Genomic DNA, 56,811 nt, shown 5'->3' on the forward strand with positions numbered 1-56,811 from the left:
GCCGCCGAAGGGCTCTCTGAGCCTATCACCACGGGCCGATTCGCCAAAGCCGCCGCCTTCGCCGCCAAGGGGCGCGATGATCTCGCGCGGCGCGGCTATATGCCGGACGGCAAGAAGCGCCTCCGCCGTTTCTCCACTTGGGAGATCTGCCGCTATCTGATCCCCGTCGCCCCGGCGCATTTCCGCCGCGTTCTGAAATCCAACCCGGACCTGCCCCAGGGCACCGGCGAGGGCGGCTCGAAATGGTTCACCCTTGAAGACGTGTTGCGTCTGCGCGATCACTTCGCCACCGAGGGCAGCGCCTCGCGTGAATACCGCCCTTGGCGTCCCGAAGGCGCGGCGGCCAAGACCATCGCCATCGCCAATTTCAAAGGCGGCGTGGGCAAGACTTCCACCTGCGCGCACCTCGCCATGTCCGCCGCGCTGGACGGCTACAAGGTCCTTGTCATCGACCTCGACAGCCAGGGCTCCATGACCTCCATTCTCGGCGGCACCGTGGCCGACGAATGGCAGACCGCCTTCCCCCTGCTCGCCAAACATTTCGCCACCCATATGGAGGCCGAAAACCGCGTGCGCGCGGCGGCGGGCCAAGCCCCCCTGCCCTTCGATGAAACCCTGACCGAGGCGCTGGGTTTCGACGCGAAACAGGTCATCCAGAAAACCCACTGGCCCAACATCGACCTCATCGGTGCCCAGCTCAATCTCTACTGGGCCGAGTTTCAGGTGCCTGTCTGGCGGATGCAATCGCGTGGCTGGCCGCTCTGGGACGCTCTGAACGGCTTCCTCGAATCCGAAGGCCTGCTTGACGAATACGATCTGATTTTCCTCGATACCCCCCCTGCCCTTGGCTACCTGACGATCAACGCGCTTTCCGCCGCTGACATCCTGCTGGTGCCGCTCGGCGCGTCTTTCCTCGAATTCGATTCCACGGGCCGGTTTTTTGACATGCTCTACTCCACCTTCGCCAGCATCGAAGAGGGAGAAAACGCCATGCGCCGCCGTGAAGGCCTCGACGAAGTGCGCTTTGAATGGGACGCGGTGCGCGCGCTCATCACCCGCTTTGACGCCGGGCAACAGACCGATCTGGCCAATGTCATTCAGGCCTATTTCGGCGACTTCATGACGACCTACCGGCAGGACTTTACGGCCATGGTTGGCCAGGCCGGCGAGCAGGTCTCCGGCATCTACGAGACCGATTACCGCGAGTTCAACCGCGACACCTACGTGCGCGGGCGCGAGACCTTTGACCGAACCTGGGCGGAGGTGAAAGAGTTGATCCTTGGCACATGGTGGCGTGACGTTAACATGCCGGACGATACCGCAACGGAAACGCAAGAGGAGGCGTAACCCATGGCCAAACGCCGCAAACTCACCGCCCCATCCGCCGAGGATCTGAGCCGTCTCGAAGAGGAGTTTCGCCGCGAAACCTCCCCCTCTCCCATGGCCCCCATCGCCCAGGTCGCCGCCGAAGCCGCCCGCGAGGCCCCTGTCTCCGATCCCGAAATCCGCGCCTCTCAGGCCCGCGATTCCGCCGATGCCCAGACCCTCAGGGACGCCGAAGCAGCGGGTCTTCTGATCCGCGAAATCCCGGTCGAGGAAATCGCCGCCGAGGATATGGTCCGCGACCGCGCCCAGATCACGCGGGAGGAGATGCAGGAGCTGGAGCTTTCCATCGAGCTCAACGGCCTGCGCCTGCCGATCGAAGTCTATGAACTCTCCGAAACCGACGGCGGGCCAGAGCGCTATGGCATCATCTCGGGCTATCGCCGCTACAAGGCTGTCAGCGGCATGTATGAACGCTGGAACGATCCGCGCCACGCCAAGATCAAGGCCATCGTCCGCGAGCCGGGATCGCTCGAAAAGGCCTTTGCCTCGATGGTCGAAGAGAACGAAATCCGGGTGAACCTCAGCCCCTTTGAACGGGGGCGGATCGTCTCGCTGGCGGTGCAAATGGGAGTCTTTCCCAGCACCCAGGTGGCCGTTGATCGCATGTTCGCCATGGCTTCAAAAGCCAAGCGCTCCAAGATCCGATCCTTCGCCGTGATCTTCGAAGAATTGGGCGACCTTTTGAACTTCCCCGAAGCCCTCAGCGAGAAGCAGGGTCTACGGCTTTCGGCGGCGCTGCGCGGCGGGGCGGACCGGACGCTGCGGGACACTCTGGGCGAGGCGGCACCGGCGGATTCGGCGGATGAATGGGATGTTCTGGAACCCATCGTGGCGGCCTTTGAAGACAATGCCCGGGACGAGCGCCGGGGTGGCAGGCCAAGCCGCAAGGGCAGGGCGGTTGGCAGCCCCGGGCGGGAGGTCAAGACGAGCACAGGCTTCACCATCCGGCGGGATGCGGATGAGAAAGGCTTCATGATCCGGGTCGGGGGCAGGCAGGTGGACTCGTTGCTGATGGACGATCTGGTCAGAGAGGTTCAGCGGCTTCTGGACAAGCCGAAGTAAGCCAAAAGGGCAGGGGGTTTCGCGGCGAAACCTCCCCGCGGATCACAGATCGGTTGCGTTTATGTGGATGGTGCGCGCGGTGCGTTTGCCCGCCCTTTCGTTGAGGCCCCGGATCAGGTCCGGGGCGGGTGAGATATGTGAGTGTGGGGTTACCTCCCTTGTGGGCGCGGCAGGGGATTGAAAATCAAGAGAAAATTCGGGGCCTTGCGGGACGTTCAGGATTTTACCGACCCCGCCTTTCGATTTTGTTTGACGGAAAAGCCGATCCCCGACTATTTCCGGATTCGTAGAGAATCCCCAGCGCCCGAAGTCTGATGCCAACCTGTCGCGACATTCCAGCCAAACTCGGGCGCAGGCCGGGTCATCCTTACAAGAAGGCCTATGACTGGTGGCCGCCGCCCTCTGTGATCTGAGTCCCCCTTTTTTCAAAACTCAGACCTCAGAGAGACACTATGACAATCGAAACAGCTTCCACGCCGGTTCAGATCGAACTGGCCAATACCCACGTGCGCATCACATGGCCCGACCACATGTTCGGGGATTTCCCCTTTGTCTGGCTGCGCGAAAATGATCCCGCCGGGTTCCACCCTCAGACGCAGGAGCGGATGACCGATCTGACCGCGATTGCGCTTGACCTGCGCGCCGCCCACGCATTCCAGTCCGGCAACGCGTTGCACGTGATCTGGGCCGGGACCGAGGCGGCCAGCGTCTATGACTTGGATTGGCTGCGGGCAAAGCGCCCCGGTCAGCCGGCGTTTGATGCGGCCGACACCGGTTTTGTGGCCTGGCGGGCCGAACTGTCACCCGCCGGCATTCCCCGCGCCAACGCGGGCGCTGTCATGGCGGACGATGGCGCGCTCAAGGATTGGCTGATCGCGGCGCGGCAATACGGGCTGAGCATCGTCGACCATCTGGAGGACAGCATCGAGGCGGGCACGGATGTGGCCAAGCGCATCGGGTTTCTGCGCGAAACCAACTTTGGCAAGACCTTTGAGGTGATTTCCAAGCCGAACCCGAACAACCTCGCTTATACGCCGGTGGCGCTGCCGCTGCATACGGATCTGACCAACCAGGAATTGCCGCCGGGTTTCCAGTTTTTGCATTGTCTGGCCAATGAGGCGGAGGGCGGTGCCTCGCTGTTCTGTGACGGTTATGCGGTGGCCGAGGATCTGAAGATCGAAGACCCGGACGCCTTCGACGCGCTGTGCGAGATTTCCATTCCGTTCCGGTTCCATGACGAGGAGACCGATATTCGCGCGCGCAAGCGGGTGATCACCTGTGACGAAAACGGTGCGGTGATCGAGATCTGTTTCAACGCGCATCTGGCGGATTTCCTCGACATCGCGCCGGAGCTGATGCCGCGCTATTACCGCGCCTATCAGCTGTTCATGGCCAAGACGCGGGATCCGAAGTACATCCTGCATCTGAAGCTGGCGGCGGGCGAGATGGTGGTGTTTGACAACCGGCGAGTGCTGCACGGGCGGTCTGCCTTTGATCCGAACACCGGGCGGCGGCATCTGCACGGCTGTTACGTGGACCGGGGTGAGTTCGAGAGCCGGTTGCGGGTTCTGTCACGTTAAGCCATTGATATAGTGATGATTAAGGGGCGCGCGCGGTGCCGCGCGCGTCCGGTTTCGGCGGTGCGGGCGTGTGGCTTCCGATCCACGTGAGCGCGGCATCGGGGGCCATGGGGCGACCGAAGTGGAAGCTCTGGAACAGGGTGCAGCCCATGGCGGTGAGGGCGGCGACGTCGGACTCATCATCGACGCCTTCGGCCAGCACTTCGAGGCCGAGGGTTCTGGCCATCCCGACCATGGACTGCGCAAGCGCGGATTTGCGCGGATCGGAGGCGACCCCGGCGGCGAAGGCGCGGTCGATTTTGACCAGCGAGATCGGCAGGTTCACCAGGCTTAGGATCGATGCGTAGCCGGTGCCGAAATCGTCGAGCGCGAGGGAGAACCCGGCCTGAACAAGGGTTTCGCAGGCGAAGGCGATCTGCTCCGAATTGTCATCGTAGAGGACGGATTCGACAATTTCGAGCATGACGCGAGACGGGTCCAGTTCGCGGCGGTCCAGATCCCAGAGCAGCACATCGCGAAAATGCGGATCGAGCAGGTCCCGGGTGGTGACGTTGAGCGACACCTTGGGCACATGGATGCCCTTTTTGTCCCAGCATTTCAGGGTGTTGAGCGCGGATCGGCGGATCTCGGAATCGAGATGCTGGATCAGCCCGGCGCGGTCGGTCACGCCGAGGAACTGCCCCGGGAAGACAACACCGCGCTCCGGGTGTTCCCAGCGGGCGAGGGCCTCGAAACCGATGAGCCTGCCGGTGGTTACGTCAACCTGAGGCTGCAGGTGCGCGACAAATTCCTGGGCGAGCAGGGCGCGGCGGATGTCGGCGGAGAGGCGCTGGAATGCGATGTGTTCGGAGAACAGTTCCGGCGTGCAAAGAAGGGCGGTGTTGCGCCCGGTGCGTTTGACTTCATACAGGGCGAGGTCGGCGCGATGCAGGATGTCGTCGGGGGTGAGCTGATCATCGGGGCGGGCGCGGGCGAGGCCGATGCTGGCGCCGATGGTCAGGGTTTCGTCCATGAAGGCGAACGGCTCGGAAATCTGCTTGATGACGTCGCGGGCGAGGGTCTGCAGCTCTTTCTCCGGCCACTCCCCGAGCAGGACGCCGACAAATTCGTCGCCGCCGAGGCGGGCGCACATGGCCTCGGGTCCGATTACGGACTGGATGGCCTTGGCCGAGTGTTGCAGGGCGACGTCGCCGGCGGCGTGGCCGAAGGTGTCGTTGATCTCCTTGAACTTGTCGAGGTCGATATGCAGCACGGTCAAAGGGGTGCGGGACAGGGCGATGGTGAGGTGCTTCATCAGGGCACGGCGGTTGGGCCGTTCGGTCAGCACGTCATGGTTGGCCAGATGTTCTGCCGCGTCGCGGGCGGCGCGGAGCTTTTCGGACTGGCGTTTGCTGTCGGTGAGCATGTCCTCCTGCATGGCGAGCAGGGGCAGGATGTCGGCGCTGCCGTCGGACGGGCTGAAATCGGAGGTCTTGAGACCATGGATTTCGACAAAACGGCGGGCGTTGACCCCCGGTGTCAGGGCGAGCAGCAGTTGTTCGACCCCGGCGTGGGTAACCTTGACCACCATGCCGTAGAGCTTGAGCGGCAGGGTGCCCTGCCGGGCCGGGGCCTCCACCACGAGGCGCTGGCCGATGGCGTCAGAGAGGCGCTTGTCCGGGTCCAGCCGGAACGGTTTGAGCACCTTCAGCGCCTCATTGACGGGCTGGCCGATCAGCGCGTCCTGATTGGACACCTTGGCCAGCGATGGCCCGACGTGCTGCACCGTGCCGTCCGGGCAGAGCAGGACATAGAACGGAAAAACCCGCTCCACCACCTCCGGGGTGATGCTGATGGCGTTGAAGAGAGGGGTGTTACGCACGGCCAGCCGCCTGTCATGCTGCGGAAGAGGCTTCCGCGCTCTCGATCCGAACCGAGAAGACATCATGGTCGCTGTCTTTTCCCCGGTATTCCAATTGGTTGATCCGAACCGATACGCCGCTGTCCTGTGCCATGCCGCGCAGCAGGCCGACGACCATGGGCGCGAGCCCCTCGCGGCTGGAATAATAATGCAGGCGATGATTGCCGTCGGGCCGTTCTTCGAAATCGAAGCCGGGCGGGTTCAGATGCGGCATCGTCGTCTTGACCATTTCATGCATTTCGTCGAGCCCGCGAATGCGGTCGATCAGCGTTTCGCTGCCCTGATCGACCAGCTTGCCGACAGAGGTCTGCTTCGAAAAACCGACCCAATATTCGCCAAAGACCTCCAGCACCGTTTCGGCGGGCAGGCTCAGGGTTTCGCTGACCGCGCCGACAAGGGCATAGGTCTGGCCGTCGTCATAAGAGGCCATGTTTTCAAATTCTTCATCCGTGACGCCCGCCTTGTCACAGATGGCCTGCCACGTGGCCTCCCCGTGCGAGTCGAGGATGAAGGTGCGAATACCGTTGTTTACCAATCCGTACATCGTCTTTCCCGTGAGTTCCCGTGTGGCCGGTTCTGGCACAGGGGCGGCTGACGGTTCGTAAAGACGGTTCGGCTATTTGTTTAAAAGGCTTTGGAGTGTCGGAAGGCGTATCTACCTTGAGGCCAGAAAGCAGGCGGACAAATACGCGTACCACATTGACCCCAGAAAAGAGAGGCCCAGTAAGAGTTTCGGGGTCTCGATGAGTACTGGGAACACCGAAACGGCGGTTGAAAACAAGATGATTGGTGCAAAGAAGTAGAAAACGATCCGCCAGTGTCGTCCTTCGAAGTCTTCTATGATGCGTCTTGGGGTCATTGGATTATTGAGGCGTTTCGAGTTGGCCCCGATTCAGTCTGAGGCCCTGAGAAAGCTGGACCGCGCGCCTGCCCGGGCGCGGCCCGGTTTTTGCGGGGACGTCAGGCCGAGGCGCGTTTCTTTGCCTGTTTGCGGCCCGCGAAGCCCAGGATCATGAGGCCCGCGCCGAGCAGGGGCAGGGCCGGGGGGACGGGGACCGGGGCGAGGGTGGAGGCGAAGGCGACAATGCCGGTGTAGGGTGTGGACCCGACGCCCTGCCAGCCGGAGGAGAGATAGGCCACGGATTCGCGGAAAATACCCTGTCCGATGCAGCCACCGTCATTGACGAGACACCAACTGGCGGAGCTCGTGGACGCATTGCCGGAGAAGACGATGGTGTTGTTTGTGAGTTTGCTGAAATCATAGAGCAGTTGAGTGGCCGTCGCAGAGACGGAATCGCCCTGAATGAAGAACAACCCGCCATCGCCAAGAGACAGGGACGCCGGCGAGGCCGGCAGACCCCCTGAAGTCAGGGTCAGCGAATACCCGACGATATTGCTGGTGCCGAGCGTGCCAAGTGTGCCATCGGTTTCGATGGTGCCGGTGATCAGGGCGGAGCCGACGGAGCGGTCAACCGTATAGGTGATGGCCTGAGCCGCGCTGGAGGCAAAGACGGCGGCGGCGAGGACCGCAGAGGCGATGAGAGACTTCATAATCGTACTCCTTTGATTCAAGTTATCCCGATCAGCTTGCCCGCTTGGGGTCTTTGCATCAAGCGTCACGGCTGTCGGCAGTGCAGCGTGGTTAATCGGCGCTTGTTTCTGCGCGGGCGGTCGGGGAGAGTTGGGGCAGTGCAAGGGGGTTCCGACATGGCCGCACCGCTTCTGATCCGAAACGTCAATTTCCGCCTGCTGTTTGGCGCGGGCACACTGACCAATCTGGGCGACGGGCTGATTGCGCTGGCGCTGCCGTGGCTGGCGACGCTGATGACGCAGGATGCGGTGGCCATTGCGGCTGTGGCGGCGGCGGGGCGCTTGCCGTGGCTGCTTTTCGCGGTGCCCGCCGGGGTGATCATTGACCGGGCGGATCATCGCAAGCTGATTGCGCGCACGGATTTGCTCCGGGCGGCGATTGTGCTGGCGATCCTGATGCTGGCGATGAATGAGCCGGTGGCCGGGGCGGTCTGGGTTCTGGCGGGGCTGGCGTTTCTGCTCGGCTCGGCAGAGGTGCTGCGGGACAACGCGGCGCAGACCATGCTGCCGTCGATTGTCGAGGCCGACGATCTGGAAGTGGCCAATGGCCAGCTGTGGAGCAGCGAGCAGCTGACGGGGCAGTTCATTGGCCCGCCTCTGGCCGGAGTGCTGATCGCGGCTGGGATTGGCATTCCGTTTGGCGTGGATGCGGCGTTGCTGGTGCTGGCGGCGGGGCTGGTCTGGATGATCTCGCTGGCGCCGAAAACGCCGGTGCAGAGCGATTTTCGCACGGCTTTGAAGGAAGGGATCGCCTTTATGCGAGGGGATCCGCTGTTGCTGCGGCTGGCGATTGTGCTGGGGGCGGCGAATTTCATCGCCATGGGGACGATCACCGTGCAGGTGCTGTTTGCGCAGGATGTTCTGGGCCTGCCGGCCTATGCCTATGGCTGGGTGCTCTCGGCGGCGGCGGTGGGGGCGATTTGCGGGAGCCTCCTGACGCCGCGGATGGTGGCTCTGCTCGGCACACAGATGTGCCTCTACCTGTCGATTGCCACATGGGGGATCGGCTACGCCGTGGTCGGCCTGAGCGGGTCCGGCGTGGTCATGGGGGCGGCGCTGTTCTGCGTGATGGCGGCGGCGATGCTGTGGAACGTGATCACGGTGTCCTGGCGGCAAAGGCGCATTCCCGGCGCGTTGCTGGGCCGGGTGAACAGCATCTACCGGTTTTTCGGCTGGGGCTCGATGCCCTTGGGGGCCTTGGCCGCGGGGCTATGCGTGTCGCTTCTGGAAAACGATCTGGGGCGCGAGATGGCGCTTCGGGCGACGTTTTTGATGGCAGGCGGGGCCTGTGCGCTTTTGCTGGGTTACGCGGTGCTGCGGTTGCGGCTGGAGTGACCAGGATGGATCGCAGACGATTTCTGGGCCTGACCGGAGCGGCGCTGCTGGGCGCGCCGGGGCTGCTTAGGGCGCAGGGCGCGCGGCATGTGACGGTGATTGGCGCGGGCAGCGCGGGGCTGACGGCGGCCTATCATCTGGTCAAGGCGGGTGTGGATGTACAGGTTTTGGAGGCCGCGCCACGCGTTGGCGGGCGGATGAAACGGCTGACCGGTTTTGCCGATGTGCCGCTGGATCTGGGGGCCGAATGGATCCACGAAGAACCGGGCGTGCTGGGGCGGATGCTGGGCGCGGGGGAGACGGACCTTGGGGTTGAGACAATCGACTATCGCCCGCAAAGCTACCAGTTCTGGCACAAGGGCAAGCGAAACGATTTCAACGCCCTGCGCCACGCCTATGAGGAGGTGAAGTTCTACGACACCACGTGGTACGGCTTTTTCGAAACCCATGTTCTGCCGCATCTGGCCGGACGTGTGACGTTGAAGGCGGCTGTGGAATATCTGGCGGAAGATGGGGCCGGGGTGGCGGTGCATCTGGCGGATGGGCGCGTGCTGCGCACCGATCAGGTGCTGGTGACGGTGCCGATCTCGGTACTGAAACAGGGCGGGCTGGGGTTTGCGGAGAGCCTCGCGCCCGCGCTGGAGGAACTGCAGCAGGTTGATTTTGGCAGCGGTTTCAAAGTGTTCATGCGGTTTTCGGAGCGGTTTTACCCGGACATGCTGTTTCAGGGATCGCGCGCCCGCGTGTTGTCGGACACCTGGGCGGAGAAGCTCTATTACGACGCGGCGTTCGGCAAACCGACGCAAGAGAATATCCTTGGTCTGTTCACCGTCTCCGATGGCCCGCTGCCGCGTGCCGGTATGACGGATGCGGCGCTGCTCGCGGATGTGCGCAGGGAACTGGCCGAGATATTCGGCCCCGTGGCAGAGCGCGCATTCCTCGGCGGGGTGGTGCAGAACTGGGGCCGGGAGCCGCATATCCGGGGCAGCTATTCCATGGGCAACACCAGCGATTGGGACGTGGCGGAGATGCTCGAGCCGGTGGCGGGCAAGGTCTTCTTTGCCGGGGAAGCGCTGGGGGGCGATGCGCAATCCACAGTCCACGGCGCGGCGTTCTCTGCCATGGCGGCGGTGGAGGAGATGACGGGGTAGGGCGGGCTTTGGATTGCAAAAGCCGCGCCCTGCGGTATCCTGAGCAGGCGTTTGGAGGCGCATCCAGCCTGCGGAAAGGACCGAGTCCACTCCCTATGACGACCTGTCAGATGAACTGACCTTTTGGCGACTGATGCAGGTGGCCCGCCATGGAAAGGAAAGTTCCATGCCGACAAAATGGCTCCCCGATTCCGCGAATTTGACCCATCTGAAACATCAGGCCAAAGACCTGCTGCGGGATTTTCGCGCCGGGCACATGTCTGCCTATCAACGGGTGCGCGAGTTTCACCCGAAGTTCGCCGGTGTTGCCGATGACGCGATGCCGGGGCGGAGTTTTGCGCTGAGCGATGCGCAGCTGTCGATTGCCCGTGAATATGGCTATGCCTCGTGGCCCCGGCTGCGGGCGGTGATTGCGGAGCGCAATCACGAAGAGCTTGTGCTGACCCACAATGACCGGCTGCCGGATGGCCCGTTCAAACAGGCGCTGGATTTCATGGATGCCGGGGACGCGGCACGGCTGACGGCGCATCTGGCGCAGCATCCGGGGCTGATCCGTGAGAGGGCGCATTTTGAGGGTGGGAATTACTTCCAGACGCCGACGCTGCTGGAGTTTCTGCCGGAGAATCCGACGCGGCAGGAACGGCTGCCGGAAAATGCGATTGCCATTGCCGAGATCCTTCTGGCGGCGGGCGCGCAGGAGAACCTTGCAGCGTTGACCGAAACGCTTGGGTTGGCGGCGTCGGGGCGGGTGTGCCGGGAGGCCGGGGTGCAGGGGCCGCTGTTGCGGCTGTTGTGCAAGCATGGGGCGGATCCGGCGACGGCGATGCACACGGCTTTGGCGCATGAGGAATTTGACGCGGCGCGGGTTCTGATCGACTGCGGTGCGGCTTTGGATCTGCCTGCGGCGGCGGCGCTGGATGAGCGCGCGGCGGTGGCGCGGTTGGCGGTCGGGGCCGGGGAGGGGGCTTTGCAGCTGGCCCTGGCTTTGGCGGCCAATGCCGGGCGCACGGAAGTGGTGCAGAGCCTGCTCGCGGCGGGGGCTGACCCGAACCGCTACAACCCGCCGGGTGGGCACAGCCATTGCACGCCGCTGCACTCGGCGGTTGCGATGGGGCGGTTGGACACGGTGAAGGCTCTGGTGGACGGTGGGGCCGATCTGTCGATCCCGGACATTCACAATGGCTCGACGCCTTTGGGATGGGCGGCGTACCTGGGGCAGGACGAGATTGCGGCGTATCTGAAGTCCTTGGGCTGAGGCGCAGGCGTAGGCCCGTCTCAGGCCCGCATCCAGGTCAGCACGCGGTCCGGGGCGATTTCATAGTGCACGGCAAAGCGGGTGCCGGAGGGCAGGGTTTGGTGCAGGTCTTCGGTCAGTTCAAGGGTGAGGGTCTGCCCGGCGGGCGGGGCGGTCAGGGTGGCGGCGGTGAAGCCGAAGAAGCGCTGAACCGTGGGATGCAGCGCCTTGAACAGGGTTTCCTTGGCGGAAAAGAGCAAGGTTGCGGCTTGGCTGTAGGGCAGGGGGGCGGCGGTCAGGTGATCGCCGTCCACGCCGCAAAGGGCGGTTTTGGTGATGGCCTCAAGCGCGGAGCCGGTGGCGATGGCTTCGATGTCGATGCCGGGGTGGCCTTCGGCGGCGGGCAGCAGCAGGCAGGCGACATGGCCGCGGGCGTGGCTGATCGAGCCGGTCAGATGATCCGGCCAGAGCGGCGCGCGGCTGTCGGCGCTGGGGATTTGCGCGGGCGCGTGGCCGAGGGATTCCTGAGCGAGCCGGGCAAGGGTGCGCCCCGCGAGATACTCGGCCCGGCGCTTGTCCACGGCGCGGGAGAGGCGTTCGGGGAAGGTGATGTCCAGAGCATCGAACAGATCCCGGTGATAGCGGGCCAGATCAAAGCGCGCGGTGAGCCGGGTGCCGCCCCAGAGCGGGCGCTGCTCTGGCATGGTCAGGAAGCCATCGGTCAGGGCGGGAAGATCCGGGACAGTCATGCGCCGCAGACTGGCAGGTTTGGGATGGGGTTTGCAATTGCTTTGCGGCCCTACCCCTTCCGGCCCGCCCATGTCTCGTAGAGCTGCGCCGCGTGTTTCGGATCGCGTTCGGAGACCTGCTGGAAGTAGGCCTTGGACGCCTCCGGATCGCCGCTTTCCCGCGCCGCTTCGGAAAGCAGCACCGCGCACCAGTCGGCGCACCAGTCCGGCAAGTCTTCGCGGCCGAAATCCGATTCCGCCAGATTGGCCCGTGCCAGATCGTAGTGCTCCGGCTTGCCTGCTGTGGCGGCGGCGGCATAGGCGCAGCCCGCGACGAAGCGCAGGGCGTGGGCCTCGGTGCCGGTCATGTCGCGGGCGCGTTCCAGAGCGGCATCAAGCAGGGCAGTGCCAGCGCGGATATAGGGCTCGCTGCGGAGCGGATCGGCGTAGCTGCCGGCCTTGAGCAGCAGCACGCTGCCCTTGGTTCCGACCCCGGCCCAGGCGCCGCCGCTGCGGTCGATGTGCTCTTCGGCGGCGGCGAGGGCGCGGGTGTAGGCGTCGGGGCGCGCCTCAAGGATTTCCAGTAGGACATTCAGCATGGGATGCTTTCACAGTGGTCAAAGGGGCGGGTTTCAGACCCGCATGGAGGGCAGGGCGGCAAGCGCGGCGGGCGGCAGGGAAACGGCGGGGATCGGAGCATCCGCGAGAAGCTCGCCAGACAGGTTATGACGATCGCGCAGATCGTCAAGGATGTCTTCGCTCACTTCGAAAGAGGCGCAGTAGACCGGGCGGCGGCCATACTCATGCGCCGAGCCGTGGGTGTCGAACTTCAGACCGGCGCGGCGATAGACGCGGGACATGCTGGCCTCGAAATTCGACACAAGGCGGGAAATACCCAGACCGACGGCCATTTCGCAAAGCGCCACGAAGAGTGTATTGAAGGCATCCGCCGGAGCGAGACCCGGCATATCGCGGTTCAGGGCGGCTTCATTCACGCACATGCGGGTGCCTTCCCAAACGTCGGGGCGGGCCAGGCCGGGGTTGTTGCCGTGGGTGGCATAAAACACATCGTGCAGGAGGGTCGGGCCGGAGGTTGGCAGCAGGCGCAACCCCCCGTAGATTGTTTGGCGGTCATCGCTGCACCAGATGAGGTAAGTTGCTCCAATGTCATCATATTCATCCCGTTCAATGTCGCCGTCCACCGGCACATCCCATTCCAGTTGATCAAAGAACACGCACTTGCGCAGGCGGTAAAAAGCGGTGAGAAGATCGGCGTTTTCGGTGTGCTGGTGAGGCTGGATCGAGATGTACATGTGAGGCTCCTATTCGCTGGTGCCTCGACGCTATGTCTCTCAGATCATTGTAAAAATTCCCGCAGTTGAACGCCTCGATTCCGCCCCGCACAATTGAGGGGTGGCGCGATTTTAAGGTTTTGTTTACCTTCCTTAAGGTTTGACCGCCGGAATGGTCCGGAGTTGTGTTTTCATTTTGCCTAATTTTTAGGCGAAAGTTTGCCGCATTTCAGGGGGCGGGCCGTGGTGTCTAAAGTTATCCGGGTTATGCAACCTAAAGGATATTGACTTACGGAAGGTAATCCGCAAACGATCCCGGAATGCGTTTCGAGATGACTTTGTATCGCCAATACTCTGCCGCGCCTTTGGCGCTCTTGGGACATTGGCGATCCTCAGTTCGGGAGATTTCTCGAAACGCTGTAATGCGAACAGGGGGTCGAAATATTGGTCGAAACGGAACGCTTCATGCAATTGCGCAGTGATATTATCTTGTCTGGCTCTGTTCAGGAGTCGATTGCGCTTCTGACCGATTTTTTCGAGGTCGAATTTTTTACCCTGCACCTGTTCCGCAATGGTAAAGAGGCGAACAATACGCCTTATGTGCGTACGAATTATCCCGACGGTTGGGTGGCGCAATACCTGATGAATGATTTCGTCAAGATCGACCCGGTTCTGATGCACGCCGAAGGCACGGATGATCCGTTCTGCTGGTCCGAGATCACGCTTGATCTGCCGCAGATGCAGTTGATGGAAAAGGCGATTGCCTCGGGGATTGGGCAGACCGGCTTTACCGTCAGCTACCGCGATCCGGTGAACCGGCGCAGCATCCTGTCGTTCAACGCGCAACAAGCGCAGGGCGGGGATACCTGGAAGCCGTTTTTGGAAGAGAACGGTGAGGCCTTGCAGGGTTTGGCGGAAGATCTGCACATGAAGGCGCTGGCCGAAGTGTTCAGCGAGATGGAAGAGCTGCCGCAGCTTTCCCCGCGCGAGAGCGAGTGCCTCAAGTGGACCGCCGAGGGCAAGGCCCATACGGAGATCGCGATTATCCTCGGGCTGAGCGAACATACGGTGCGCAGTTATCTGAAGGTGGCGCGCATCAAGCTGGACTCGGTTTCGCTGGCGCAAGCCGTGGCGAAAGCGTCCCAGATGGGGTTGATTTGATCGCTTGAGCTGAAGGCCGCATGCGCCAAGCCCGACCTCGGGTGGGCGATCAATGCACATGTTCTGATCGTTGTATTTGAAAGCCTTGCTGTCGCGCATTTGTTGCAGGACATCGCCAGAAAGCCCTCCCGGGGGGGAGGTCGGGCTTGGCGCATGCGCGCCGGTTGGTGCGGTCAGACTAGGCATAAGCCTTCACCTTCAGAAAATCTGCGATCTGGCTGACTGCTGTTGCGGCGGCGTTGCTGGCTCCGCTGAACAGGCAGAAGTCATGCGGAAGGCCGGGGTGTTCTGTCACTTTGGCGTTTGATTTCAGAGCAAAGGCGCGGGCTTGCGGCGCGAGGATGTCGGCTTCGGCGATGTGGACCGATGTGCGGGGCAAGGTCAGAGGGGCCGCGCCGAGCGGCGTGATAAAGGTATAAAACCAATCCATCATGGATGTGTCGAGGAAGTGCCCGGTCCCATAGGGATCGGCGGGATCCGTGGCAAGATCCGTGACCGGATAGAGCATATGCAGATCGGTAACGCCGGGCATATGGGCAAGCTGCGCCGCCAGCAAACCGCCAACGCTGTCGCCCATCAGCGTGATGCGCGGATGGCGGGCGGTGATCTGGCGCAGGGTCGCTTCAAGGTGGGCGCGGATCAGCGGGGCTTTGGTTTCGGGCGCCTTGGGGTAGTCGAGGGCAAGCACGGTGCGCCCGGTTTGTGCGGCGATCTGGGCGAGGAAGGGCGTGAAAACCTCGGTGTCGTAATATACCAGCCCGCCGCCGTGGATGTAGACAATCGGATCGGCCCCGAATTGTGCGGGGATGAGGCGGCGGCCGTAACGCGCATGCTCAACCCGGACCGTGTCGGGCAGGGCAGGGGCGCTGCGGGCGGCCCATGTGGCGGCGGCGGCGCGGCCATAGTCCGGCGCATCCTGAGGATTGCCTTTCATGAACATGCGGCGAAAGGCGGCGAGTTTGCGGAAATCGGCGTGCATGGGCTGTCCTCAGGCGGGTTGGCGGGCGGGTGTGACGGGTTTGAGCGTGAAGCTGCGCGGGTTCGCCTCGCGCCGGGTGTCGAACGTCAGTGGGCCGAGCACGGTGTCGAACGTGGGGCCTCGCTGGGCGGCAACCTGAAGCGCGGCGATGGTCTCCCAGGCGTACGTGCCGGGGGCGGGATTGGCGCGCAGGATGGCCTCGGCAATGGGGCCGCGCGGCTTGGGGGCGAGCGCGGCGACGGTGACTTTGGTCTGTGTCAGATCCAGGCCCGCGGCGGCAAGATCGGCGGCGAGGGTCGGCGCGTCGGCATCATCGGTCAGGATGATATGGCGGGCGCGGGTTTTGGCGGCGAGTTGTAGCGAGGTGGCGTAAAGGCCGGAGATCAGCACGGTGTCCGGCGCGCTTTGTGGCTGGAAGGTGGGGCTTTGCTGGACCATCTGAACAACGGAATCGCCATGGGCGGAGCCGTCGGAGAGGGCGGCGTGGATCGGGGTTTTGACCTCTGTGCAGAGCCAATCGACATAAGCGGCGTCATGATCGCAGATGCGATAGGTTGTGGCGTTCTGCGTGAGGTCGGCGCGGGTGGCGGCGGGCAGGAAAAGCTTGAGACCGGCCATGGCATAGAGCGGGGCGGCGACCTGCGCGGCGGAAGAGGCGAAGTGGCCGACGATGGCGTGGGGCCGGAAAGAGAGGATCTGGCGCGCGGCCTGCGCCGCCCCGCCTGCGCTGGCGAGATCGTCAAAGAGGGTGATCTGAACATCCTTTGGCAAGGCATGATCCTGCGCCAGTTCCACCGCCCGCAGGAAAGTGGGGGTGTGGATCGAGCGCGCGGGATCGAGGCAGGCGACGGCGGCAATGCGGATCATAGCGCGCCCTTTGCTTTCCAAGAGGAAACGAGCGATTGCGCCAGCGACGGTATGTATTTTGCGCCGCGCCCGGAGAAGCCGCAGAAGGCCCCGGCGGTGTCTTCGCCCGGCTCCTGAAGGTAGGGCAGGAAGTCGGCGGTGTAGCCATCGTGGCCGACGTGCAGCGAAAGGGCGTTGTAATCGTCGCTTTCCAGAAGCGATTGGCGGTGGGCGGTGTTCTGGGCCATGGCGGTGGGTTCATCCACATCGAGCGATTCCGGCATGGCGGAGCGGGCAGGGGCCGCGCCGCCGACGTAGAAATGGCCGGGCTGGCCGGGGCGCAGATAGCAGCCCTGTTCTTCGTCGATGAGGCAGACGGCAGGGTGTTTTTCCTGTGATGAGGTGAAGGACGACAGCACGATGGAGCGGGTTTCCACGGCTTGCGGGCGATCGAGAAGGTGCGGCGCGGCCCCGGTGGCGACAATCACGCGGCGGGCATTGAGGCCGCCAAAGCCGGTTTCGACCCGCATGTGACCATTATGCGGGACAACGCGCAACACGCGCACGCCTTCGACGGCGGAGGCTCCCATGGTTTGGGCGCGGTCGGTCAGGGCGCGGGCGGCGACGCGGGGGTTGATGTGACCGGCGTGCGGCTCCCAGATGGCGACGCGTTTGTCGCGGGCAAAGCGGGGGTTGAGGGCAGAGCAGCGGTCCTCAACGGCCTCGGCCGGGACAAGCTCCATGTCGGGGCAGGCGTTGCCCATGCGGGCGAGGAAGTTTTCGGCGGTCTGGACGTTTTCGTCCTTGAGGAAATAGGCGAGGCCGATGGGGGTGTAGACCTCCGGGTGCTCGGCTCCGAACTCGCGCCAGAAGCGCAGCCCGGCGACGGCGTATTCGGCAAGCTCCGGCTGGGGATCATAGACCCGGACCATGCCGCGCGAATGCGCCGTTGCTCCGGCCCCGCCGACCACGCGGTCCTCCAGCATCACGGCGGAAAAGCCGCTTTGCTGGCAGGCGTAGAGCAGAGAGGAGCCGGACAGCCCGCCGCCGATGATGACGACGTCTTCCATCACGCGGCCTCCGCTTTCTCTTTGGTTTTGGCCTCATTGGCTTGGTAGCGGGCGACGTCTTCGCTGCTCCACCAGACGGTGTAGAAGTGAAACGGCTTGTCGGTGCTGTTGCGGATGAAATGGTCCATGCCGCGCGGGATCATGACCACGTCACCCTGGGAGATGTGCGAGGATTTGCCGTCAAGGATGACCTCGGCGCTGCCCTGAATGGCGATGAACATTTCGTCCTCATCAGAGGGGCTGTTCACATGGGCCAGCGTGTCGTCGCCGGGGCGCACGATGCAGTAGCCACCGCCAAAGGGCGGCTCGATGCCGTCCCAGGGAAAGGTGCGGATGCCGTCGAGGCCATATTCATAGTGCAGTTTGTCGCGGGAGAATTTGCGGATCAATTCCATGGGTCAGGCTGCCTTTTGCTGAAAGGTGGAGAGGAGGGCTGTGAAATCGGCGAGGCTTTGCGGCGGCTCAACGCCATCAAGGACGGTTTCGAGATCCGCGCCGTAGCGCTCGGCAAACTCCATGATCAGATCAACAACCATCAGGCTGTCGATGCCCAGATCGTTCAGCGTGGCGGCGGGATCGCGCAGGGCGGCGGCGTCGATATCAGGGCGGCGCGCGGCGATTTCACTGGTCAGGGCGTGGTGGATGAGATCATTCGGCATGGGTTTTCTCGGCTGTCTGGGGGGCGAAGAGGCCCGTGTCTTGCATGGTGAAGGCGGCGGCGGTGGTGTCCGATGCGGCGGCTTGCAGACGTTTCAGTAGGGTTTTCTCGTCGGTCTTGCCGGAGGTGCTGAGGGTGATTTCCGCCCCTTGGGCAAGGATCGTGGGCCGCATGTAGGCGGGCAGCTGCATGGCGAGGTATTGGCGCAGGCGGGGCAGGGCACCTGCGTCTTCGGAGAAGGCGATCAGGGCAATCTCCTTTTCGCGCCGCTCGACAAGGCCGATGGCAACGCGGTCAATGCCCGGCAGGGAGAGCGCAAGCTGGCGGATCTCGCCAAGGTGAATGCGCTTGCCTTTGAGCTTTACCTCATCATCGCGGCGGCCAACGAATTGGATGGTCCCGTCATCGAGGCGTTTGCAGATGTCGCCGGAGCGGTAGTAGCGCAGGCCGTCCCGTTCAAAGATCACCTCGGCGGTGAGGTCCGGGCGTTCAAAATAACCGGCCATGACCAGCGGGCCGCCGATGCAAAGCTCGCCTTCGTTTGCGTCATTGCCGTCTTCATCGAGCAAGAGGAGCGAGACGTCGCGCAGGGGCGTGCCAATGGGGAAGCTGGCCTCGCGCCCGGTGTCGGCGGCCTTAATGTGATGGCAGAGGCAGACAATCGTGGCCTCGGTCGGGCCATAGGCGTTGATCACGCGGGCGTTCGGCAGGGCAGAGACCCAAGTGTTGATGATCTTGGGATCGCAGACTTCGGCCCCGGTCATCACCATTTCCAATTCCGGGAAGCTGCTGGCGGCGATGCTTTGCAGCGGGGTGGAGATCAGGGTGAGGATCGTCGAGACGGCGATCATATGGGTGATCTTCTGGCTCGCCATGATCTTGCGGATGATCGCGCCCATATAGAGGCCACGGTACTGGTAGGAAAACGCGCCAATGGCGAGCGGCAGGAGGGTGTCTTCGATCGAGACATCGAAGTGGAAGGGGGCAAAGCTGAGCACGCGGGAGGCGGGGGTAAAACGCAGCACCTCATTGTGCGCCACGAAATAGCGCGAGAGGTTTTCATGCGTGATTTCAACGCCTTTGGGTGTGCCGGTGCTGCCCGATGTGAAGATGATATAGGCCAGATCATCCGGCGCGCGGGCCGGGATGTCGAAGGGTTTGGGCGTGGATTTATTGGCCGCCAGCGCGGCGATTTCCTCGGGCTGGATCACCGGGCAGATGGCGGCGGCATAGGGCTTTTCCAGCGCCAGCACGCAGGAGGGGCGAATGCGCGCAACAAGGGTATCAAGCCGGGCCACGGGCGCGTCCTGATCGAGCGGCACATAGACCGCACCGCATTTCCAGATCGCCAGAGCCAGGGCGGGCATCAGCGCGGATTTGGTGGCGATGACGGCTACGCGATCACCGGGGTTTGTGCCATGGGCGCGCAGGCGGGACGCGATGCGCCATGCGAGGGCCTCAAGCTGGGCAAAACTCAGGGTTTGCTTGCCGTCAGTGATGGCGTCTTTGTCCGGGGTGTTTTCAAGCCCGTAGGCGAGCAGGTTGCCCAGATCGAACAGGCCATGATCGGCGGTGATGGCGGCGAGATGGGTCATGCGACAGCCCTTTCCTCGAAGAGGCTCGGCACCGAGCGGGTGAAACGGCGTTTGGGCAGTTCGCGCGCGCCGATGTGGCGGTAAAAGCCAAGGCCGAGCGCGTTGTCCGGCGGGGTCTGCCATTCGATGGCGGGGATGCCCCGTTCGGCGGCGAAGAGATCGAGCGTCTCCATCATCTGCTTGCCAAGGCCGAGACCGCGGGCGGCCTCGGTCAGGTAGAGGCAGTCGAGATAAAGGAAGGCGGCGGCGTTCCATGTGGAGTAATCGACGGTGGCGCTCATGTAGCCAATCAGCTGATCGTCCTGCTCTGCCACCCAGATCAGCAGGCGGGTGCTGTGCCCGAAGGCAAGGCGTTCCAGCCCGGCGCGGTTCGGAAACCCGTGTTGGAAGGGGAAGCCTTCATAGGCGGCGTGGGCTTCGATGAGTTTGACCAATTGGGCCATATCGGAGGGTTTTGCGGCGCGGATCATCAGACGTACCCCTCAAACCCGAGGGAGAGGTAATCGGCGAGCACCGCGTCGGTCAGCTCGGCGGGCTTTTGTTCGAGCACGGAGCGGACCCAGAGATCACGCTCGTATTTGTAGATCTCAAGCTCCCAGACGCAGGTGATGACGTTGAGGTGGTCGAGGCTCTCCATTTTGGGCTCGGCGCTGTCAAACTCGTCGATCAGGAAGGCGCGCAGGCGCAGCATGTTGGCGTCGTACCACGTGTTGGTAAGGGTATAGAGGCCATCACCCGCCCAGTGCAGGATGCCGAAACCGATCTTGTGATCTTCTTCAAGCTCCGGGTCGGGCAGGCCTTTGCCCAGAAGCTCCTTGATTTTCTCCGTCGAGGGGACGGGCGGGTTGCCGTAGGACGGGGCGATGAGCGAGTAGACCTTGAGCCGGTGATCGCCGATCTCGTGGGTGCCGAGGAAGGAGACTTTGCGCGGGGCGTATTCAAACGAGTTCATGGGTCTTGCTTTCGGTTTTCAGGGCGGTGAGGCCGGGCATGATGGGGGCGGCGAGGGCCGCGAGGGTGGCATAGCCGGAGGGCTGTTTGGCGGCAGGGGCGGCTTGGATCGCCTCAAAGAGGGCCATGATCGCTCGCGCCTGACGCTGCATGGAGAAGGCTTCTGGCGATTGCGCAGCGCGGGCAGCGAGCGCGGCAGGGTGGCTTTCCCAAGTGGCGCTTGGGGTGCCTGCGCCGGACCGGATCGCGGCGTTCATCGGGGTGTAGACCTCTGTGACCCAATCCTTGAACTCCGCCAGCGAGAAGTTCTCGACCTGCTCTTCGGGGGCGTTCAGCGCGGTGAAGAGGCGGATGGCGTCGAGCGGGTATTGGCCGGTGACGTCCTTGATCCAGATGGCGTTGCCGCGGCTGGTGGAGAAATCATCGCCGTCCAGTTTCAGGAAACGGTTGGTCAGGAAGGTGCCAAGCTGCGGGCCGTCCGGGTCACAGATTTGCTGAACCCCGTAGGCGACGGCGTGGCTGTAGGAACAGTCAAAGCCGAGGAAGTGGATCAGTTCCGTGGACGGCGACCACCAATCGGCAAAGCGGCCTTTTTGCGGGGCGTCTTCGAGGTGGGCTTTGACGGCGGCGCGGTAGCCGGCGAGGCCCATGAACCATGTGTGGACCGGCTCACCCCCGAACCGCGCCACGGGCAGGCCCGCGTCGCCGGGGCGGGTGATGGGCCATGTGTCGGCGGTGTTGGACAGGTTCTCGGCAAGGAAGTGCAGAAGGTCATCGCGCATGGGGCGTGCGGCGTGACGCTTGGCCAGTTCCGGGAAGTGGTGGCCAAGGTGCCAGACGGTGGCCTCCTGTTCGCGCAGGACCGTGGGCAGGCCGGTGGTGATGCTGGTGACGTTCGTCATCTGTAAAGGATCAGGCTTGCCCGCGCAGTTTTCGCATTGCGAGGCGTCGGTGCTTGCGCCGCAGTGGTTGCAGTCGCCGCGTGCAAAGGCCTCATGGCCCCATTTGCCGTCGGCTTCGCTGTAGTGGACCTTGACGGTCTCGCGGGTGAGATCGTCAGACACGCAATCGAGGTAGTGGTTCACGCTTTCCGCGAACCACGGGTTGTCCCCGGAGGAGGGGAAGGCGTCAAACGCACAGCCCGCCAGATCGGCAGAGAGGGTGATGGCGCGGTGCATCAGGGCGGCGTAGTCCTGAGGATCGCGGCCAATGGCCTCGGCCTTGCGCGGCATGTAGCTTTGATAGTCGTCCGAGTAGCAGACCATGAGAACCTCATGGCCCTGCGCCTCCAGCCCGCGCCGCATGACGTCGGCGGCCATGAACGGGCCAGAGAGGTGGCCGAGGTGCAGATCGCCGTTGGGCGTTGGCGGGGTGACGGTGACGATATAACGGGCCATCTCAGGCAGCCTTTCTCTGAGCGCCATCGGGGGCGGATTGTCCGGTGAGGAAACCGACCATTTCGGCGATGAAATCGGGGGAGGAATAGAGCGAGAGGTGCGTGGCTTCGTTGTCCACATGCAGCCGCGCGCCGGGGATCACGCAAGACGCGTCATAAGAGCCGCGCGGGTGGGCGGTGATGTCACCTGCGCCGGTGAACAGCGCCGTGGGGGCCTTGATCTCACCGAGCCAGTCCATCGGGTCTTCCTTGATGAAGGCGCGGATCAGGCGGGCGTAGCGGAACACCTGATCGGGGTTGGCGGTGAGGCCCTGCACGATGTGTTTCTCGTGTGGGAGCGTCACGGACATGGCCTCGTTCGCCTTGTTCGCAATGTCGCGGGTGAACAGGCGGACCATGGCGCTGCGGTCTTCTTTGAAGACGGAATTATACAGCACCTTGGCGATGGACATGGACACGGCGACCTTGGGCATGATCGACTTGAGGTTCTTCTGGAAAGGCGTCAGCTCGGCCTTGCGGTGCATGAAGCTGCCGTTGATCAGGGCCAGTTTGGTGATGCGTTTGGGGGCCTTGGCTGCGATGTGGCTGGCCACAACCGCGCCGGTGCTCCAGCCCATGAGGTGCATCTGGCGGATGCCAAGCGCGGCAGAGATGAGTTCCCAATCGTCGAAATGGTCTTTCATCGACAGGCCGGTTTCGGTGGCGAGGTCAAAGCCGCGATCCGGCAGGCCCCGGCAATCCCAGGTGACGGTGTTGAAGCCCTGTTTGCCGAGCGAGGTGATCAGCGGGTGCAGGGCGTTTGCGGGCATGCCGTAGGCGTTGACCAGCATGACGGTCTCGCGGGTCTCGTCGTAGTCGCGGTTGACATAGGCCACCACCGGCCCGCCGGAGGCGCGTTGCAGGTGGATCATCTGCATCCGGTCCATGAGCGCGCCATTGCGGGCTTCGTTGACGGCGGCCTCTATGAGGTTGAGCGCGTCGATCTCGTAGATCTTGTCCTGTTCCTCCAGCACTTCGCCGGTGAAGGTCTTGCTGTTGGAGGCCAGCGTGTAGGGGGCAAAGAAGGAAAGCGCCTCGTTCAGGGATTTGTCGGCCGGGTCAATTTTGGCGGGGTCTTCGGTGCAGACGATGCGCAGGGAAAGCCGATCGCGCAGGGCGGCGACGAGGGTGCTGACCGGCACGTTCGAGCCGCCGATAAAGCGGGTTTTGACGGCGGCGTTCAGCGTGGTGTCAGCCAGCTCCTCCATCATCACGTCAATGACGCGGTCGATGTACGTCAGGTTCAGAGCACCTTTGCCACAGGCGAGGCTGACGCGGGGCGTCTCGCCTTTGTCGGCCAGCTTGCGGGCTTTGGCGGCGAGCACGCGGATCACGCCATAAAGCGCGCTGGTCGAACCGGCGGGCAGTTTGCTGTCGCGGGCGCCCACGATGATCGAAGGGCGCAGGAGGGTGAGACGCCAGCCGTGGGTTTGCGCGGCCTCGGTCAGGATGGCTTCCGCCTGCGCCTTGCTCTCTTCATAGGCGTTGTTGAAGGTGTTGCCGGTCTTGGGATCGGTGATGTCACAGGTGACCTCACCCTTGCCGGTGACATAGGCCGTGGAGAGGTAGCGCACTTTCTTGACGCCAAGGGCCTGGGCCAGATCGGCCAGCGCCTTGGCGGCAGTGACGTTCTGTTCGGCGCTGGCGGGGGACAGCTCGGAGGCGATGTGCCAGATTTCGCTGATCTTGCCACGGGTGAGCTGCATCTGTGCGTCCCCGGACAGGCCAAAGCGCGGCTGGGTCACGTCGCCGGTCAGGATGGTGACGGATTTGGCGAGGCCCGCAGGCGTGGCATCCGAGCGGTTCACCGCGTGGCAGGCGCGGGCGAGGGCGCGTTCAAGGCGCTCGGCCTGATCGTCCGAGGCGCGTTGCAGGGTGAAAATCTGGCGGCCTTCCGCTTCGGGGCTGGCGAGGAGCCGCGCGAGGAAGCTCGATCCGACAAAGCCGGTGGCTCCGGTGATGAGGATGGACATGGGTCTTTCTCCTTCAGTTCGAGGCGAGCGCATGCGGGCAGGGCGCGGCACCTGAGGTTGCGGGTTTGGTCTGGCGTTGCAGCCAGTCGGTGATGTGCGCCGCGAGGGCGGCAGGGTCTGCTTCTTCCGGCAGGTTGTGACCGGTCAGAGGCAGGGTGATGAGGTCGGCGGCAGGGATCTGCGCCTGAAATTCGGAGGCGAGCGGCAGCGGCAGCCAGATGTCTTCCTCACCCCAGATCAGCAGGGTCGGCAGCGTCAGGCAGCTGAGCTCATCGGCGCGCTCGAAGCTGATCGCGTTCATCCGGGCAAAGAGCGCATCGCGCGCGCCGTCCCGCAGAAGGAGATCGTGGTAGCGGGTGACCTGCGCGTCGGTGATTTTGGTCTCGTCAAACACAGCGTCCTTGAGATTTTCGCGGACAATGAACTCGGGCGTGACGTTCTTGAGCATCGGCCCGAGGACCGGGGTTTGCGCGATCTTCCAGGTCAGCGGGCTGGGCGTGGGCAGGCCGGTGGGGGCCAGAAGCACCAGCTTGTCCGCCACCTGCGGCGCGTCGATGCCCAGCGTCCAGGCGATCTGACCGCCGGTGGAATGGCCGATGATGGCCTTGGGTTGCACGCCGATCTTCGCAAGGAAGGCGATCAGCAGGGCCGTGTTGTCACGGTTGTGAAAGCCGGTGTCGGGGCCCGCGAGGGACAGGCCGCTGCCGGGCAGATCGAGCGCAATGACGCGGTAGCCCTTGTCTGTCAGAGCCATGCCGAGCGCGGCGTAAGCGCCTTGCTCTGCGCCCGACCCATGCAGGAGGATCAGCGGCTCGCCGGTGCCTTGATCGGTGTAATGCAGGGTTGCGCCGGACACTTGCGTGAAGCGGGAGGCCTCTGTCTGATAGGCGATCCTGACCTGGGAATAGGGGATGTCCGCGCGGTATCCGGCGATCCCCAGCGCCGCAGTGGCGCTGAGGAGGCCGAGGGCCGCGAGGGACTTAACCCCGAACATGGGTCAGCTCCGGGGCGGTGCGCGGAGCCCCGCGCAGGTTGGCGAGCAGGATCCGGCCCAGCGTGCCCGGCGAGAGGAACTCCTGCCATTTGATCACACGCCCGACAAAGAGGTGCACCCGGTGGGCGACCACGGCATCGCGGACGGCGGCGCGGGAGATGAGTTTCTCCAGAAGGTTCGCCTCGCGCCCTGAAGAGGCATCGCGGATGAAATACTCATGGCCTGCCAGCATGGATTTGTGCTGTTTGGCATAGGCGTTGAGCGCCTCGGCGTGGCCCTTGCCGGAAACCAGCGCCGGGCCAACCCGCTCCGCCATCCAATCGGCGGCCTGCATGGCAAAGCCGCAGCCGACGCCGGACATGGGATCGCAACTCATGCAGGCATCGCCCACAAGCGCGAGGCCCTGATAGGTGGCCGGACGCCAGTAATCGTGCAGCTTGCGCATGCCGCGGATTTCCGAGGCGGGCGTGGCGGTGGATTGATCGGGCGCGTTTGGCAAATCCTTGAAGAAGGATTCCAGAGCGGTGCGGCGGTCGGCCTTCCATTCGGGGAAGTCCTCTTCGCAGACAAAGGCGCAGAGCATCGTCAGATCGCCGTCGAACGGATAGGCAAAGCCCATGTCGCGGCCGGTCTGCCAGAATTGCGCGGTTTTGCCCGTCTTGAGCGGCATGTTCTCGTAGTAGGAATAATACACGAAGCGATTGTTTTCGCGCATTTTTGTCGGCACGCCTGCGAGTTTGGCACCGGGGGAGCCGCGCCCATCGGCCAGAACGATCTGACGCGCGTGGGCGGTTTGCGGGCCGTCCTTCGTGGCGTAGGTGAGGCCGCAGAAGGTGCCGGTTTCATCGGCGTGCAATTCGGTCAGCGTGGCGCCCAGTTCGAGCGTCAAGGTCGGCTCGGCCTGCATCAATTCGAGCAGCAGCGGATCCATCACCTTGCGGCGCACCGAATAGCCGTGGGCGGTGGAGGGATCGCCCGCGCCCTCGTCTTTGATCCAGCCGTATTCTGTCCAGATCTCGCAGGCGTTCTGGATCGCGCCTGCGGCGTCGAGCTTTTCCTTCAGGCCCAGCTTTTCGATCACCGGCAGGGCAGAGCGCTGGATAAAGGTGGTGCAGACTTTTTTGTACGTGTCCTCATCGGGTTTGCGGTCAATGGCGAGGACGTTCAGCCCCTGCCGGGCGAGCAGGATGGCGCTGGCCGCGCCCCCCGGCCCTGCGCCGACAACAATGGCGTCATAGGTTTGCGAGGTCATGGGTCAGGCCTCCTCTGTCTCGAATGTCGGGAAATCGGCGGGCACGGCGAAGGGCACCTGGCCTGCGAGCGCATCGCGGATGACGGTGGAGCGGATCCACAGCAGGCTGAACGAACCCGCATCGCCAAAGCCGTGGGTGCTTTCGCACAGCCCGTTCAGGAACACCTTGGGCGGGTCCTGATCCGGAATGGATGGCGCGTGGCCCGCAAACTTCAGCGAATAGTCGCGGGCCACGTCCACCCCGCCGTCACTGCGGTATTCGCAGATCGGGGCAAGGCCGCGCATCAGGGGATGATACGCTTCCCGTCCATCGCCGCTGCCGAAATTGCGGAAGCCGGTGGCAACAACGATGGCATCCGTCACCTGCACGTGCCGCTCTTCGGAGTAGGCATCGCGCGCGGTAATCTTCAACCGCCCGTCAGGGGTGCGGGAGATGGTTTCGATATGGGCGTTGGATTGCAGCGTGAGCCGCTCCACGCCGGTGACTTTCTGTTCGTACATGATCATGTCGAGATGCTCGATCACGTCATGGTCCGCCGCGCCGTAGTTGGAGCGCCAAAGCTCGGCGGTCATCTTCTGCTGCTTTTCGATCGGGGCGTTGTAGAAATAATCCACGAACTCCGGCAGGTAGATTTGTTCGGTGAAGGGGCTGAGGTCCTTTTGCTTGAAGCCGAAGGAGCGGGTCAGGGAGGTGACCTGCAGGCTCGGGCTGCGGCCCAGCAGATCGAGGATGATCTCGACGCCGGACTGGCTGCCACCCACCACGGTGACATGTTTGACGCCTTCCTCGATCCACGCCTTGGCATGGCTAAGGTAATCCGTCAGGTGCACCACGCGGTGGCCCATGTGGGGGGCGAAAACCTCGGGGATGTTGGCGCTGCGGCCTGTGCCGATGGAGACGTTGCGGGTGAGGAACTCGCGCCCGTTTGCCTCGACGCGGAAGAGATCCACGCCGTCGATGATCTCGCGGGTGATGCCGGTGACGGGGCTGTCATAGCGGACCACGTCGCCGAACTGTTCGGCCACCCATTTCACATAGCCAAGATATTCGGAGCGCGGCGGGAAGGGGGCCTCCAGGTTGAGATAGTCGAGCAGGCGGTCCTGCGCCTTGAGATACGACAGGAAGCCGTATTGGCTCTGCGGGTTGCGCGGCGTGACGAAATCGCGGAGCGGGTTGTGCTGAATGTCCGTGCCGGAGATTGCCATGTCCGGGTGCCAGGAGGCCTCGGCCATGCTCTCAAGGAAGAGGGTGTTGTCGAGATTGCCCTCCTCTTCGAGGGCAATCGCCAGCGCGATATTCGAGGGGCCAAAGCCCACGCCGATCACGTCATAAACGTGGGTTTGGGTGAGGGGGAGAGCGCCGTCCATCATGCCACCTCGTCGAATTGCGAGGTCAGCGTTGTGCGCACGGCCTCTTCGATGATCGTGCAGGCGATGGTCAGCTCCTGTGCCGTGGCGGTGAGCGGAGGGAGCAGTTTGAGCACCTCGTCTTCGGGGCCGCAGCATTCGACAATCAGCCCGGCGTCATAGCAGCGGGCGCGGGCGGTGAGCGCATCAGCCGGATCGGGGAAGGCGAGACCCTGCATAAAGCCGCGTCCCTTCCGGGTGAGGCCATAGCTGGCGGCGATGCGGTTCAGCGTGCCTGTGAGCTGCGCGGATTTTTCGGCCAGCTCTTCGGAAAAGCTGCCGTCGCGCCAGAACAGATCAAGCGCCGCAGCCCCTGTGACGAAGGCATGGCAATTGCCGCGGAAGGTGCCGTTGTGCTCGCCGGGGGAGAGGGCGTCGAACTCGGGCTTGAGTAGCACCATCGCCATGGGCAGGCCGTAGCCGGAGAGGGATTTGGCGAGCAGGACAATATCCGGCGAGACGCTCATGTCTTCGAAGGAAAAGAAGCTGCCGGAGCGGCCACAACCGGCCTGAATGTCGTCTACGATCAGCAGTGCGCCGTGTTTGCGGGCGATGGCCTCGATGCGGCGGAGCCAGCGGCCGGACGCGGCGTTGAGACCACCTTCGCCCTGGATGACTTCGACGACAAAAGCGGCGGGGGCGTCGATGCCGCCCGAAGGATCGTCCAGCAGGGCTTCGATGTAATCGGCGGTGTCAAAGCCAAGGCTCTGGTAGCCCTCATAGGGCAGGCGGGTGACGTCGGAGGTGATCGGGTTGCCTTGGCCGCGATGGTGCGACGAGCCGGTCAGGGCCAGCGCGCCAGCGGTGCAGCCGTGAAAGCCGTTGGTAAAGGCGATGACATTGCGGCGGCCCGTGGCCTTGCGCGCGATCTTGATGGCGGATTCAACGGCGTTGGTGCCGGTTGGGCCGCAGAACATCATGCGGTGGGTCATGCCGCGCGGCTCAAGGATCACATCGCGGAAGGTCTCGCAAAAGCGCTCTTTGGCGGCGGTGTGCAGGTCGAGCGACATGGCAAGGCCGCCGGACTGGATATAATCGACCAAAGCCGCCGAGAGGCGCGGCTCGTTATGGCCGTAGTTGAGCGAGCCGCAGCCCGCGAGGAAATCGAGATAGGTCTGGCCGGAGGCATCGGTCAGCAAGCTGCCTCTCGCGGTGGCGAAGTCTGCGGGGAAGGCCCGACAATAGGTCGCGACCGTACTTTCAAAATCATACATGGCAGTCTCCCTTGGGGGTTTCGTTGGAGGGTTGGCACAAGGCACGAGGGCGCCGGGCCTTCGAAGCGGGGCTCCGAAAGAGGGAATGAACGTCTGGTTTTTGAGAAAAGCGCCGGCCCAGGCCCCATGTCCTACGTCGGACCCGGACCGGCAGAGTGCGGCTTAGTCAGCCGACAGGGAGGATAGGGTTACGCGCAACCGCAGGTGATTTCAGTGCCCTCGCGCGCCTCGGCGCCGGTGGTGGCATAGCCATCGCGGATCCACCAATCGAGCCCGCCCATCAGCTCCTTGACCTTGAAGCCAAGGGTCATGAGTTTCAGCGCGGTTTTGGTGGAGGCGTTGCAGCCGATGCCGTCGCAGTAGCAGACATAGGTCTTGGAGGTGTCGAGATAGGCCGTGCTCTTGGTGCAGATCTCGCGGTGCGGCAGGTTGATCGCGCCCGGGATGGCTTCCCTGGCGAAGGCTTCGGCGGAGCGGCCATCGACCACAACCACGTCTGAGCCTTCTTCCTGAAGCGCCACATAGGTGTCCCAGCTGTCCATCTCGTAGGCCAGCTTCTTTTGGTAGTGCAGCAGTTGATCCATATCCATGGGTCTGTCCTTTGGGTTGTTCGTTACACGGTCTTTCGTTCATCCGGCGCAGGGTCTTGGCGATCAGGGTCCAGTGCGCTGGCTTTCCATCACGCTAGGGGATTCTGCGTGCTTCGGATATTCCCCCGAAAGGGGTCTCAAACTGTAGACCCTCAATTGTGGGGGGTGGCTGGATGGGCGGGGGGCCGTAGCCTTTGCGGCAGTTCTTCTCCCCATACAAAGGCCTCAGATCATGACCGTTTCCTTCCAGACCCCCGCCCCGGACAGCCTCGCCGTGCCACCCGATTGGCCTGTGCTTTATGAGGAGGCGCGGGCGCTTGCGCGGCGCGAGCCGCTGCTTGCGCCGTCTTTGTCGTTGTACTTCCCGGACGGGGGCGATCTGGCGCTCGCCTTGGGCGCGCGGCTGGCCGAAACCTTGCAAACGCCCTGCATCGGGACCGAGCGGCTGCGGCTGCTCTTTGTCGAGGAGTTCCGGCGTGATGCGGGTCTCGTGACGGCGGCGCAGGAGGATCTTTATGCGATTCGCAGCCGCGATCCGGCCTGCGATACCTACCTGCACGCCTTCCTGAATCTCAAAGGGTTTCAGGCGGTTCAGGCGTATCGGGTCGCCCATGCCCTGTGGTCTGCTGAGCGGACCGAGCTGGCGCTCTGGCTGTCGAACAGGGTGTCCGTGGCGATTGGCGTGGACATTCACCCGGCGGCCCGGATTGGCCTCGGGGTGATGTTCGACCATGCCACCGGTGTGGTGATCGGCGAGACGGCGGTGGTCGAGGATCACGTGTCGATCCTGCAGAACGTCACGCTCGGCGGTACGGGCAAACACGGCGGCGACCGCCACCCGAAAGTGCGGCGCGGCGTGATGATCGGGGCCGGCGCGAAGGTTGTCGGCAACATCCAGATCGGCGCAAATGCCAAGGTGGCGGCGGGCAGCGTGGTGCTCAAGGACGTGCCGCCCAACTGCACCGTGGCGGGGATTCCGGCGCAGATCGTGCGCATCCACGACGCCAGCCAGGCCCCGGCGGAAAGCATGGATCAATCGCTGTGACAGGGACCGCCCCCACCCCAACCCTCCCCAAGGGGAGGGGGCGCAGTGCTTGATCCAGATGAGAGCGCAAAGGAATCTCCGGTCGCATACATGCCTTGTCTCCACCCCTCTTAACCTTTGCTTTACCCGCATCGGACAAAGTCCCCTCCAGACCCGAGCGCGTCTTCCCTCCCCTTGGGGAGGGTCAGGGTGGGGCAGCGAACGCGCGGCAAGGGATCACCCTGTGGGGGATGTCGGAGAGGAGAGGGCTATGCCCGGTTACCACAGTGACGCCCAGAAATGCGAAGCCCGCGCCCGGCGGCGCGCCATGTCGGACGCCGAGGCCTGCCTTTGGCACCATCTGCGCGCCCATCGCTTCCGCAATCTGCACGTGCGGCGGCATGCGCCCATTGGTCCCTGGATCGTCGATTTCCTGATTGCCCGGCACCGTCTGGTGATCGAGGTGGCGGATGTGGCGCCGCCGGATCCTGTGCGCGCTACGGACATAGCGGCGCGGGGGTATCACATCCTGCGGTTCTGGGATCGGGATGTCCTGCGCGGGACGGCTGGTGTTCTGGACCGGATCGGCGACGAGGTCAGCGCACGCTCCATGCTGCAAGCCGAACCTTACCGCGCCCCGCCCGCGCGCCTGCCCTTGTCGCGCCGCCCGTCGCGGTTCCCCCAGACCCAGACTTCCGCGTGACAGACCGGTCCTGCATATCGCGCCACTTGGGCGCGGATTTACCATAATCTTGATTACGGGCAAACCTGACCGGGCACGCACAACCTTGCAATCACCGCCGGAACGCGGCACCCTGATGGGCGGTGTTTGCAGTGATTTCCGCTGACACAGGTCCGTTTTCTGGAGCCAGACATGCCGCATTACAAAGAGATGTCCGCGGCGGACATCCTGTCTGATCTGCAGGGCCGCAAAGGATCGGATCTGGAGAAGCAGGTCAAAAGCCTGCTGTACAAAAAGGCGAACCGTCCCGAAGACATTGCAGAGCAGCGAGCGCTGTTTCAGGGTCTGCACACCCTGCCCGGCCTGAGCCGGTTCGAGCAGACCTACGCGCTGATCGCCGCCACGCACAAAGCCTCCGAGCTCTGCCTGCCGGAGGCCGTGGCCGCCAATGCGCCCGCGCTCTGGGATTGCTATGACTGGGCCAAGGGCCTGCCGGGCAAGACGGAGCTGCGCAAGGATGGCAATCACCTGCGGTTCTCCATTCTCTACGTGTTGATGAATGGCGGGGTTCTGACGCAGGCCAAGGATCTGCCGCAGACCGCGCAGACCGTCCTGAAGGCGCTCGCCACCATAAACCCCCGCCAGACAACACATTATTCCTTCAACACCACAACCAATATCCTCAACATTGTCGGTCTTGCCTTGCTGGTCGAACGCGATCGCCTGCCGGACACCGTGCCGCTTCTGAGCGCGCTCATGTTCCATGCCCTGCGGATGAAATTCACCCATGGTGCGCTGAAATCCTACTTTCACATCGGCCATCCCGAGAAGCTGAGCGACATCGAGCCGCCCTCGAATTTCGTCAAGTTCGAAGAGAGTTTCCGCAAGTTCCTGATCATCAAATCCGCTGCCGAGGACCCGCAGGGGCTTTACGCGCCGCAGGCCTTTTGGGACGTGGCGCGCGAGTGCGTGCCTGACTGGACGGAGGCGCAGAAACAGGCGCACCTTCAGGCCCTGGCGCAGCTGACCCCGGACGCGGGCCCGCCTTTGCCATGAACACCCTCCCCCTGAGAGTTCACCATACCTCAGCGGGAGACCTCTCATGCCGGGCAGAACCCCCAAACGCCGCAAGCGCGTTCGCAGACGCAAGGGCCTTGCCCCCCGGCTGCGCCGGAGCTTTGCCATTGCCCTGACCGGGGCGGGCTGGCTGATCCGGGCGCTCTGCGCCGGTGCCGTCTTTGCCCTGCATCAGGTGCAGGATTTTGCCAAAGGCTTTCGGCAAGGCTGGGCCGATGTCTCTCCGCGCAAGACCGGAGACACCCATGACCCTTGATCCCAAATTTCTTTTTGTCGGCCATACGGAGGACACCGAACCCGCTGCCCTGCCGCTCAGAATGGCCAACCGCCATGGGCTGATTGCAGGCGCAACCGGGAGCGGGAAATCCGTGACCGTGCAAAGCCTTGCCGAGAGTTTTTCCCGCGCGGGCGTGGCCGTTTTTGTCACCGACGTCAAAGGCGATCTGGCCGGTCTCGCCGCGCCGCAGGGCGCGCTGCCGGTGCGCTTTCTGGACGTTTTTGCCGAGGCCGGTCATCCGCTGCCAATCTCGTTGCAGGACATGGGGCCAGCACTGCTCGCCCGGATGCTGGGCCTGACCGAGGCGCAGGAAGGCGCGCTCAGCATCGCCTTTCGTCTCGCCCGTCAGGATGGCGCTGGCATTCACGATCTCCCCGCCCTGCGCTTCTGGCTGGCCGAGGTCGAGAACCGCCGCGCGGACATCGCCGCCGAGTTGGGCACGGCCCCCAGCGCCAGCCTCAACGCCATTCGTCGCCGCCTGATGGTGCTCGAAGAGGACGGCACGGCGGCTGCCTTCACGGCGCATGGCCTGCGGGCGAAGAGCCTGCTCGGCCAATCGAGCGGCAAAGGCCACGTTACAATCCTGAGCGCGGAGCGGCTGATCCGGCACCCGCGCAGCTATGCCTATACGCTCATGTCCGTGCTGATGACCCTCGCTCGCGATCTGAAAGAGATCGGCGATACGGACCGCCCCCGCCTTGTCTTCTTCTTTGACGAGGCGCATCTGCTGTTCCGCAACGCCCCGCCGGTTCTGCTTGAAACCATTGAACAAACCGTACGGCTGATCCGTTCCAAAGGGGTCGGGATCTATTTCGCCACGCAGCACCCTCAGGACATCCCGAGCCGTGTCCTTGCGCAGTTGTCGCACAAATGCGTGCACGCTCTGCGCAGTTTCACCGCCGAAGACCGCCGCGCGCTGATGGCCATGGCGCAGGGTTTGCCCTCGGCACCGGGGCTGGACATTGCGGCAGAGATCACCGGGCTGGGCGTGGGCGAGGCCATCTTTGCCACGTTAGGAGAAGACGGCCGCCCCTGCCCCGCGAAAAAGCTGCACATCCGCACGCCGGACAGCCGCATCGGGCCTTTGACCGCAGAGGAACGCGCCGCAATCAACGGCCCCATCGAACCGCTGGCCCCGGCGCCTCCGCCACCCAAACGCCGCCGCAGACGTGCGGCGCCGCAAAGCGGGATCGCCTATGGTTTGGGTGCGCGCGCGGCCCGCTTGGCGCGGCGGATTACACTCCGAGCGCTCTAGAGCATCGTCCTGAAAATCTGTAACAAAGGCGATGCTCTATCCTTCTGTTTTGTCGCGCAATTTGATCCGAAAACCGGTTCCCACTTTTCGGATTGCGCTCTGACTCATTGCTTGAGCAACAGCGCCTCGATCTGGGCCAGCCGCTTCGCCTGCGCCTCGATCACCGCCTGTTGCTCCAGCATGTAGAGCGTCATTTCCTCTATCTTCTTGAGTTGCGCCATCTGCATCTGCGTGATGTCGAGCCCGTCCCGCGCCACATCCGCTGCCGAGGGCACCTCCGGCAAATGCCCGTTCTGGTCAATAAACGCCGAAACCTCCGACAAAGGCCGCAGATCATAGCCCGGTTCGAACACGTAATCGGGCACGTTGAGCGTTGTGGACCCCGAAATGAATGCACCGGGCACTGTCAGATCGCCATCCGCTGTCAGGCTCATCTCCGGCCCGTCCGCCACGGCGTCCGAGATGATGAACCGATTTGGTGAAGCGTTTTCGTGCACGAAATACCAGGTTGTGCCCGCGCTTGTGTTATCGAGCGTAAAATACGAGCCGCCCTTGTTGCGCATGGTCAGAAGCCCGCGCACCGCCGTTGACGAGTTGGCGTTTTCCACCACGATGCCCTGCGCATCATCGGCGGTGCCGTCGTAGCTCAGAATGTGCAGCGGCGCGGATGGCGTGCTTGTGCCAAGCCCCACATTCCCGGTGCTTGCAAAGCGCACCGTATTGGCCGGAGCGTTGTTTTCCAGCACAAACGGTGTGGTGCCGAAATAGGCCTGATCACGCAGAACCAGACCGTCTGCGGTGGTGTCGATGCTCCAATCAACGCTTTCGGTCGTGTTCTCCATTCGGATCTTGGAAAGGCTCGAACCCACCAGATGCAAGCCCGCCAGGGGCAGTTCCGTCCCGAGGCCAACCCGGTTGAATTCATCGAGAACCATGGTCGACGCCGCCGCGCCTGCCTTGATCATCAGAACTTCCGCCCCGGAGGTGGCGTCAATGAACAACAGCTGGTTTTCGCCGCCCTCCGAAATAGCCTCGTCGTCATTGGCCCGGATTGTCCAATCGTTCCTCGGGAAAGACACGCTCGATTCATCCACAAAGGAGATTTGTGTCCGAATGTCCTTCAGCTTCACCTCGGCTGCGTTGCTGGGATAGGTTTCGCTGGCCAAACATTCGCTCCCAACACAAAGGTTGCGCGAGATCGTCGGATCGGTGGTCGGGAGCAGGTCCGCAAAGACAGGCCCGGACAGCGGGGCCATCAGGGCCGCAGCGACAAAAACTCGGGTACCAGACATCACACTCTCCCTTTGTATATGTTCGGGCTGGGCCGGAAATGATCCCCGTCCAGACCCAAATCGCGTTATCTTGGGCAAACATCCCCTGATTTCAAAGCACAATCTCGGCGCTCAGCCGCACGCACACAAGTGAGGAGATCGTTACCTTTCAGACAACAAAGCCTCGATCCGGGCCAGCCGCGCTGCCAGAACCGCATTCTCCTGCGCCTGCGCTTGATTGACCTGAACCTGCGCGTCGATCACCGCCTGTTGTTCGAGGATATAGAGCGTCAGCTCTTCGATCTTCTTGAGCTGCGCCATCTGCATCTGCGTGATGTCGAGCCCGTCGCGCGCGACATCCGCCGCCGAGGGCACCTCCGGCAGGTGCTGGTTCTCAGCGATGAACGCCGAGACCTCCGACAAAGGCCGCAGATCATAATCCGGCTCGAACACATAATCGGGCACGTTCAGCGTTGTCGCCCCGGAAATGAAGTTGCCCGGCACCGTCAGATCGCCATCCGCCGTCAGGCTCATCTCCGGCCCGTCCGCCACCGCATCGGAGATGATAAACCGGTTCGGCGCGGCATTTTCGTGCACGAAATACCAGGTCGTCCCGGCATCGGTGTTGTCGAGCGTGAAGTAAGAGCCGCCATTGTTCTCCATCTTGAACATCTCGCGCGACACACCCTCTGTGCCATCCCGGTTCTCAACCAGCACAGACGCCGTGCCATCGTCCCGCTGGATATGCAGCGACGCGGTGGCGTTTGAAGAGCCGATCCCGATATTGCCATCGTCAAACACGGACAAGGCATAGGTCGGCGCCCCGGCATTTACCCGGAAAGGAAAGGTCACGGCCAGTTCGTCATGCATGACAAACCCGCCCGCTGCCACGGTCATTTCAAAAACCTGCGGCGTGAGTGTTGTGCTGTCCTGTTCGATCCGGATCGTCGGGGCATTGCTGCCGACGATATGCAAAGCCTGCTGCGGCAAAATCGTACCAAGCCCGACATTGTTGCCAGCCACGACCAGCCCGCTCTCCCGCGCCCCGCCCCGCACGGTGAAAGGGATATTGCCGGTCTCGCCGTCCTTGATCGAAAACCGCTCAAGCCCGCCGCTGTCCGGTTCATTGACGATCAGCTTCCATTCGCGGTCCGGAAAGGGCGGGCTGGAGGTGTCAACAAAGGTGACCGACGGGGTCGCATCCCGCAGCTTGAGCGTCACATCCCCGCCAAAGGTCTCGGTGCTGGTGCAGCCGCCGCCAATGCAGGTCGACGCGCCCAGAACGGTGATATCATCGACAAACAGATCCGCGGTGGTGGTGTCGCTGTCGGAAATGACCACCCCGCTGGTGAAGGTGTCCTGTGCGGCGGCGGTCTGGATGAGGCCAAACGCGCAGAGACCGCAGGCGGCGAGCCGTGTCAAATCCATCTGATCAAATCTCCCGCCACCCGCGCGAGGCGCGGACAGCTGATAACTCCGTGTCCAATCGGCCCGCCCCCCCCCCGGCCGGACCTCTACGGCAAAGCTAGGGGCCGGGCCCGGGTCTGTCAAAACGCCGGGTTTTAGCGAGCCTCCAGCGCCTCCAAAGCCTCCAGCCGCGCCTCAAGCGCACGCAGCCGGGTCAGTTCCGCCTCCTGCGCCAGTGTGTAGAGCGTCAGCTCTTCGACCTTCTTCAAAAGCCGCATCTGCATGTCGGTCATATCCAGACCATCCTTTGCGATCTGTGCCGCAGAAGGCACCTCCGGCAAATGCCCGTTCTGGTCAATAAACGCCGAGACCTCCGACAAAGGCCGCAGATCATAGCCCGGCTCGAACACGTAATCGGGGACGTTGAGCGTTGTACTCCCTGAAATAAACGTGCCGGGGACGGTCAGATCGCCATCCGCCGTCAGGCTCATCTCCGGCCCGTCGGCCACCGCATCGGAAATGATAAACCGGTTGGGCGCGGCGTTTTCATGCACGAAGTACCACGCCGTGCCGGACCCGCTGTTTTCGAGCGTGAAGTAAGACCCGCCGTTGCTGGCCATCTTGAACATTTCACGCGGCACGCCCGCATTGCCGCCGGTGTTCTCAACCAGAATGCTCGCGCTGCCATCTTCGCGCTCGACGTGCAGCGCCGCAGCGGGAGAACTGGCACCCACCCCGACTCTGCCTGAGCTGCCGACCATGAGCGAATTGCCGGGCGCGCCGGGGCCCACGAAGAACGGCGTTTCGCTCCCTGTTACATCACGGAGAAAAAACCCGATCGACGTCCCCTGCATGTCCCAAATGTAGGGAAAGTCAGTGGCATCCTCGAACCGGATTCCCACATTACCAAAGGTCCCCCCGCCTATGATATGCAGGTTCTCCTGCGGCAGCATGGTGCCCAGCCCGATCTTGCCATCATCCGCCACATAAAGCCCATTCGCCGGTGCCCCGGCTTCCACGACAAACGGCCGCACACCGCCGCCGGTGACGTCCTCGATTGCGAAATAGTCCGCGCCCGACGGGGCGGTGTCGTTGGCCACAAGCGACCATTTGTTCTGCGGAAAGCTCGGGTTCGTTGTGCTGTCGTCAAAGTCGATCCGCGTGTTGCCATCGTGCAGGCGCAACGTCGCGCCGCCCGCCGCGTCCAGCGAGAAGGACCCGGTCGGATTGTCCGGGCACAACTGGCCAAGACAGAGCGAGCGGCGGATGGTGGCGTCGGATGAGGCTTCAAGCACCTGGGCCGTGGCCCCGGACGCGGGGGCGAGCAGCAGCACGGCGAGAAGGGCAAAAGGTCTGGTCATGCGGATCTCCTGATGGGGTATTGCGCGCAAAGTGGTGGATTGCCCGCGGACGATACCCGTGTCGCGGGCGGTCACAAAATCAAATAAGCGCCCGGCGTTTCCGGCGGCGCTCACTCTGCGGTCAAAAGCGCTTCGAGCCGGGCCACGCGCTCTGCCAGATCGGCATTCTCGCGCGCCTGCGCTTCGATGATCTCTTGCTGCTCAAGCGTATAGAGCGTCAGCTCTTCGATCTTCTTGAGCTGCACCAGCTGCATGCTTGTCATGTCCAGCCCATCGCGCGCTACATCCGCCGCAGAGGGCACCTCCGGCAGGTGGCCGTTCGCATCAATAAAGGCCGAAACCTCTGAAAGCGGCTTGAGATCATAACCCGCCTCGAACACGTAATCGGGCACGTTCAGCGCCGCACCACCCACGGCAAACCCGCCCTCCACGGTCAGAAGACCATCCGCCGTCAAGGTCATTTCCGGCCCGTCCGCCACCCCATCGGTGATGATAAAGCGGTTCGGCGAAGCGTTTTCATGCACGAAGAACCACGTGGTCCCGGACCCTGTGTTGTCGAGCGTGAAGAAAGAGCCGCCGTTGCTCGCCATCTTGAACATCTCGCGCGCCACACCCGCATCGCCGCCGGTGTTCTCAACGGTCAGGCTGGCGCTGCCATCGGCCCGCACCACATGCAGCGGCACGAGGGGGTTCGAGGTGCCCATCCCCACATTGCCGTTGTCGCCTTCGATGAACAACGCATTCACGTCGGTTGCCGAAGAGTACCGCAGGTTGAAAGCCGCGGTCTGCTGGCGGTTGATGATCATCCCCGTCGGGGTCAGGTCTAAGGAAAAACTCGGAACACCGCCGTTGCGGACCAAGAAAGGCCTGGTCCCTGCCGTGATGTCGTAAATGCTGAACTCCGCACCGCCACCAACCTGCATTTCAAAAGTCTGCGACACGCTGGCGCGATTGATCCGAATAGCCGGATCCGCGGTTGTTTCAACATGCAGCGGTGCCTGCGGCAGTTCGGTGCCAAGGCCAACATTGCCAACGCTTGAGAGAACCATCGTCGAATCCGGCGCGCCGGCTTTGATCGTCAGGATTTCGGTCCCGGCGTCGTTATCGATAAACATCAACTGGTCCGCGCCACCGTCGGTGCGATCATTGGCCTGAATAGACCAGTCCCGCGTTGGAAATGCGGAGGTGGCCGAGGTGTCCACAAACTGAATACGCGTGTTGAGGCCCTTGAGCATGATCTGGTTGAAGTCAGAACTAAACACTTCGTTCGTGAGGCAACCGAAACCGACGCAGAGGTTTTCACGTATGCTCGGGCTGGTATCCGACAGCACCTCGGCAAAGACGGGCGTGGCAAGGGTCGCGCTCAGGGTTGTGGCGCTCAGAATAGAGAGAAGACGGGGCATTAGCGTATCCAGAATCCAAAAGTTGCAAGGCAAAGATGTAAGGTACGTTAACCTTTTTTGGATTTAACGCCAAAGAAACTTGGGCCTCCCGGCGATTTTCCCGTTCTGGTTGAGACACTTACGGCTTGAGCAGGAGCGCCTCAATCCGGTCCAGCCGCGCGGCGAGGGCTGTGTTCTCACGCGCCTGCGCCGCCATCTGCGCCGCCATCGCCGCGTTCTGCTCATGCAATTCGGCGATATACAGATGCGCCTTTTCCAGCTCATTCAGCATCCCGCCAGTCATCGCCGTGATGTTGAACGGGCCGTCTTCGGGCGTCGGGCCGACGTTCGGCAGATGCTTCCTCTCACGCATCATCGCCGCCTGTTCGGCAATGCTCGGCAGTGGGTAGTCTTCGTCAAACACCCGGTCACACCCCGCCGCACAGCTCCCGGCGGTGAAAAGCTGGCCGGGGATCGTCAGATCCCCATCCGCCGTCAGGCTCATCTCTGGCCCGTCCGCCACGGCGTCCGAAATAATGAACCGGTTCGGCGCGGCGTTTTCGTGCACGAAATACCAGGTCGTCCCGGCATCGGTGTTGTCGAGCGTGAAGTAAGAGCCGCCATTATTGACCATGGCGAACATCTCCTGCGCGCCGGACGAGCCCGTGTCCAGGATCAGAATCCGGGCGCTGTTGTCATTGCGCCTGATGTGCACAGGTGCGGTGGGGGCGGATGTACCCAGACCAAGATCGCCGGTGTCCTCAAGCCACATTGAGTTGGTCGGTGCACCGTTCTCCAGGAAGAACGGAAAAGCCTGCAATCCGTCCCGATCCAGCAGGCCAAAGCCGTCGCTCCCAATGCTGATTTCCCAATCCGCACCGGAGTTCGTGTGCTGCAAACGGACTTTCGAGACGCTCGACGATACCATGTGCAGATCCGCTTGCGGCATTTCGGTCCCAAACCCGATCCGACCCTGAGCATCCACAACCAGCGACGCCGCCGGAGCGCCGCCTTTGATCGCCATGACTTCGGCGTTATTTGTCTCATCGACGAAGATCAGCTGGTCTTCACCGTTAACCAGTCGGTCGTTGGCCTGGATCGCCCAGTCATAGGAGGGAAAACCTGTTGCGGTCGACGTGTCTTCAAAGATCACCCGCGTCGAGTTGCCCTTCATCTTGAGCTGGCGGAAGTCGCTGTCAAAGCTCTCGTCGTCGACACAGTCGGAGCCGACACACAGGTTGTTCCGGATGGAGGGGTTGGTGCCCGACAAAAGCTCGGCACAAGCCGGGGCGGCAAGCGCTGCGCCGAGAGCCACGGTGGTCAGTAGATGCGAAATACGGGGCATGACGTCTCCTAAAGGTTTTGTACAATGTAGTCCGGGCCGGGCCGGCCCCTTGAACGCGGGTAATCAGGAAAAGGGTCCGCTTCGTTAGTCTTGCGCCATTTGCGCCTCGACCTGGGCCAAGCGTTCTGCCAAGGCTGCGTTTTCACGCCCCTGCGCCTCGATCACCGCCTGCATCTCCAGCATATAGAGCGTCATCTCCTCGATCTTCTTGAGCTGGGTCATTTGCATGCTTGTCATGTCCAGCCCGTCCCGCGCCACCTCCGCGGCAGAAGGCACCTCCGGCAAATGACCATTCTCATCAATGAACGCCGAAACCTCCGACAAGGGCCGCAGATCATAGCCCGGCTCAAACACGTAATCCGGCACGTTCAGCGCCGTACTGCCCACAACAAACCCGCCCGGCACAGTCAGGACACCATCCGCCGTCAGGCTCATCTCCGGCCCGTCCGCCACCGCATCGGAGATGATAAACCGGTTCGGCGCGGCGTTTTCGTGCACGAAATACCAGGTCGTCCCGGCATCCGTGTTGTCGAGCGTAAAGTAGGATCCGCCGTTGTTGACCATGGCAAACATCTCCTGCGCACCGGACGATCCCGTGTCCCGGACCCGAATGCGGGCGCTGTTGTCGCTGCGGAAAATGTCCACAGACGCCTCGGGCTTGTTTGTGCCAAAGCCCAGATCCCCGGTGTCTTCGATCCAGAATGCGTCGCTTGGTGCGCCCGTTTCCACAAAGAAAGGCTCGGTTGTTCCCGGACGTTCAAGCAGGCCGAGCCCGGCACTCCCGATGTTGATGTCCCAATCCGCGCCGGCGCTGGTGTTCTGCATGCGGAGCTTGGAGACGTTTCCCGTGATAATATGCAGATCGGCCTGTGGCAAAGACGTGCCAACCCCCACATTTCCAAAGCTGTTCACATAGAGCGCATTGTCGGGTGCCCCCGCATCAAGCCGCAGGACTTGGCGGTCTGTTTCATCGTCAACAATGGCAAAATACTCCGCGCCGTTTATCGTCGAATCGTTGGCCTGGAGCAGCCAGTCGTTGGAGGGATAACTAGGACCAATGGAGGTGTCTTCGAAATACAGACGCGTGTTGTTCTCTTTCACCTTCATTGGCGCAGCAGAAAAGCCCTCGGCCGCGACGCAATCGGCGCCGACACAGAGGGAACCATCAACACTGTGATTGCCCGTCAGAACCGTCTGGGCATGGCTGGCAACGGGCAAGAAGCTGGCGAGCGCCAACGGGGCGATCAAGCGGATCATGGAGAAGTCCTTTCACAATGAGTGTCAAAATCTTCGGCGGAACCTAGCGCAACGGCCCGACCCCGGCAAATCCAGGTCAATGGGCGGGACCACCCGCCTCCAGCGCCTCCAGCCGTGCGGTCAGATCGGCCAGGTGCTGGCTGTGCTCGGCCTTGATCGTCGCCATCTGCGCCGCCATCGCCGCGTTCTGCTCATGCAACTCGGCGATATAAAGATGCGCCTTCTCAAGCTCATTCAGCATCCCGCCGGTCATCGCCGTGATGTTGAACGGGCCGTCTTCGGGCGTCGGGCCAACGTTCGGCAGATGCTTGTTCTCGCGCATCATCGCCGCCTGCTCGGCAATGCTCGGCAGCGAGTAATCGGCGTCAAACACCCGATCACACCCCGCCGCACAGCTCCCGGCGGTAAAGAGCTGGCCGGGTATCGTCAGATCGCCATCCGCCGTCAGGCTCATCTCCGGCCCATCCGCCACCGCATCGGTGATGATAAACCGGTTCGGCGCGGCGTTTTCGTGCACAAAATACCAGGTCGTCCCGGCATCGGTGTTGTCCAGCGTGAAATAAGAGCCGCCGTTGTTGCGCATGGTGAACATGCCGCGCACGCCGGGTGTCAGGCTGGTGTTTTCCACCCGAATGCCCTGGTTCTCATCAGTGTCAGCATTGCTGCTACGGATGTGCAGAGGTGCGTCAGGCCCATCTGTCCCAAGCCCCACATCCCCCGTGGGCGCCACCCAGAACGCACTGTCCGGCGCGCCGTTCTCGATCATGAACGGAAAGGCCCCTGCGTTCGACAGTTCGCGCAATCCTAGCCCGGTCCCTCCAAGGCTAAGCTCCCAATCCTTATTGTAAGTCTCCGAGACCATCCGGATCTTGCCTGATGCCCCGGACGACATATGCAGATCGGCCTGCGGCAACTCCGTCCCCAGCCCCAGCCTGCCAGAACCATTCACAACAAGGCTCGATTCCGGGGCGCCGGCCTTGATCTTCACAATCTCCACATCGCCCGCCGTGACATCGACGATCATCAACTGATCTTCGCCCCCGCCGGACACCTCATTGGCCTGGATCGCCCAATCGTTGTCGGCAAAGCTGGCGCTTGTAGAGCTGTCATCAAACACGATGCGCGTGTTGGTATGCTCGATCTTGAGCTGATTGAAATCGTTGGAGAAACTCTCGTCCACGTCGCAGAAAGAGCCAATGCACAGGTTGTTGCGAATGGTCGGGCTGGTGCTGGACAGAACCTCGGCACCCACTGGTCCGGCAAGCGCACCACCAAGGGCAGCAAAACAAAGAAGCGTCGGGGAACGGCGCATGGAAATCTCCGGTCTTTATGTCATTTCCGGCAAGCTAACGCCCTGTCCGCAAAACACAAAGTGTTGAATTCCTTGCTCCGCCCCCCGGCGTCAAACCTTGCTCAGAAGGTGATTCCAAGCCAACGCGCGTTAATCAACGCATACAACGTCACCGCGTCCGTCTGTCCTGTCGGTTCAAGCCCGACCGCGCGCTGAAACCCGCTGAGCGCGCGGCGCGTGGCCGGTCCCATCTTGCCATCCGCACTGCCGGCTGCAAAACCGACAGCGTTCAGCGCCTGCTGAATTTCCCGAATCGGCAACGGTTGGGCCCGCCCGTCCACCACGGTCTGAGGCCCGTCCGGGTCGAACTCTGCGCTCTCCCGCGCTTCGAGAAGCAGCAACCGGCCGCGGGTCCTGCGCTCTTCCGCGCTCAACTTCGGTGGCACCAGCTCACCCGCAAACAAAACCTCAAGCGCACCCGGGCTTCTCAGATATGGCAAATTGCCCCAGAGCCAGCCATCCTCCGGTCGGGCCTCCAGATCGTCCAAATGCACCGCCAGAAGTGCCCGCGCGCGCTTGTGCATCCCTTGAAGCCTTGCGCGGAAATCCAGCCCATCCTGTTCCGTCCATTTCTCGTCCCGAAAGCCGTCGATCATCTTCAGCCGCATCGCTTGTTCGACCGTTTCGGGGATCGGCGCTTCGACAAGCCCGATTACCTGCGCCCAGGCCAGCAAGAAATTCACTTCTTCAAGCTGTTTCGCCAGCTGTTCGGCCCTGGTCCTTTTGCCATTGTCATAGGAGTCAAGGTAAAGAACCGAACTCGCATCCGGCATCCGCGACAGCAGCGCAATCAGCTTGCCGCGCGCCCAGTCGTAATCCTCTGCCTCAGCCTCTTCCAGCAACCGCAGCGCCCGTTTGCCGTCCACCGGCAAGGCTTCCCCGCGCAGGTACATGTCCGCCAGACGCACCTTGGCGTTCCGGTCTTCTTCCATAGCCTCGCGGAACAGGGCCACCGCCTTCGCCTTGTCCTCGGGCACACCCCGGCCAAGGCGATAGAGCCGCCCCAGCTCGCGCTTGCCCCAGGCGATATCCGCCGCTGCCGCCACTTCCAGCGCATTCACCGCCGCCTTGTACGTCTCATCATCCGAGCCAAGCTCGACGTATTTGCGCGCGTAAAGGTGCCCGATCTTGGCAAAGGCCTCCTTGTCGCCATCCTCCGCCGCTTCCTCGTAAAGCGCCAGCGCCATCTGCGGATCGCTCTTGCCGTCCTTGCGGTCGCGGAACATGTCACCAAGCAGCCGTTTGGCATCGGGGTGGCCTGCCGCATCGGCAGCGCGGTAATGCTCCTCGGCCTTGTCATAATCCTGCGGCACGCCCCAGCCATTCTGGTACAGCTGCGCCAGATTGCGGTTCGGATAGCTCTCGTACCCAAGCCCCAGCGCCCGTTCAAAGGTCTGCTTGGCCAGCGCATACTGGCCGCGGTTTCTGTATTGCGAGCCAAGGTTGTTCACCGCCCAGTCCACATCCGCCTGCGCCGCGATCTTGTACCAGGCCAGCGCCTCGTCATTGTCCTTTGGCACGCCAAATCCGTTGGCATAGAGCCAGCCGATCTTTGCCGCCCCCTCGGGATCGCCCAGATCAAAAGCCTGCCGATAAAAGGTCATCGCCTGCTTGTAATCCTGCGTCTTGCCTTGGGCATCGCGGTACATGTCACCCAGGGCCCGCGCGGCCACCGCATGGCCCAGCTTCGCCGCCCGCTCGTAGAGCCGCGCCGCTTCCTTCAGATCGGTCTCGACAGACAACCCGCCCTCATAAAGCGATGCAAGGTTGTGAAACGAAGCGGCATAGTCCCGCTCTATCCCGCGCTCAAACAGCCGCCGCGCCTCTTCGTACTGGCCATCCTTGTGATAGGCCCGCGCGAGGTTGTACCGCGCCCGGTTGTGTTTTGGCAGCATGGCCAGCGCCGCGTCACAAATGGCAATCGCGTCCGTCACCACCAGATCATTCCAATCAACCCCGTTGATCCCCGGCGGGTTGTCCGGGTTGTAGGGATGCGCGGCATAACGATCGCAGGCCTCCACCATCGAGACCGGATCCCCGGCCACCGGGCGCGGCGGGGCCGGTTTCACAGGCACATAGTCCTGCCCCAGAATGCGCGAAAACTCCGGGCTGATCGAGGCAATCCGCGTCATCGCCGTGCCCATGTTGAAGCGCGCGCCTTCACTGGCGCCGCGCTTGTGCAGACCCACAACCGTATCGCGCCGTTCCTGGCTGACGATGAAACTGCCGGAGTTGCCCTTGTGCGTGTTGCAATCGTGCAGAACCGTCACCCCGTCCATCGGCTCATTGGCGGCAAAACAGGGCGACATGGACACATGTTTGGCGCGGGCCTTGGGGTGGCCAACGATGAACAGGGACTCGTCCGGTTCGGGGTCGGCAATGTCGAAGGTGATCGGCTGCACCCGCTCTGAGCCGTCGATCAGACGCAGCAAGGCCATGTCCAGCGGAGCGGGATGATACTCGATGGCCATGGGATCCACCCGCAGATATTCCACGTGCCGGGTGCGGTTCGGATCTTCGAAACCGGTCTGGAACACGATGCTCTTGGCCCGGTCCGGGCCGGACTGCGGCACGCAATGGGCGTTGGTCATCAGGATCGTCGGCGCAATCAGCACCGCCGTGCAGCCACTGCGCACGTCGCGCCCGTGGTTGACGTCCAAAAACCCCGTGGCATCCGCCATCGTCCGGACCGGCCCGCGTGTATAGCGCTTGGCCGGAACAAACCCCGGCCCCAGATCGGAGCCGAGCGAGACCAGCGATTGCTGATCCGTAACCGGCACTGTGCCAAAGCCTTCGGGATCAAGCTGCATGGGCTGGCCAAAGGCCGCACCCGCCATCAGGCTCGCGCAAACCGCGCTCAGGGCAATCGTTCTCATGTCACTGTTCTCCTTGTTCCCTCAGCGCACAACCGGGATTTCGACCACCTTGTGGATGGTGATATTGTCCTCCGCGTCGCGCTCATAGGGGCAGCCCTTGCGCGACGGACGAGCGATTTCCAGCGCTTCGGCGCGCCCGATATGGGCCACGCTCGCCGCCATGTCATAAGCCGGATCAACGATCCCGGCGCACAGCGGCAGCGCCACCTTGCCCACCGGATCCCCCGCCTTGCGGCAGGGCGTGTAGGTGATCATCAAAAGCTCCGTCGCCTGCGGCCCCGCCTCGATGCCCTCGGCCTTGTCCACCGCACGGAACGGCGCGCCGGGGGCGTCGGGACAGGTCCGCATGTCCTGATCGGTGCCACAGGGCAGCGTCACCGGCCCGGCGCTCGATTGCACCAGCGGGTAATCGTGGTTCTGCACTTCCTGCGGATCGATTGACCACAGCCGGTAGACCCCCGGCTTCTCGCCGCGCATCTTGATGCGGAAATGATCGCCATAGGCAATCCGGTCCCCGCCGGCAAAGTCGAGATAGTCGCCTTGCGCCTCCCATGTCTCGGGATCGACGCGGTACACGTCCATATCCAGATCAATGCAGTCTTCGGAAAACGCGGCCCCGGCGCTCAGGCTCAGGCACAGGGCAGTCATCACGGTTTTCATCTCTCGGTTCCTCTACATCATCTCGAATTTCAATACGGTCTTCAGGGTGCTGTCGGGATCAGCCCGCACGGCGCTGAAATCCCCCACCGGGTAGCTGCGCCGGGTTGGCCCGACCTGCTCCATCAGCCGCGCTTTCGCCGCCGCGCAATCCGCCCCGGCGCAATCGGCCACGGCGATGGTCGCCTTGCCGCTGCGGTCCGCCAGCGCGCGCACTTCGAAGTCCAGCGCCTGTGGCACGCCCGGTGTCAGCGCAAGGTCCTTCACCGGAACCTGACCGCGGTAGATCACCACAAAGGCAGTCCCCTGCCCCGCGTGATCCAGCGTCAGCCGCACGGTCTCGCCCGGCATGAACGGATTGCCCACCGGCGCGTCATAGGTCTTCTCGCCGCGCACCAGTTGCACATCAACACTCAGCGCCCCGCTGTACACCACGGGCTCCGGCCCTGGCGCGGCATCCGCCGTCTGCTCTGCGGGTTCCGGGTCAGGCTCTGGCGCGGCATCCGCGGTCTGCTCCACCGGCTCCGGCTCCGGCGCGGGTGTCTCACCCCCGCCATCGGCCACCACTGCAGGCGGCACACGCAGCAGCGCGTCCTCTTGCGCCTGCCACTGGCCAAAGGCGAACAGAGCCACCGCTGCGCAGGCTCCCAGCGCGATCTTCGGCCATGTGAGCCAGCCCTTTGCCTCCGGCCCCTGCGTCCCACCGCCGCCGTCCCGGCCCTTCGCCCCGATCAGCCCATCCGCGAGCGCCTCGGCCAGGTTGGAGGTCTCGACAACCGTCCAGCCTCCCTCGGTCAGCGCCGCAATCAGCGCCGCCTCTTCGCCCTCATGGGTCTGCCGCGGCACCACCAGCAGCTTCTGCCGATGCTGCCCGAACAGCGCCTCACCCTCCGCCAGCACCGCCCGCAGCTTGGCCTCCAAACCGCCGACATTCTGCCCTTCGTCGTTCAGCACCAAAGCGCCCGACCCATCCGGCGTGCCGGTGGCGACAATCGCCAGATCGGTTTGGCCGTTTTCATAATCGCTCCCGAACAACTCCGGGCGCGTCGCCGCCAGCGTATCGGCGAGCATCGCCAGCATGCCGTAGCTTTCGCCCACGTAGCTGCGCCGCTCCTCTGGGTTGAACGTCACCCGAACCCCGCTGCGCTGGCTCTGCACATGCTCCGGCCAGAACGGCCGCGCGGTCATCTCGCGGAAATAGTTCACCGTCTCTTCGGTGTCCTTCGGCGCGTGGCAGTGGCGGGCAAAGCGAAAGCCGTCCTCGCCATCCTCAAGCCGGACCGTCACCCGCACCAGCGCGCTGCCGCCCGGGGCCACCACCGGAAAGGCGAAGGCTCTGTTGATCCGATCAGCCATCGCCCGTCCCCCCATCAATCGCCGTCAGCGGCACCAGCACCAGACCATCCAGACGCAGCCCGATCGCGCGGCCTTCGGCCACCACCGCCTGCGGCCCATCCGGCAAAGACCAGAAGTCATCCAGCACCCCGTCGCGCGGCACCGCGCCGCTGATCCAGACCCGGCCCAGATCGTCGTAAAGCTCGACCTCGGCCCCCACCGGCAATTGCAGCCCGGCGGCGTCCAGAATGATCTGCCAGCCATCCCCCAGCGGCTGAATCTCGAGTATCAGCCCGGACAGCCCGTCAATGTGGATCGGCTGACGCCGCGCGGGCGAAGCTGCCCGGCGCAGATGCGGCGCTTGCGGCAGGTTCGCCACCCGGTCCAGAAGCGCGGCACGCTCGGCTTGATAAGCCTCTTCGAACATCCGCCGATTGAGCGGCGAGCCCATCAAAAGCGCCCGCGCGGTTGCGTCCATCGCCGCCTTCCCGGACAGGATCTCCTGCCAGAAGGCCACCGGTTTCACCTCGATCTCAAGGTCTTCGGTCTGGGTTTCAAACGCTGCAACAAGCATATCGGTAAAATCCTGTGTCATTTGGCGTCTCCTTGCGCCGCGGCGGCAAGGCTCTTGAGCCGCGCGCCGATGAATGTATGGGCGGCCACCAGATAGGGGCCAAATCCTGTGTCTTCCGGCGTCGCCCAGCTGGGTTTGCCAGACTGGTTCGTCGCGGCTTTCTTGGGAATGGACGGGTTGCTGGCGCTGAGCGCGGTCAGCCGCGCCGCCAGCCCCTTCACCATGTCCTTCCACTTCACCAAAAACGCGTTGCGCGCGCCGGGGTTGCCGTCTTTCAGCTTCGGCAGGCTGTCATGCAACAACGCCATGCCAAGCGTCTCTTCGCCGGGCAGGTCGCTGTTCAGATGCCGGGCAACCAGAACGCTTGAAGTCTTCTGTTTCGGCTCCGCCAGAAAACCGGCGCGCTCCAACTGCCGATCCTCAATCGCAGCGATCTGGTCCGAATAGCCGGCCTTCTGATAGCCCATGGCGTCGGCACGGGACTCCGCGTCAACAAAGTCAAGCAGTGTCGCATCGCCATCGTCTCCAAAGTCCGCATCCAGCGAATCCGCCTCGCCCACGAAGCTCAGGTGCCGCAGCTTGGTCCAGGGCACCGCTTTGAGCGCGTCCGGATCAAAGGCTTCTTCGCCACGCTCCGGCGGGGTCGAACCGGCCACCGCCGCATAATAAAGCTCCAGAGCCGAAAGGATGCGCAGCGGATTATGCACCGCCCCGCCGCCGCCCAGATCAACCTCCATCACAAAGGCCGCGCGGCCCCGCTTCGGCGCTTTTGACCATTCCACAGAGCGCTCCCGCGCCGTCCGCACAAGCGCAAAAGCCTGGCCCGCAAATTCTGTGTCCCGCAAAGGGCCCGGAACCTTCTGCACCCGGCGCTCTTCAAGAACCACGGAAAGCCCGATTGCCAGATCCGCCTTGCAGAGCATGTCCAGCGCCGCGACATTGTCCGCCGCTTCCAGCGCGATGGCGCGGGCAAAGGCATCCAGCCCGCCCAGGTAATGCGGCAGATCCGCCGCCTGTGCGCCGGACACCTGAGGATACCCCAGCACGTTCAGCGCGGCAAAAACCTGCACCTTGGGGCAGGTCTGGTATTTGAAGGCGTTTCCACCAATCCGGGCCAGATCTTTTCGGCTCTCAGCCTGCAGAAACTGCGGCTTGGTGCGCAGATCCTGCGCCAGCAGCTTGCAGGCTTCCGGGATGAAAATCCCGGCGAAATCCAAAACCGCCACTTCGAAATCGGCGCGCATGTGACCTCTGAAACCGGTTCCCAGCCGCGCCAGCGTCGGGCCCGAAAATTCCCGGAACCAATCATTGGCCAGCCCGCGCCCGCCATTTTCGTCGTACATGTAGCCGCGCCATGCGGGGTCTTTCGCGCTGTCACTTGCCAGAGCTGCCTGCCGGATGCTTTCAAAACCATCCGTCACCGCTTCAAGCGCCCGCAACAGCGCCTTGCGAACCGGCACAAACCCCTCTGACCCATAGAGCAGTATCTCGCGGATGATCTGCCCCTCCCGATCCTGACCGGGCCCAAATTCTTTCATGACCGTACTCCTTTTTCCTCTCCCTTCGTGGTCAGGGGGAGGGTCTCAGTCAAAAACACGGTCACTCGTGGCGAACCTTGAAAACCTCGCAGACAACCCCCGGCGCGCCGCAGCGCGCCATGCCGGTGCTTGGCAGGTTGACCGGCTTCGGTGGGCGGCGTTTCGGCGCGATTTCCAGCCGTTCCTGCAGGCCCGCGCTCAGCCTCGGGCAGGCCGCCCGCGTGCAATCCACATGCCGCAGCCGGATTTCCTGCCACGGCGCCCGCCCGGTAAACTTGAAGTTCCGGTCATGCGGCACCCGCACGAGGCCCCCCTCGGGCAGCGGATAGGTCGCGACGGGCTCGAACCGCTTTTGCCCCGCCTCACGGATCTCCACGTGCAAGAGCCCGCCCCGGCTGGCCGAAGCGCACAGAAACACCGGCAAGCGCCGATCCACCACGTCACGCGGCAGCGCCCACCAGGCGCCGCCGTCCTCTGCCACCATCAGCCGATGCGAGAGCCTGTGCCGCTCCCGCGCGGCGATCTCCAGCGCCTCCCATTGCGCCGATCCCACCGCGATCCGCCGGATTGTCACCCGCCGGTTGTCCGCATGATCGGGCCTTTTGGGATACAGGAGCCGCCGCTCACCATAGGCCCGCCATGCAATCCGGGCCTTGGCAATCCCGCGCCGCGTCATCGCGCTTTGCACAACCTCCGCCCTGCGCTCCGACAGGTCCATGTTGTGCGCATCACTGCCCGGCGCGCTGGCGTGGCCTTCGATCACAAATGTGTCGTGTCTGAACTCCGAATGCCCCAGCGCCCGCGCCAGCACATCCATCTGCCCAGCCGCCGCCGGGGTCAGCCGCGCCTTGTCGTTCTCGAACAGGATGTTCGGAATATCCACCGCCACCGACCCGGCACAGCCGTATTGCACCGGCGACGTGCCGAGCGCCTGCACCAACATGCCTTCCGCTTCCCCTTCGGGTTTTCCGCCAAGGCGATGCACCGATTGGGCGTAGACAGACGATCCCAGACAAACCCCGAGAACCAAAGACAGCCACAACCGGATCATGGGCCAAACTTCTCCAGGTTGTCGCAGCCGGTCTTGCTGCCGCCGTCACAGGCCTGCCGGAACAACGCCACCGCCCGCACCTTATCCTTCGCGATGCCCTCGCCCATGTAATACTGCCGCCCCAAACCATTGCAGCCGTTCGCATAATCTCCGTCACAGGACTTGCGATAGAGCGTTACGGCACGCGCGGGATCCTGCGGCACCCCCCGCCCCTGCGCATAAAACAAGCCGAGGTTATAGCAGCCCTTCAGATGGTTCTTGTCACAGGCCTTTTTGTAGTAACCGGCCGCCTTCTCGAGGTTCTCCGGCATGCCGCGTCCATTGGCGTGATACACCGCAAGCCCGGTACAGCCTTCCATGACACCGCCGTCACAGGCGCGTTCATAGAGCGCAGCAGCTCGCTTGAAATCCTGTGGGACCCCTTCGCCTTTCCCGAGCATCACCGCCAGGTTGCTGCAACCGGTCATGTTACCGCCGTTGCATCCCAGCGTCGAGAAAATCGCCGCTTTCTCGGCGCTCTTGCTCACCGTATCGCCGCGCCAGTAGCGCACGCCAAGCCGCGTGCAGTCGATCGCCCGGCCCTCAAGGCACTTCTTCCGGAACTCCTCTGCCTTCCCGGTCAGAACCTCCCCACCCGCTATGGCCTCAAGCGACAAGACATTGAACGTCCCGTCCGCCTTCTCCTGACAGAAATACCCCTCCGGCACCGCAATCCGCGCGCACAGCCCCTGCGTTTCCACCAAAGGCGGGGCGGAGGTCTCTTCCTCTTCCGGCTCAGGCGGGACAAATACGTCATTCAGAATCTTGCTGGCCCGGACCAAAGCCGCCATGCGGATAGCCCGGTTCACCTGCCGCCCGCCAAGCAAGGCCCCGCCCCAGAAGTGCAGCCCGACGATCTGCCCTTCGCTGGAAAACACCAGCGAGCCGGACGAGCCCGCCAGAGTGGCACAGCCATGCACCACGTCTTCGCCATCCATCGGCACTTCGTGATCGGAACGGCAACGCCCGCGTGACAGGTGCAGCGGTTGCCCTTCGGGATGGCCAATGACCACCAAAGGCTCCCCCGGCCCCGGATCACGGATCGCAAGACCCAGCGGCTGATGCCCCTTCAACGGGCTCTCCAGCCGCAGGATCGCATAATCCAGCGTGTCTTCACTGCCCCGCTCCACCGGGGTCAGCGACACCGGATAAGCCGTCACCACATTGCGCCGCCGCGCGTCGCGATAGTTCGGCAGAAACAATACGGAAATCGCCCGCAGCCGCCCGCTCGATTTCAAACAATGCGCATTGGTCAGAACATAGCGCGGCGTGATCGCCGTGCCGGTGCAGGCAAGGCTGATCGGCTGGCCGTCCGCATCCTTGGCCGCCGTCATGATGTCCAGCCGCCCGGTCATCTTCGCCACCCGGTCAATCCAACCCGAGCGGATGCCCAAGGTCTCCTCGAACAGCCCCAGCCGCCGCGCCTCTTCCATGGCGTGGGACGGCAGCGCCTGCCGCTGTCCAAACCCCGGCACGCCAAAGCCACCCGGGGGCAGCTGAAACGGCCCATTGTCCTGCGCCGCAGCGCCCTGCGCCAATCCCAGCGCCATCAATCCGGCAGTCAGAAGTCTCAACATGGTGGGTCTCCTTTTGGGAATAGGTCAGGGGGAGGCTACGCGCACCCGCTCAAGGTACTCGGCCACGGTCAATTCAATGCCTTCGGTGGTGTCGACGATGTACGCGATGTCTTCGACGGGGAGGCAGGTGTTGGTTGTCAGAAAACCGGCATTTGCGAGTGCGTCAAAAACCGGTTGTTGCGAAGAACTGTTCAACAAGGTGAGGCCAACCCAGTATTCCAGCCCAGTGCCTTGCTCGATGGCGGCAACCACCGGAGCCATCCTATGGACCCGATCAGACTCAATGTATTTGGCATAATCCTCAGGAACGGCCCCAAGCATGGGTGTCGGGTAATCCTCGGATTCCTTGTTCAGGTAGATCGTTTCCTTACCATAGACCTGCCCGCGCCGACCCCAATGAAAGTACCTGATCCTTTCCGCAGTCTTGCGAACACTCAAAAACCGCCCCGCGCTATCTGCAATATCAACGTAGAGCCGGTTGACTTTAAATCCTCGGACAATTGGAAAGGCATCCTGCACCCTATCCTTCTTATCCACACCAAGAAGACACAGCCCCTCCGCCCCGCGCGTATCGCGGCTGCGGGCCACCTGAAGCGCCTGAGGGCGGGTCGCCGCATCGCTCAGCACCTGTCTGAGCGTCGGGCTTTTCTCTACCAGCGCCGCCATGCTCACCGCATAGCCCACGGCGCGCCCGCCGATATTGGCACCGCCAATGTGATGCAGCCCGACAACGCTCCCATCGAGTCCAAAAACAAGCGAGCCGGATGAGCCTTGCCGCGTGGCGCAGCTGTGCACGATCTGCACGCCTTTTGTAGGCACCTCCGGGTCCGACTGGCACCCGCCGCGGGAGAGCTTCAGGGGCTGCGCTTCCGGGTGGCCGATGATCACCAACGGCTCACCCGCCATGACCGCCCGGTACCCAAGGCTGGGCGCGGCATACCCTGCGAGAGGCCGTTTCAGCCGGTAGATGGCATAGTCCATCTGTCCCGTTCCCCGCTCAACGGGCGTGAGATCCACCGCGTGTGCGGCGTCCTCGGGATCGCGGCGACCATCGCGAAATTCCGGGAAGAAACTCAGCTTGACCGCGCGTTCGTCACCCTTGTGTTTGACGCAATGGGCATTGGTGAGGATCAGATCCTTCGCAATCGCGGTTGCGGTGCAGGTAAAGGCAACCGCCTCGCCCCCTTCCCGCTTTGCGGTCTCGCTATCGAGCCGCCCGGTCACCTGGGCCTGCCGGACGAACCAACCCGCCCGCAGCGCCACCGTGTCCTCGAACCGTCCGAAGCGCTGTTCTTCGCGCAACCGCGTCGAGGGCACCGCCTGCGGCGCGCCCTGCGCCAACACGCCGAAGCCCCCGGCTGGCAGACGGTAGCGGCCGTCTTCCTCGGCCGCCCCCTGAGAAGCCCCCAGAAGCCCGGCCAGAACACACAAAAAGCCTTTCATCATGATGCTGTCCCCCTCACACACATTGTCCGCCACCGGTCCAGAGCCTAGACCGGTGGCCCTTATGCTGACAAGCGTCAGTTCGCCGCTTCAGCCCCTTCCATCAACCAGGCTTCAAAGCCCGCGTCGCCCTTCGGTGCACGCGACTCCGCCGCCGCCAGCTCCTCGGTGTTGCGCAGCAGGCGGTCCACCGCCTTGGTGCCGGTCTCCCCGGCGCGCAGCACATCGTCGATGGCCTGCAGATCAGAGGTCAGCAGCGCGTAGTTCTGCTGCGCCTCGATCAGCGCCATCTTCGACGGCAGGATCGACAGGGTCGCGCGGATTTCCGAGCGGCGGGCGATCAGGTTGCGGCGGGCGGTGCTCAGGTTGTCATGCAGCCCGTCCGCGTCCGCAATCACCGCATCCAACCGCTGCCCTTCGACAAAAAGCAGCTCCAGCTGATCGCGGAACGCGTCCCGCGTCGGATAGCTCGCCCCGGCGAAACGGATCGGCCCGTTGCCCACCGTCCGGTTGAGCAGACGCTTGCCCTCTTCGAGGTAGAGACGGTTCTGCCCGCGCAGCGCCTTGTTCCGCGCCAGCACCTCCGCCGCGCGCCCAAGCTCCAGATCCAGCCGCTCGGACGAGCGCTCCAGATCGCGGCTCAGATCCTTCAACTTCGCCTCCTTGCGCGTCAGGCACGCCTGCGGGCGCGTCTCGCAGTCGGGCTGGGTCAGACGCTCCAGCGCCTGCGGGATCTGATCCATCACATTGGCCGTCGCCTCGGGCGCCACAACGCTCCCCGTGGCAGCAATAAGGGACAGACCAACAACACCGGATGCAATAGTTTTCAACATGGGATTTACCTCCTGATATAACCGCCGGGGGGTTTGATCCGGCGTCTGCCAAATCATCAGGGGGAGGGGTCACCCGGAAAGTTTTCCGGCTAGTCGCAGTCGCACATTTTGGCCAGCGAAGCCCGCGTTCCCGGACCCCATTGACCATCCTCGGTCAAGCGCCGTGACGGCGCGCCTGCGTTATAGAGTTTCTGCAATCCCAAAACAGTGTCCCGCGTCAAATGACGGCCGTTCTCAAGCACCATGGGAGCGCCCAAATCCAGGCTGCGAAAAAACATCTCCTCCGCACCTTCTGCCCGTCGGCTAAACCGCGTGTTGCCAACCGCATATGCCCAGTTCTTTGTCTCCAAATGAACCCCAACCGTCGCACAGGCGTTTCCGTCCCCAACCTTGCACAGACGCTCGGCTTCCCTGATTGCCTTCAAGGTATTGGAAGAAAAGAACTTTAGATCTTTCAACAGAGCCCGATTGCTCCTGACCAATCCAAAGCCGGGTTCATCCATCCAGTCCGATCGCCTCAGAACCGCGTTCGCCCCGGCTTTGAAACCGCTAGTAAGAGGCGGCGCAGGGGCGCGCGCACTGGGTTTCGGATCACTCGGCAGCGGGGGTGCCGAACCAAATGCCCCAGAAGACGCAGGATCAACGTGGAATGCTCCACTTTGTGGATCAACCGGAAAATCATCCGCATAAAGCGCGCCGGACCCCTGTCCCTGCAACCGGATCACAGGGGCGGCATTCGGGTCTTCTGTCTTCCTGCCCTGCCCCACAAACGCCGCCCAATCCAGCGCCGTCAGCCGCAAGGCCCGGTTCCCTTCGGACGTCCATTCCTTGTGCAGCCCGACAATCTGCTTCGGATCATCCGCCGAGAACAACAGCGCGCCGGAACTGCCCTGCTCCGTATCACAGCTGTGCAAAAGCTCTTGCGCCCCCGCGCCAAACCCGGCGGTCGCCACACAGCCCGCCTGCGTCACGTGCAAAGGCTGCGCCAGGGGATGCCCCACCACCAGCAAGGGCTCGTCCCGGCGTGGCGCGCGCACCTGCCAGCCGGGATCAACCCAGCCCGGCACCGCGCGGTCCAGCGTGAGCACTGCGTAATCCATCCGGTCATGGCGCAGCACCGCGCCTTTGACCGCAAACCGCCGCGCGCTGTCCTTGTCGAGTACCGACAGATAGCCCAGTTGAAACTGCGCCGAAATCGCCCGCGCAGGCCCCCGCTCGGGGTAGCAATGGGCATTGGTCAACAGCCGGTCCGCCGCGATCAGCGTGGCCGTGCATTTCAGCGCCTTGCCAGCGGCGGTCTTCACATCGAGATAGCCGACATATCGGATCAACGGCCCCAGACGGCTGGAGGCGCGATAGCGCCGCATCGGCTCGAAATTCGCCTCGCTGCGAAAGCCGTTGCGCGCCGCGTATCCCGTGGCCTGCGGCAATCCGAGACCAAGCTGGCCGTAAGTCTCTCCGGGGGTTTCCATGGGCTGCGCCGAAACAGGGAGCGCCCAGCCAAAGGCAAGGCTGAGCGCGGCTGTCTTGATGATGTTCAGGACCATGTCACGGCCTCCCCTGCCCTCTTTGCCCGAAATTGGGCTAACTCTCTCGACCTTATGGACGCAACAGAGGTTCGCACCCGACCTCGAGGGCGGTCAAGAAAGACTCATTGACCTCTCCCAAAAGAACCCTGGTTTCGCCCATGCGCCGCTTCCGCCACTTCGCACCCGCCCTGAGGGGCGCGGTCGGGTGCGAACCGGATCGCAAGCGATCCGGGGCAAAAAGGGACAGGGCACCGCCCCCTTCCCCACTCACCGCAACAACCAATACG

Annotated in this window: 51 protein-coding genes (1 of these 51 only partly in view); 12 read left to right on the forward strand and 39 right to left on the reverse strand. The window is 63.3% G+C overall.

Translation table 11 applies throughout. The features are described from left to right. The 3 genes from E4662_RS23480 to E4662_RS23490 form a co-directional block, all read left to right on the forward strand. Positions 1-1,347 (forward strand): AAA family ATPase (locus E4662_RS23480; protein WP_136444081.1); only part of this gene is annotated, 1,347 nt, incomplete at its 5' end. 3 nt (positions 1,348-1,350) lie between these two features. Further along, entirely contained in the window at positions 1,351-2,448 is a 1,098-nt protein-coding gene (locus E4662_RS23485; RefSeq protein WP_136444082.1) for a ParB/RepB/Spo0J family partition protein, read from the forward strand. A gap of 452 nt (positions 2,449-2,900) precedes the next feature. Continuing rightward, positions 2,901-4,028, forward strand: coding sequence for a TauD/TfdA family dioxygenase (locus E4662_RS23490; protein WP_136444083.1), 1,128 nt, complete (start codon positions 2,901-2,903; stop codon positions 4,026-4,028). A gap of 19 nt (positions 4,029-4,047) precedes the next feature. On the opposite strand, the gene E4662_RS23495 is transcribed toward E4662_RS23490, so the two are convergent. The 3 genes from E4662_RS23495 to E4662_RS23505 all read right to left on the reverse strand — a co-directional run bounded on the left by E4662_RS23495 (position 4,048) and on the right by E4662_RS23505 (position 7,479). Next, positions 4,048-5,889: an EAL domain-containing protein gene (locus tag E4662_RS23495; protein WP_168798072.1), complete on the reverse strand. Its 1,842-nt coding sequence runs from the start codon at positions 5,887-5,889 to the stop codon at positions 4,048-4,050. Between the two features lie 13 nt (positions 5,890-5,902). Further along, positions 5,903-6,472: a heme NO-binding domain-containing protein gene (locus E4662_RS23500; protein ID WP_136444085.1), complete on the reverse strand. Its 570-nt coding sequence runs from the start codon at positions 6,470-6,472 to the stop codon at positions 5,903-5,905. A 416-nt stretch (positions 6,473-6,888) separates the two neighbouring features. Next, complete coding sequence (locus E4662_RS23505) at positions 6,889-7,479, reverse strand: hypothetical protein (protein ID WP_136444086.1); 591 nt, start codon at positions 7,477-7,479, stop codon at positions 6,889-6,891. 156 nt (positions 7,480-7,635) lie between these two features. On the opposite strand from E4662_RS23505, the gene E4662_RS24395 reads away from it, so the two are divergent. From E4662_RS24395 to E4662_RS23520, 3 genes are all read left to right on the forward strand, one after another. Then, positions 7,636-8,853 carry an MFS transporter gene (locus E4662_RS24395; protein ID WP_136444087.1) on the forward strand — a complete coding sequence of 406 codons (1,218 nt, stop codon included), beginning with the start codon at positions 7,636-7,638 and terminating at the stop codon, positions 8,851-8,853. Positions 8,854-8,858: 5 nt separating this feature from the next. Continuing rightward, on the forward strand, positions 8,859-10,004 hold the full coding sequence (locus tag E4662_RS23515) for a flavin monoamine oxidase family protein (RefSeq protein WP_168798073.1): 1,146 nt from the start codon (positions 8,859-8,861) through the stop codon (positions 10,002-10,004). 166 nt (positions 10,005-10,170) lie between these two features. After that, a complete protein-coding gene (locus E4662_RS23520) occupies positions 10,171-11,259 on the forward strand; it encodes an ankyrin repeat domain-containing protein (RefSeq protein ID WP_136444089.1) in 1,089 nt (362 codons plus the stop codon). Positions 11,260-11,279: 20 nt separating this feature from the next. Here E4662_RS23520 and E4662_RS23525 read toward each other — a convergent pair whose 3' ends face one another. From E4662_RS23525 to E4662_RS23535, 3 genes are read right to left on the reverse strand one after another with little or no spacing between them, the layout of a single operon-like run. Then, entirely contained in the window at positions 11,280-11,987 is a 708-nt protein-coding gene (locus E4662_RS23525; RefSeq protein ID WP_168798074.1) for a 4'-phosphopantetheinyl transferase family protein, read from the reverse strand. Positions 11,988-12,037: 50 nt separating this feature from the next. Further along, positions 12,038-12,565 carry a hypothetical protein gene (locus tag E4662_RS23530; protein ID WP_136444091.1) on the reverse strand — a complete coding sequence of 176 codons (528 nt, stop codon included), beginning with the start codon at positions 12,563-12,565 and terminating at the stop codon, positions 12,038-12,040. Positions 12,566-12,598: 33 nt separating this feature from the next. Beyond that, a complete protein-coding gene (locus E4662_RS23535) occupies positions 12,599-13,279 on the reverse strand; it encodes an acyl-homoserine-lactone synthase (protein ID WP_136444092.1) in 681 nt (226 codons plus the stop codon). A 444-nt stretch (positions 13,280-13,723) separates the two neighbouring features. On the opposite strand from E4662_RS23535, the gene E4662_RS23540 reads away from it, so the two are divergent. Further along, entirely contained in the window at positions 13,724-14,419 is a 696-nt protein-coding gene (locus E4662_RS23540; RefSeq protein WP_136444093.1) for a LuxR family transcriptional regulator, read from the forward strand. Between the two features lie 178 nt (positions 14,420-14,597). On the opposite strand, the gene E4662_RS23545 is transcribed toward E4662_RS23540, so the two are convergent. From E4662_RS23545 to E4662_RS23615, 15 genes are all read right to left on the reverse strand, one after another. Then, positions 14,598-15,398, reverse strand: coding sequence for an alpha/beta hydrolase fold domain-containing protein (locus E4662_RS23545; RefSeq protein ID WP_136444094.1), 801 nt, complete (start codon positions 15,396-15,398; stop codon positions 14,598-14,600). A 9-nt stretch (positions 15,399-15,407) separates the two neighbouring features. Beyond that, complete coding sequence (locus E4662_RS23550; RefSeq protein WP_136444095.1) at positions 15,408-16,265, reverse strand: type 1 periplasmic-binding domain-containing protein; 858 nt, start codon at positions 16,263-16,265, stop codon at positions 15,408-15,410. Then, positions 16,262-17,314 carry an NAD(P)/FAD-dependent oxidoreductase gene (locus tag E4662_RS23555; protein WP_136444096.1) on the reverse strand — a complete coding sequence of 351 codons (1,053 nt, stop codon included), beginning with the start codon at positions 17,312-17,314 and terminating at the stop codon, positions 16,262-16,264. The genes E4662_RS23550 and E4662_RS23555 overlap by 4 nt, the downstream gene beginning before the upstream one ends. After that, the gene (locus E4662_RS23560) at positions 17,314-17,709 is read right to left on the reverse strand and encodes a cupin domain-containing protein (RefSeq protein ID WP_136444097.1); all 396 of its coding nucleotides are present in this window, start codon (positions 17,707-17,709) and stop codon (positions 17,314-17,316) included. The genes E4662_RS23555 and E4662_RS23560 overlap by 1 nt, the downstream gene beginning before the upstream one ends. 3 nt (positions 17,710-17,712) lie before the next feature. Then, positions 17,713-17,973, reverse strand: coding sequence for an acyl carrier protein (locus tag E4662_RS23565; RefSeq protein WP_136444098.1), 261 nt, complete (start codon positions 17,971-17,973; stop codon positions 17,713-17,715). Continuing rightward, on the reverse strand, positions 17,963-19,567 hold the full coding sequence (locus E4662_RS23570; protein WP_168798075.1) for an amino acid adenylation domain-containing protein: 1,605 nt from the start codon (positions 19,565-19,567) through the stop codon (positions 17,963-17,965). The genes E4662_RS23565 and E4662_RS23570 overlap by 11 nt, the downstream gene beginning before the upstream one ends. Next, positions 19,564-20,037 carry a GNAT family N-acetyltransferase gene (locus E4662_RS23575; protein WP_136444100.1) on the reverse strand — a complete coding sequence of 158 codons (474 nt, stop codon included), beginning with the start codon at positions 20,035-20,037 and terminating at the stop codon, positions 19,564-19,566. The genes E4662_RS23570 and E4662_RS23575 overlap by 4 nt, the downstream gene beginning before the upstream one ends. After that, the gene (locus E4662_RS23580; RefSeq protein ID WP_136444101.1) at positions 20,037-20,519 is read right to left on the reverse strand and encodes a hypothetical protein; all 483 of its coding nucleotides are present in this window, start codon (positions 20,517-20,519) and stop codon (positions 20,037-20,039) included. The genes E4662_RS23575 and E4662_RS23580 overlap by 1 nt, the downstream gene beginning before the upstream one ends. Next, positions 20,506-21,915 carry a class I tRNA ligase family protein gene (locus E4662_RS23585; protein WP_168798076.1) on the reverse strand — a complete coding sequence of 470 codons (1,410 nt, stop codon included), beginning with the start codon at positions 21,913-21,915 and terminating at the stop codon, positions 20,506-20,508. The genes E4662_RS23580 and E4662_RS23585 overlap by 14 nt, the downstream gene beginning before the upstream one ends. Before the next feature lies 1 nt (position 21,916). Then, positions 21,917-23,926 (reverse strand): alpha/beta fold hydrolase, encoded by a 2,010-nt coding sequence (locus E4662_RS23590; RefSeq protein ID WP_168798077.1) that lies wholly within the window; start codon positions 23,924-23,926, stop codon positions 21,917-21,919. 13 nt (positions 23,927-23,939) lie between these two features. Next, positions 23,940-24,920, reverse strand: a complete 981-nt coding sequence (locus E4662_RS23595; RefSeq protein ID WP_136444104.1) for an alpha/beta fold hydrolase — start codon at positions 24,918-24,920, stop codon at positions 23,940-23,942. Further along, positions 24,907-26,172, reverse strand: a complete 1,266-nt coding sequence (locus E4662_RS23600) for an NAD(P)/FAD-dependent oxidoreductase (protein ID WP_136444105.1) — start codon at positions 26,170-26,172, stop codon at positions 24,907-24,909. The genes E4662_RS23595 and E4662_RS23600 overlap by 14 nt, the downstream gene beginning before the upstream one ends. 3 nt (positions 26,173-26,175) lie before the next feature. Further along, positions 26,176-27,543 (reverse strand): lysine N(6)-hydroxylase/L-ornithine N(5)-oxygenase family protein, encoded by a 1,368-nt coding sequence (locus tag E4662_RS23605; protein ID WP_168798078.1) that lies wholly within the window; start codon positions 27,541-27,543, stop codon positions 26,176-26,178. Beyond that, the gene (locus E4662_RS23610) at positions 27,540-28,793 is read right to left on the reverse strand and encodes an aspartate aminotransferase family protein (protein ID WP_136444107.1); all 1,254 of its coding nucleotides are present in this window, start codon (positions 28,791-28,793) and stop codon (positions 27,540-27,542) included. Before E4662_RS23610 ends, E4662_RS23605 begins: the two co-directional genes overlap by 4 nt. A gap of 188 nt (positions 28,794-28,981) precedes the next feature. Further along, entirely contained in the window at positions 28,982-29,383 is a 402-nt protein-coding gene (locus tag E4662_RS23615) for a rhodanese-like domain-containing protein (protein ID WP_136444108.1), read from the reverse strand. 232 nt (positions 29,384-29,615) lie between these two features. On the opposite strand from E4662_RS23615, the gene cysE reads away from it, so the two are divergent. From cysE to E4662_RS23640, 5 genes are all read left to right on the forward strand, one after another. After that, positions 29,616-30,428 carry a serine O-acetyltransferase gene (gene cysE / locus E4662_RS23620; protein WP_136444109.1) on the forward strand — a complete coding sequence of 271 codons (813 nt, stop codon included), beginning with the start codon at positions 29,616-29,618 and terminating at the stop codon, positions 30,426-30,428. A 250-nt stretch (positions 30,429-30,678) separates the two neighbouring features. Continuing rightward, entirely contained in the window at positions 30,679-31,110 is a 432-nt protein-coding gene (locus E4662_RS23625) for an endonuclease domain-containing protein (RefSeq protein ID WP_168798079.1), read from the forward strand. Between the two features lie 171 nt (positions 31,111-31,281). After that, on the forward strand, positions 31,282-32,145 hold the full coding sequence (locus tag E4662_RS23630) for a hypothetical protein (protein ID WP_136444111.1): 864 nt from the start codon (positions 31,282-31,284) through the stop codon (positions 32,143-32,145). A 46-nt stretch (positions 32,146-32,191) separates the two neighbouring features. After that, complete coding sequence (locus E4662_RS23635; protein ID WP_136444112.1) at positions 32,192-32,422, forward strand: hypothetical protein; 231 nt, start codon at positions 32,192-32,194, stop codon at positions 32,420-32,422. Next, positions 32,412-33,698 (forward strand): helicase HerA-like domain-containing protein, encoded by a 1,287-nt coding sequence (locus E4662_RS23640; RefSeq protein WP_168798080.1) that lies wholly within the window; start codon positions 32,412-32,414, stop codon positions 33,696-33,698. The genes E4662_RS23635 and E4662_RS23640 overlap by 11 nt, the downstream gene beginning before the upstream one ends. A 104-nt stretch (positions 33,699-33,802) precedes the next feature. On the opposite strand, the gene E4662_RS23645 is transcribed toward E4662_RS23640, so the two are convergent. From E4662_RS23645 to E4662_RS23730, 18 genes are all read right to left on the reverse strand, one after another. After that, positions 33,803-34,990 carry a hypothetical protein gene (locus E4662_RS23645; protein ID WP_136444114.1) on the reverse strand — a complete coding sequence of 396 codons (1,188 nt, stop codon included), beginning with the start codon at positions 34,988-34,990 and terminating at the stop codon, positions 33,803-33,805. Between the two features lie 141 nt (positions 34,991-35,131). Beyond that, positions 35,132-36,397 (reverse strand): hypothetical protein, encoded by a 1,266-nt coding sequence (locus tag E4662_RS23650; RefSeq protein WP_136444115.1) that lies wholly within the window; start codon positions 36,395-36,397, stop codon positions 35,132-35,134. Positions 36,398-36,531: 134 nt separating this feature from the next. Beyond that, a complete protein-coding gene (locus tag E4662_RS23655; protein WP_136444116.1) occupies positions 36,532-37,737 on the reverse strand; it encodes a hypothetical protein in 1,206 nt (401 codons plus the stop codon). Between the two features lie 110 nt (positions 37,738-37,847). Continuing rightward, positions 37,848-39,140, reverse strand: a complete 1,293-nt coding sequence (locus E4662_RS23660; RefSeq protein ID WP_136444117.1) for a hypothetical protein — start codon at positions 39,138-39,140, stop codon at positions 37,848-37,850. Positions 39,141-39,258: 118 nt separating this feature from the next. Then, the gene (locus tag E4662_RS23665; protein ID WP_136444118.1) at positions 39,259-40,464 is read right to left on the reverse strand and encodes a hypothetical protein; all 1,206 of its coding nucleotides are present in this window, start codon (positions 40,462-40,464) and stop codon (positions 39,259-39,261) included. An 84-nt stretch (positions 40,465-40,548) separates the two neighbouring features. Next, positions 40,549-41,721: a hypothetical protein gene (locus E4662_RS23670; RefSeq protein WP_136444119.1), complete on the reverse strand. Its 1,173-nt coding sequence runs from the start codon at positions 41,719-41,721 to the stop codon at positions 40,549-40,551. Positions 41,722-41,797: 76 nt separating this feature from the next. After that, complete coding sequence (locus E4662_RS23675) at positions 41,798-43,033, reverse strand: hypothetical protein (protein ID WP_136444120.1); 1,236 nt, start codon at positions 43,031-43,033, stop codon at positions 41,798-41,800. A 101-nt stretch (positions 43,034-43,134) separates the two neighbouring features. Next, positions 43,135-45,948, reverse strand: a complete 2,814-nt coding sequence (locus tag E4662_RS23680) for a trypsin-like peptidase domain-containing protein (protein ID WP_136444121.1) — start codon at positions 45,946-45,948, stop codon at positions 43,135-43,137. 21 nt (positions 45,949-45,969) lie between these two features. Continuing rightward, positions 45,970-46,608, reverse strand: a complete 639-nt coding sequence (locus E4662_RS23685; protein WP_136444122.1) for a hypothetical protein — start codon at positions 46,606-46,608, stop codon at positions 45,970-45,972. 12 nt (positions 46,609-46,620) lie between these two features. Beyond that, complete coding sequence (locus E4662_RS23690; protein ID WP_136444123.1) at positions 46,621-47,961, reverse strand: hypothetical protein; 1,341 nt, start codon at positions 47,959-47,961, stop codon at positions 46,621-46,623. Continuing rightward, positions 47,954-48,535, reverse strand: coding sequence for a hypothetical protein (locus E4662_RS23695; RefSeq protein WP_136444124.1), 582 nt, complete (start codon positions 48,533-48,535; stop codon positions 47,954-47,956). Before E4662_RS23695 ends, E4662_RS23690 begins: the two co-directional genes overlap by 8 nt. After that, positions 48,532-50,052 (reverse strand): hypothetical protein, encoded by a 1,521-nt coding sequence (locus E4662_RS23700; protein ID WP_136444125.1) that lies wholly within the window; start codon positions 50,050-50,052, stop codon positions 48,532-48,534. Before E4662_RS23700 ends, E4662_RS23695 begins: the two co-directional genes overlap by 4 nt. 61 nt (positions 50,053-50,113) lie before the next feature. Continuing rightward, a complete protein-coding gene (locus tag E4662_RS23705) occupies positions 50,114-51,103 on the reverse strand; it encodes an OmpA family protein (protein WP_136444126.1) in 990 nt (329 codons plus the stop codon). Continuing rightward, positions 51,100-52,719, reverse strand: coding sequence for a bifunctional trypsin-like peptidase domain-containing/SEL1-like repeat protein (locus E4662_RS23710; protein ID WP_136444127.1), 1,620 nt, complete (start codon positions 52,717-52,719; stop codon positions 51,100-51,102). The genes E4662_RS23705 and E4662_RS23710 overlap by 4 nt, the downstream gene beginning before the upstream one ends. A 24-nt stretch (positions 52,720-52,743) precedes the next feature. Further along, on the reverse strand, positions 52,744-54,165 hold the full coding sequence (locus tag E4662_RS23715; RefSeq protein ID WP_136444128.1) for a trypsin-like serine peptidase: 1,422 nt from the start codon (positions 54,163-54,165) through the stop codon (positions 52,744-52,746). A gap of 74 nt (positions 54,166-54,239) precedes the next feature. After that, the gene (locus E4662_RS23720; RefSeq protein WP_136444129.1) at positions 54,240-54,995 is read right to left on the reverse strand and encodes a hypothetical protein; all 756 of its coding nucleotides are present in this window, start codon (positions 54,993-54,995) and stop codon (positions 54,240-54,242) included. An 89-nt stretch (positions 54,996-55,084) separates the two neighbouring features. Then, positions 55,085-56,542, reverse strand: coding sequence for a trypsin-like serine peptidase (locus tag E4662_RS23725; protein ID WP_136444130.1), 1,458 nt, complete (start codon positions 56,540-56,542; stop codon positions 55,085-55,087). A 249-nt stretch (positions 56,543-56,791) separates the two neighbouring features. After that, positions 56,792-56,811: the 3' end of a C1 family peptidase gene (locus E4662_RS23730; RefSeq protein WP_136444131.1), read on the reverse strand. The gene runs 979 nt beyond the window's last position; the window shows 20 of its 999 coding nt (coding positions 980-999); the start codon falls outside the window, past its right edge — the gene reads right to left on this strand; it ends in the stop codon at positions 56,792-56,794.

Origin of the sequence: Pacificoceanicola onchidii (assembly GCF_004804335.1) — a bacterium.
In the GTDB taxonomy this organism is placed as follows: domain Bacteria; phylum Pseudomonadota; class Alphaproteobacteria; order Rhodobacterales; family Rhodobacteraceae; genus Pacificoceanicola; species Pacificoceanicola onchidii.

Excerpts from the sequence above, each read along its gene's own strand:
- E4662_RS23485 (WP_136444082.1), top strand. The coding sequence starts at position 1,351 with ATGGCCAAACGCCGCAAACTCACCGCCCCATCCGCCGAGGATCTGAGC.
- E4662_RS23490 (WP_136444083.1), top strand. The coding sequence starts at position 2,901 with ATGACAATCGAAACAGCTTCCACGCCGGTTCAGATCGAACTGGCCAAT.
- E4662_RS23500 (WP_136444085.1), bottom strand. The coding sequence starts at position 6,472 with ATGTACGGATTGGTAAACAACGGTATTCGCACCTTCATCCTCGACTCG.
- E4662_RS23505 (WP_136444086.1), bottom strand. The coding sequence starts at position 7,479 with ATGAAGTCTCTCATCGCCTCTGCGGTCCTCGCCGCCGCCGTCTTTGCC.
- E4662_RS24395 (WP_136444087.1), top strand. The coding sequence starts at position 7,636 with ATGGCCGCACCGCTTCTGATCCGAAACGTCAATTTCCGCCTGCTGTTT.
- E4662_RS23515 (WP_168798073.1), top strand. The coding sequence starts at position 8,859 with ATGGATCGCAGACGATTTCTGGGCCTGACCGGAGCGGCGCTGCTGGGC.
- E4662_RS23520 (WP_136444089.1), top strand. The coding sequence starts at position 10,171 with ATGCCGACAAAATGGCTCCCCGATTCCGCGAATTTGACCCATCTGAAA.
- E4662_RS23525 (WP_168798074.1), bottom strand. The coding sequence starts at position 11,987 with ATGACTGTCCCGGATCTTCCCGCCCTGACCGATGGCTTCCTGACCATG.
- E4662_RS23530 (WP_136444091.1), bottom strand. The coding sequence starts at position 12,565 with ATGCTGAATGTCCTACTGGAAATCCTTGAGGCGCGCCCCGACGCCTAC.
- E4662_RS23535 (WP_136444092.1), bottom strand. The coding sequence starts at position 13,279 with ATGTACATCTCGATCCAGCCTCACCAGCACACCGAAAACGCCGATCTT.
- E4662_RS23540 (WP_136444093.1), top strand. The coding sequence starts at position 13,724 with ATGCAATTGCGCAGTGATATTATCTTGTCTGGCTCTGTTCAGGAGTCG.
- E4662_RS23545 (WP_136444094.1), bottom strand. The coding sequence starts at position 15,398 with ATGCACGCCGATTTCCGCAAACTCGCCGCCTTTCGCCGCATGTTCATG.
- E4662_RS23550 (WP_136444095.1), bottom strand. The coding sequence starts at position 16,265 with ATGATCCGCATTGCCGCCGTCGCCTGCCTCGATCCCGCGCGCTCGATC.
- E4662_RS23555 (WP_136444096.1), bottom strand. The coding sequence starts at position 17,314 with ATGGAAGACGTCGTCATCATCGGCGGCGGGCTGTCCGGCTCCTCTCTG.
- E4662_RS23560 (WP_136444097.1), bottom strand. The coding sequence starts at position 17,709 with ATGGAATTGATCCGCAAATTCTCCCGCGACAAACTGCACTATGAATAT.
- E4662_RS23565 (WP_136444098.1), bottom strand. The coding sequence starts at position 17,973 with ATGCCGAATGATCTCATCCACCACGCCCTGACCAGTGAAATCGCCGCG.
- E4662_RS23570 (WP_168798075.1), bottom strand. The coding sequence starts at position 19,567 with ATGACCCATCTCGCCGCCATCACCGCCGATCATGGCCTGTTCGATCTG.
- E4662_RS23575 (WP_136444100.1), bottom strand. The coding sequence starts at position 20,037 with ATGATCCGCGCCGCAAAACCCTCCGATATGGCCCAATTGGTCAAACTC.
- E4662_RS23580 (WP_136444101.1), bottom strand. The coding sequence starts at position 20,519 with ATGAACTCGTTTGAATACGCCCCGCGCAAAGTCTCCTTCCTCGGCACC.
- E4662_RS23585 (WP_168798076.1), bottom strand. The coding sequence starts at position 21,915 with ATGGCCCGTTATATCGTCACCGTCACCCCGCCAACGCCCAACGGCGAT.
- E4662_RS23590 (WP_168798077.1), bottom strand. The coding sequence starts at position 23,926 with ATGTCCATCCTCATCACCGGAGCCACCGGCTTTGTCGGATCGAGCTTC.
- E4662_RS23595 (WP_136444104.1), bottom strand. The coding sequence starts at position 24,920 with ATGTTCGGGGTTAAGTCCCTCGCGGCCCTCGGCCTCCTCAGCGCCACT.
- E4662_RS23600 (WP_136444105.1), bottom strand. The coding sequence starts at position 26,172 with ATGACCTCGCAAACCTATGACGCCATTGTTGTCGGCGCAGGGCCGGGG.
- E4662_RS23605 (WP_168798078.1), bottom strand. The coding sequence starts at position 27,543 with ATGATGGACGGCGCTCTCCCCCTCACCCAAACCCACGTTTATGACGTG.
- E4662_RS23610 (WP_136444107.1), bottom strand. The coding sequence starts at position 28,793 with ATGTATGATTTTGAAAGTACGGTCGCGACCTATTGTCGGGCCTTCCCC.
- E4662_RS23615 (WP_136444108.1), bottom strand. The coding sequence starts at position 29,383 with ATGGATATGGATCAACTGCTGCACTACCAAAAGAAGCTGGCCTACGAG.
- cysE (WP_136444109.1), top strand. The coding sequence starts at position 29,616 with ATGACCGTTTCCTTCCAGACCCCCGCCCCGGACAGCCTCGCCGTGCCA.
- E4662_RS23625 (WP_168798079.1), top strand. The coding sequence starts at position 30,679 with ATGCCCGGTTACCACAGTGACGCCCAGAAATGCGAAGCCCGCGCCCGG.
- E4662_RS23630 (WP_136444111.1), top strand. The coding sequence starts at position 31,282 with ATGCCGCATTACAAAGAGATGTCCGCGGCGGACATCCTGTCTGATCTG.
- E4662_RS23635 (WP_136444112.1), top strand. The coding sequence starts at position 32,192 with ATGCCGGGCAGAACCCCCAAACGCCGCAAGCGCGTTCGCAGACGCAAG.
- E4662_RS23640 (WP_168798080.1), top strand. The coding sequence starts at position 32,412 with ATGACCCTTGATCCCAAATTTCTTTTTGTCGGCCATACGGAGGACACC.
- E4662_RS23645 (WP_136444114.1), bottom strand. The coding sequence starts at position 34,990 with ATGTCTGGTACCCGAGTTTTTGTCGCTGCGGCCCTGATGGCCCCGCTG.
- E4662_RS23650 (WP_136444115.1), bottom strand. The coding sequence starts at position 36,397 with ATGGATTTGACACGGCTCGCCGCCTGCGGTCTCTGCGCGTTTGGCCTC.
- E4662_RS23655 (WP_136444116.1), bottom strand. The coding sequence starts at position 37,737 with ATGACCAGACCTTTTGCCCTTCTCGCCGTGCTGCTGCTCGCCCCCGCG.
- E4662_RS23660 (WP_136444117.1), bottom strand. The coding sequence starts at position 39,140 with ATGCCCCGTCTTCTCTCTATTCTGAGCGCCACAACCCTGAGCGCGACC.
- E4662_RS23665 (WP_136444118.1), bottom strand. The coding sequence starts at position 40,464 with ATGCCCCGTATTTCGCATCTACTGACCACCGTGGCTCTCGGCGCAGCG.
- E4662_RS23670 (WP_136444119.1), bottom strand. The coding sequence starts at position 41,721 with ATGATCCGCTTGATCGCCCCGTTGGCGCTCGCCAGCTTCTTGCCCGTT.
- E4662_RS23675 (WP_136444120.1), bottom strand. The coding sequence starts at position 43,033 with ATGCGCCGTTCCCCGACGCTTCTTTGTTTTGCTGCCCTTGGTGGTGCG.
- E4662_RS23680 (WP_136444121.1), bottom strand. The coding sequence starts at position 45,948 with ATGAGAACGATTGCCCTGAGCGCGGTTTGCGCGAGCCTGATGGCGGGT.
- E4662_RS23685 (WP_136444122.1), bottom strand. The coding sequence starts at position 46,608 with ATGAAAACCGTGATGACTGCCCTGTGCCTGAGCCTGAGCGCCGGGGCC.
- E4662_RS23690 (WP_136444123.1), bottom strand. The coding sequence starts at position 47,961 with ATGGCTGATCGGATCAACAGAGCCTTCGCCTTTCCGGTGGTGGCCCCG.
- E4662_RS23695 (WP_136444124.1), bottom strand. The coding sequence starts at position 48,535 with ATGACACAGGATTTTACCGATATGCTTGTTGCAGCGTTTGAAACCCAG.
- E4662_RS23700 (WP_136444125.1), bottom strand. The coding sequence starts at position 50,052 with ATGAAAGAATTTGGGCCCGGTCAGGATCGGGAGGGGCAGATCATCCGC.
- E4662_RS23705 (WP_136444126.1), bottom strand. The coding sequence starts at position 51,103 with ATGATCCGGTTGTGGCTGTCTTTGGTTCTCGGGGTTTGTCTGGGATCG.
- E4662_RS23710 (WP_136444127.1), bottom strand. The coding sequence starts at position 52,719 with ATGTTGAGACTTCTGACTGCCGGATTGATGGCGCTGGGATTGGCGCAG.
- E4662_RS23715 (WP_136444128.1), bottom strand. The coding sequence starts at position 54,165 with ATGATGAAAGGCTTTTTGTGTGTTCTGGCCGGGCTTCTGGGGGCTTCT.
- E4662_RS23720 (WP_136444129.1), bottom strand. The coding sequence starts at position 54,995 with ATGTTGAAAACTATTGCATCCGGTGTTGTTGGTCTGTCCCTTATTGCT.
- E4662_RS23725 (WP_136444130.1), bottom strand. The coding sequence starts at position 56,542 with ATGGTCCTGAACATCATCAAGACAGCCGCGCTCAGCCTTGCCTTTGGC.